The 57,671-nt window shown below is 61.3% G+C and carries 40 protein-coding genes and 1 pseudogene (1 of these 41 running past the window's edge); 26 read left to right on the forward strand and 15 right to left on the reverse strand.

Features of this window, described 5'->3' with window-relative positions; translation table 11 throughout:
- Positions 1-546: 546 nt before the first annotated feature.
- The 3 genes from ACSSVG_RS23380 to ACSSVG_RS23390 all read right to left on the reverse strand — a co-directional run bounded on the left by ACSSVG_RS23380 (position 547) and on the right by ACSSVG_RS23390 (position 3,950).
- A complete protein-coding gene (locus tag ACSSVG_RS23380) occupies positions 547-1,179 on the reverse strand; it encodes a hypothetical protein (RefSeq protein WP_492419460.1) in 633 nt (210 codons plus the stop codon).
- Between the two features lie 1,095 nt (positions 1,180-2,274).
- Positions 2,275-2,784, reverse strand: a complete 510-nt coding sequence (locus ACSSVG_RS23385) for a flavin reductase family protein (protein WP_492419462.1) — start codon at positions 2,782-2,784, stop codon at positions 2,275-2,277.
- Entirely contained in the window at positions 2,784-3,950 is a 1,167-nt protein-coding gene (locus ACSSVG_RS23390) for an LLM class flavin-dependent oxidoreductase (RefSeq protein WP_492419464.1), read from the reverse strand. The genes ACSSVG_RS23385 and ACSSVG_RS23390 overlap by 1 nt, the downstream gene beginning before the upstream one ends.
- A 196-nt stretch (positions 3,951-4,146) precedes the next feature.
- Here ACSSVG_RS23390 and ACSSVG_RS23395 point away from each other — a divergent pair, with 196 nt between their 5' ends.
- Positions 4,147-5,244 carry an Lrp/AsnC family transcriptional regulator gene (locus ACSSVG_RS23395; RefSeq protein ID WP_492419466.1) on the forward strand — a complete coding sequence of 366 codons (1,098 nt, stop codon included), beginning with the start codon at positions 4,147-4,149 and terminating at the stop codon, positions 5,242-5,244.
- Between the two features lie 42 nt (positions 5,245-5,286).
- On the opposite strand, the gene ACSSVG_RS23400 is transcribed toward ACSSVG_RS23395, so the two are convergent.
- Complete coding sequence (locus ACSSVG_RS23400) at positions 5,287-6,360, reverse strand: NADH:flavin oxidoreductase/NADH oxidase (protein ID WP_492419467.1); 1,074 nt, start codon at positions 6,358-6,360, stop codon at positions 5,287-5,289.
- 257 nt (positions 6,361-6,617) lie between these two features.
- On the opposite strand from ACSSVG_RS23400, the gene ACSSVG_RS23405 reads away from it, so the two are divergent.
- The 14 genes and pseudogenes from ACSSVG_RS23405 to ACSSVG_RS23470 all read left to right on the forward strand — a co-directional run bounded on the left by ACSSVG_RS23405 (position 6,618) and on the right by ACSSVG_RS23470 (position 24,932).
- Positions 6,618-7,946, forward strand: coding sequence for an MFS transporter (locus ACSSVG_RS23405; RefSeq protein ID WP_492419469.1), 1,329 nt, complete (start codon positions 6,618-6,620; stop codon positions 7,944-7,946).
- A 32-nt stretch (positions 7,947-7,978) separates the two neighbouring features.
- A complete protein-coding gene (locus ACSSVG_RS23410) occupies positions 7,979-8,926 on the forward strand; it encodes a polysaccharide deacetylase family protein (protein WP_492419471.1) in 948 nt (315 codons plus the stop codon).
- Between the two features lie 10 nt (positions 8,927-8,936).
- A complete protein-coding gene (locus tag ACSSVG_RS23415) occupies positions 8,937-9,737 on the forward strand; it encodes an SDR family NAD(P)-dependent oxidoreductase (RefSeq protein WP_492419472.1) in 801 nt (266 codons plus the stop codon).
- Positions 9,734-10,780 (forward strand): ketopantoate reductase family protein, encoded by a 1,047-nt coding sequence (locus ACSSVG_RS23420; protein WP_492419474.1) that lies wholly within the window; start codon positions 9,734-9,736, stop codon positions 10,778-10,780. Before ACSSVG_RS23415 ends, ACSSVG_RS23420 begins: the two co-directional genes overlap by 4 nt.
- A 4-nt stretch (positions 10,781-10,784) precedes the next feature.
- Positions 10,785-11,978: a M20 family metallopeptidase gene (locus ACSSVG_RS23425; RefSeq protein WP_492419476.1), complete on the forward strand. Its 1,194-nt coding sequence runs from the start codon at positions 10,785-10,787 to the stop codon at positions 11,976-11,978.
- Between the two features lie 49 nt (positions 11,979-12,027).
- Entirely contained in the window at positions 12,028-13,044 is a 1,017-nt protein-coding gene (locus ACSSVG_RS23430; protein ID WP_492419478.1) for a zinc-dependent alcohol dehydrogenase family protein, read from the forward strand.
- 34 nt (positions 13,045-13,078) lie between these two features.
- Entirely contained in the window at positions 13,079-13,996 is a 918-nt protein-coding gene (locus tag ACSSVG_RS23435) for an NAD(P)-dependent oxidoreductase (protein WP_492419480.1), read from the forward strand.
- Between the two features lie 27 nt (positions 13,997-14,023).
- Positions 14,024-14,461 (forward strand): carboxymuconolactone decarboxylase family protein, encoded by a 438-nt coding sequence (locus ACSSVG_RS23440; RefSeq protein WP_492419481.1) that lies wholly within the window; start codon positions 14,024-14,026, stop codon positions 14,459-14,461.
- Positions 14,462-14,511: 50 nt separating this feature from the next.
- Positions 14,512-14,817, forward strand: a complete 306-nt coding sequence (locus ACSSVG_RS23445) for a putative quinol monooxygenase (protein WP_492419484.1) — start codon at positions 14,512-14,514, stop codon at positions 14,815-14,817.
- Positions 14,818-14,873: 56 nt separating this feature from the next.
- Positions 14,874-16,369 (forward strand): annotated as a pseudogene (locus ACSSVG_RS23450) (NAD-dependent succinate-semialdehyde dehydrogenase).
- 502 nt (positions 16,370-16,871) lie between these two features.
- Positions 16,872-18,077 (forward strand): TetR/AcrR family transcriptional regulator, encoded by a 1,206-nt coding sequence (locus ACSSVG_RS23455; RefSeq protein WP_492419486.1) that lies wholly within the window; start codon positions 16,872-16,874, stop codon positions 18,075-18,077.
- 103 nt (positions 18,078-18,180) lie between these two features.
- On the forward strand, positions 18,181-20,910 hold the full coding sequence (locus ACSSVG_RS23460; RefSeq protein ID WP_492419488.1) for a family 78 glycoside hydrolase catalytic domain: 2,730 nt from the start codon (positions 18,181-18,183) through the stop codon (positions 20,908-20,910).
- Positions 20,911-21,011: 101 nt separating this feature from the next.
- Positions 21,012-22,286, forward strand: coding sequence for an MFS transporter (locus tag ACSSVG_RS23465; protein ID WP_492419490.1), 1,275 nt, complete (start codon positions 21,012-21,014; stop codon positions 22,284-22,286).
- Between the two features lie 66 nt (positions 22,287-22,352).
- The gene (locus ACSSVG_RS23470; protein WP_492419491.1) at positions 22,353-24,932 is read left to right on the forward strand and encodes a glycoside hydrolase family 2 TIM barrel-domain containing protein; all 2,580 of its coding nucleotides are present in this window, start codon (positions 22,353-22,355) and stop codon (positions 24,930-24,932) included.
- An 844-nt stretch (positions 24,933-25,776) separates the two neighbouring features.
- Here the strand turns inward: ACSSVG_RS23470 and ACSSVG_RS23475 are convergent.
- Together ACSSVG_RS23475 and ACSSVG_RS23480 are read right to left on the reverse strand one after the other, a co-directional pair.
- The gene (locus tag ACSSVG_RS23475) at positions 25,777-26,730 is read right to left on the reverse strand and encodes an alpha/beta hydrolase (protein WP_492419493.1); all 954 of its coding nucleotides are present in this window, start codon (positions 26,728-26,730) and stop codon (positions 25,777-25,779) included.
- A 231-nt stretch (positions 26,731-26,961) separates the two neighbouring features.
- The gene (locus tag ACSSVG_RS23480) at positions 26,962-27,525 is read right to left on the reverse strand and encodes a GDSL-type esterase/lipase family protein (protein ID WP_492419495.1); all 564 of its coding nucleotides are present in this window, start codon (positions 27,523-27,525) and stop codon (positions 26,962-26,964) included.
- 764 nt (positions 27,526-28,289) lie between these two features.
- Between ACSSVG_RS23480 and ACSSVG_RS23485 the strand changes: the two genes are divergently transcribed.
- Positions 28,290-29,201 (forward strand): alpha/beta hydrolase fold domain-containing protein, encoded by a 912-nt coding sequence (locus ACSSVG_RS23485; RefSeq protein WP_492419497.1) that lies wholly within the window; start codon positions 28,290-28,292, stop codon positions 29,199-29,201.
- 274 nt (positions 29,202-29,475) lie between these two features.
- Here the strand turns inward: ACSSVG_RS23485 and ACSSVG_RS23490 are convergent, their stop codons facing one another.
- From ACSSVG_RS23490 to ACSSVG_RS23515, 6 genes are all read right to left on the reverse strand, one after another.
- Positions 29,476-29,652 carry a hypothetical protein gene (locus tag ACSSVG_RS23490; protein WP_492419498.1) on the reverse strand — a complete coding sequence of 59 codons (177 nt, stop codon included), beginning with the start codon at positions 29,650-29,652 and terminating at the stop codon, positions 29,476-29,478.
- Positions 29,653-30,316: 664 nt separating this feature from the next.
- Positions 30,317-31,633, reverse strand: coding sequence for an MFS transporter (locus ACSSVG_RS23495; RefSeq protein WP_492419500.1), 1,317 nt, complete (start codon positions 31,631-31,633; stop codon positions 30,317-30,319).
- A 317-nt stretch (positions 31,634-31,950) separates the two neighbouring features.
- Positions 31,951-34,554, reverse strand: coding sequence for a glycoside hydrolase family 2 TIM barrel-domain containing protein (locus ACSSVG_RS23500; RefSeq protein WP_492419502.1), 2,604 nt, complete (start codon positions 34,552-34,554; stop codon positions 31,951-31,953).
- Positions 34,555-34,913: 359 nt separating this feature from the next.
- On the reverse strand, positions 34,914-35,942 hold the full coding sequence (locus tag ACSSVG_RS23505) for a zinc-dependent alcohol dehydrogenase (RefSeq protein ID WP_492419504.1): 1,029 nt from the start codon (positions 35,940-35,942) through the stop codon (positions 34,914-34,916).
- 3 nt (positions 35,943-35,945) lie between these two features.
- Entirely contained in the window at positions 35,946-38,834 is a 2,889-nt protein-coding gene (locus ACSSVG_RS23510; RefSeq protein WP_492419506.1) for an FAD-binding and (Fe-S)-binding domain-containing protein, read from the reverse strand.
- Between the two features lie 66 nt (positions 38,835-38,900).
- Positions 38,901-40,631 carry an IlvD/Edd family dehydratase gene (locus ACSSVG_RS23515; RefSeq protein ID WP_492419522.1) on the reverse strand — a complete coding sequence of 577 codons (1,731 nt, stop codon included), beginning with the start codon at positions 40,629-40,631 and terminating at the stop codon, positions 38,901-38,903.
- A gap of 61 nt (positions 40,632-40,692) precedes the next feature.
- On the opposite strand from ACSSVG_RS23515, the gene ACSSVG_RS23520 reads away from it, so the two are divergent.
- The 5 genes from ACSSVG_RS23520 to ACSSVG_RS23540 all read left to right on the forward strand — a co-directional run bounded on the left by ACSSVG_RS23520 (position 40,693) and on the right by ACSSVG_RS23540 (position 44,675).
- Complete coding sequence (locus tag ACSSVG_RS23520; protein ID WP_492419524.1) at positions 40,693-41,469, forward strand: IclR family transcriptional regulator; 777 nt, start codon at positions 40,693-40,695, stop codon at positions 41,467-41,469.
- Positions 41,466-42,401: an SMP-30/gluconolactonase/LRE family protein gene (locus ACSSVG_RS23525; RefSeq protein ID WP_492419526.1), complete on the forward strand. Its 936-nt coding sequence runs from the start codon at positions 41,466-41,468 to the stop codon at positions 42,399-42,401. The genes ACSSVG_RS23520 and ACSSVG_RS23525 overlap by 4 nt, the downstream gene beginning before the upstream one ends.
- 36 nt (positions 42,402-42,437) lie before the next feature.
- Positions 42,438-43,298 carry a fumarylacetoacetate hydrolase family protein gene (locus ACSSVG_RS23530; RefSeq protein ID WP_492419527.1) on the forward strand — a complete coding sequence of 287 codons (861 nt, stop codon included), beginning with the start codon at positions 42,438-42,440 and terminating at the stop codon, positions 43,296-43,298.
- Positions 43,299-43,307: 9 nt separating this feature from the next.
- On the forward strand, positions 43,308-44,321 hold the full coding sequence (locus tag ACSSVG_RS23535; RefSeq protein WP_492419529.1) for a zinc-dependent alcohol dehydrogenase: 1,014 nt from the start codon (positions 43,308-43,310) through the stop codon (positions 44,319-44,321).
- A gap of 114 nt (positions 44,322-44,435) precedes the next feature.
- Positions 44,436-44,675 (forward strand): hypothetical protein, encoded by a 240-nt coding sequence (locus ACSSVG_RS23540; RefSeq protein ID WP_492419531.1) that lies wholly within the window; start codon positions 44,436-44,438, stop codon positions 44,673-44,675.
- 804 nt (positions 44,676-45,479) lie between these two features.
- Here ACSSVG_RS23540 and ACSSVG_RS23545 read toward each other — a convergent pair.
- A complete protein-coding gene (locus ACSSVG_RS23545; RefSeq protein WP_492419533.1) occupies positions 45,480-45,641 on the reverse strand; it encodes a hypothetical protein in 162 nt (53 codons plus the stop codon).
- A 717-nt stretch (positions 45,642-46,358) separates the two neighbouring features.
- Positions 46,359-47,864 (reverse strand): glycoside hydrolase family 43 protein, encoded by a 1,506-nt coding sequence (locus ACSSVG_RS23550; protein ID WP_492419535.1) that lies wholly within the window; start codon positions 47,862-47,864, stop codon positions 46,359-46,361.
- Between the two features lie 229 nt (positions 47,865-48,093).
- Here ACSSVG_RS23550 and ACSSVG_RS23555 point away from each other — a divergent pair, with 229 nt between their 5' ends.
- The 3 genes from ACSSVG_RS23555 (at position 48,094) to ACSSVG_RS23565 (ending at position 51,645) form a co-directional block, all read left to right on the forward strand.
- Positions 48,094-48,666 carry a GDSL-type esterase/lipase family protein gene (locus ACSSVG_RS23555; protein ID WP_492419537.1) on the forward strand — a complete coding sequence of 191 codons (573 nt, stop codon included), beginning with the start codon at positions 48,094-48,096 and terminating at the stop codon, positions 48,664-48,666.
- 192 nt (positions 48,667-48,858) lie between these two features.
- Entirely contained in the window at positions 48,859-50,478 is a 1,620-nt protein-coding gene (locus ACSSVG_RS23560; protein ID WP_492419539.1) for a GH35 family beta-galactosidase, read from the forward strand.
- A 93-nt stretch (positions 50,479-50,571) separates the two neighbouring features.
- Positions 50,572-51,645, forward strand: a complete 1,074-nt coding sequence (locus ACSSVG_RS23565) for a Gfo/Idh/MocA family protein (protein WP_492419541.1) — start codon at positions 50,572-50,574, stop codon at positions 51,643-51,645.
- Between the two features lie 244 nt (positions 51,646-51,889).
- Here the strand turns inward: ACSSVG_RS23565 and ACSSVG_RS23570 are convergent, their stop codons facing one another.
- Positions 51,890-54,640: a family 78 glycoside hydrolase catalytic domain gene (locus tag ACSSVG_RS23570; protein WP_492419543.1), complete on the reverse strand. Its 2,751-nt coding sequence runs from the start codon at positions 54,638-54,640 to the stop codon at positions 51,890-51,892.
- A gap of 634 nt (positions 54,641-55,274) precedes the next feature.
- Here ACSSVG_RS23570 and ACSSVG_RS23575 point away from each other — a divergent pair.
- Together ACSSVG_RS23575 and ACSSVG_RS23580 are read left to right on the forward strand one after the other, a co-directional pair.
- Positions 55,275-56,810, forward strand: a complete 1,536-nt coding sequence (locus ACSSVG_RS23575; RefSeq protein WP_492419544.1) for an ABC transporter substrate-binding protein — start codon at positions 55,275-55,277, stop codon at positions 56,808-56,810.
- Between the two features lie 73 nt (positions 56,811-56,883).
- On the forward strand, positions 56,884-57,671 hold the 5' portion of the coding sequence (locus tag ACSSVG_RS23580) for an ABC transporter permease (RefSeq protein WP_492419546.1). Its footprint extends 154 nt past the window's final position; 788 of the gene's 942 nt are visible here — the first part of the coding sequence; its start codon is at positions 56,884-56,886; its stop codon lies off the right edge, out of view.

The following is a 57,671-nucleotide window of genomic DNA, read 5'->3' on the forward strand; positions in this document are numbered from 1 at the left end:
ATGAGGAGCGGGTTATCGTCGAAAAACCGCCTTTGTGCCTGTCTTTACAACGACCCACGACCTTTTGGTCCGTTCAACGTAATTTCTCTTCCGCTTGGGAAGTTGCTGGCCATTTGGTCTGAATCTCCTTTTCCAAAGCAGTCCTCGGGCATCACGGTAAATGAGATAGACCAATTGCTTGTGGACGGGACTAATGACGAAAGGCTCCGAGGGCAACTTTGGCGCGACAAAATCTGCCAAGGATACTATTTGCTCTTCAGTTTCGTCGCGGAGCTCAACATCAGTGATTGGGTAGTCCCCATAGTTGTGCACTCGCCAAGTTTCGTCGTGGAGATCCACATTAGTGATTGGGTAGTCATCATTGTTGTGCACACGCGAAGCCGGGTTGGGCGGTTCCACCTTCTCGTCCTTCACCACTATGACCGAGTAAGCGGCAATGCGGCGGTTGCGCCACGCCGCTACCGAGGCAACTGCAATAGTCCATGCGATGCTCAGCACTGCCACCGCAACGGACGCCCACCCCGACCAGGGCCCCAGATCCAAGGCTCAACCTAGAATCGCGCAGGCAATTGAATACGAGTAGGCGTAGGTCGCTTGGGACTTTGCATCAAGCGTGTTCTTTGTGATGACCAGGACACCATCCAACTTACCCGCCAGCTGTTTGATTCTCTTCCGCCTGAGCCTCTTACGGGGAGTCTTGACAGCCTTCATGGCAAGGTCCTCGGTCTCTTTTAACGAGAGTCCTAGGGCTTCAGTGGACCCTATGGGATCAGGGTTAAGCCCGAGTTTTTCTGCTTTGGCCATTCTGCGGCGGGCCGCTCGCGCCATGCGGTTGACTTCATAGGCCCGGAACTCAGGCCGGAGCGTAGCCAGTTCACTCTTCCATGCGTGACCCGAACGATGAGAGTATCTGAGGGTGAAGAGTGCGAAGTCGGGAGCAGAACTCGACGAAATGACCTTGGAGCGCCGTTCATAGACAGCAGGTGAAGCCGCGTCGGCTGCCGCAACGAGTCTGGTCAGGGGCGGAGTGACCCCACTGACCCTTGCTTCCGTCGACGGCAGTTGGATCCCGACTTCACGTAACGAGGATTTTGTAGTGTTGAGTGCCTCTATCAGAGTACGGAGTGTCGCGGCCTGACTTTCATCGGGGAGATGCGGGTCAAATCTTGAGCTGGACATCGGCACCGCCTCTACTGCGTTTCATCGAAGGTGCCCTAACATTACAATAACGAAAGACAGAGTCAAGGAATCGCGGTTGCTTTGAAACTTCATCGTCCTGATTTGAGACGTATTCGCAAGAATTCATCCGATGCGTTGTCCTTCTCGTTTGCCACGGAAGCCGAAATAGAGGTTGCAAGATCGGCCGCGGTCAGCTATGCCACCCTTGCAATACGATCGAATATCTGGCCTGTTTCCCGACGGGCGCCGTATATTCGGCTGGCGAGAGCCGCTGACCGCGCAATATCTAAGGGAGCCAAGGAATCACAACGTCCAGTTTTGCACCTTTCCGAGACGGAACTGTCCTTATGCGTAACGGCTCTTCGATGGCATGTAGAACACAGATCTAAAATGCCTGATGGCATCGTGGAAAACTTCGCTGAGCTACTCCAGGCGATACCTATCGATGCTGGAGCTTCGGGTGACACCGGTGTTGATTCAGCGTAGAGCCTTCGTCGGGCATCGATGTGAGCCATCTTGTAGCCGCAGAAGTCGCGAACCAAGCAATCACGGTTCACAAAAGGGGATTGTTAGGCGATCTTAGTTTACATAACGTCCGTTATCGGCGTTGAAAGTACGGGAGTAGAAGTAGCTGCGAGAACTACCGGGGCTGCTTTCATACTGCTGCTGCCAGCAGTGCGGCCAGGCCAGCGCTTGTTGGACTGCCTAATGGGGGCGATGAGGGCTTGAACCTTCCCCGTCGTTCCTGAGCCCTCAAAGGCCGCGATTTTCCCAAGTACGCCACCTCAGCCCGCAGCAGTTCGTTCTCCAGACTCAGTTGCTCAAACTCCGCGTCCTGTGGCCGTTCCGGGCTTCCGGGACGGCGCCGCGCCAGGCCTCCGCGAAGGCGCGGCGCCGGGTTCCCGGGAGGGTGTGGCCTTGGGCATCACTGGCATGCCGTCGCGCTTGGGCCGCAGCCCGTACTCGCCCACCCGCTGCGTCACAGACAAAAACTGCTCCCCTCAAATCTGAAACTGAAAATTCTCAGTCCTCTTCAGGGGGAGCAATTCAGTTTCCGCCTGGCTTGTTGGCGCAAGCGCGCCACAGCGTGATCCTTTACGCAGCCAGGGCCCGGAACCCGGACCCATGGAATACCAAGGGGGCCGTGCCGTTGAAGGTGTGCATTGCCTTGACGGCGAGCAGTGCGATGGAGTGGTCCCCGCCCTGCATCTCATCGTGGAGTTCAACCTCCAGCCAGGAGACGGCTCCATGGAAGAGGACGGCACCTCCCCCACCAGTGGTTGTTGGTGCATTGGCGAAACGGTCGGCGTTCTTTGCCGCAAGTTGCCTGCACAGTAAGTCCTGTCCTTCGGCAAGCACCGAGATTCCCAATCGGTCGGATTTCCGCAGGACCGGCCAAGTGGTGGACCCGTTATCGAACGCCACCGAGACCAACGGCGGATCAAGGGAGACTGAGGTGAAGGAACTGGCCGCCATCCCCACTCGCTTGCCGTCGACGACACCCGCAATGGCAACTACTCCCGTGGGGAAGGTACCGAAGACGCTCCGCAGTTCACCGGCGGTGAATGTTACCGCCGTCGATACATCTGACATTGTCTGTGTCATTACCAGCTCCATCCCCGGTTCGCCGGCGCCGTCCAGGCGTCAGCTTTTTCAAGTGTGGTGAACATGCGCCCCAAGTCCAGCAGGCCCTGGGTAGACCAGGTCATTGGCAGAATCTGGAATCCGCGCAGGCCTGTTTCGCGGTTGATTTCAAGAATCTGCTCGGCAACGTCCTCCGGCGTTCCGATCAGCGGTTTCGCCCCTGACCCTACGCCGATGCTGCGGGCGGCCCTGTCCCTTTCGCCGCTGTGCGTTTCCAGATAGGTTTGGCTCCGCCCAAGGAACGAGTCCAGCCAGCCGCGGGCAGCGTCCATGTCGATGGTTTCACGGAGTTCGGCAAACCTGTCCTCGGCTTCCCGGGTGGTGGCCGCGGTGAGGACCGATACACCGCCAACAAGGTTCACTTCCAGGGGATCCCGGCCGTTCGCCACCGCCTTTGCGGCAAGTTCCTCCACCGGCTTACGGACTTTGGCCATATCCTCTACAACGGTGAAGAAGCCGTAGTCGCACTCGGAGGCGATAAGGTCCTGGCCTGCCGGAGATACGCCGGCGTTGAACAGCAGCGGCCAGGGTTCCTGCAGTGGATGCGGGCCCATCATGGAACCGCTCATCTGGTAGTACTCGCCGTCGTAGGTCATCTCCGCGCCGCGGGCATTCCATAGGGCCTTGACAGCACGGACTGCATCAGTGGCCTGGGCGTACCGGACACCATGGTCCTGCTGGTCCACACCCATGATGGGGTCGTCCTTCGTGCCCGGGACGATGTTCCAAGCCCAGCGGCCCCCGCTCATGGTGTCCAGGTTGCTACCCATACGTGCGATAACGGCCGGAGACATATACCGGGTGTGGAGGGTGGTGGCAACTCCGATGTGCTTGGTGGCGTTCATGAGCACCGGAGCCCAGATGGGTGCCGACAACCTTGGTTCGCCGTGCCCGATTCGGTTGTTGGCTTCACCGTGGCCAATGTAGCCGTCCGCCATGAAAAGAAAATCGAAGCCCGCCGCTTCGGCAGCCTGGGCAAGCTCAGTCTGCACCGCTATGTCGAGCACCGGGGGGTTGAGCTTCGCGGCGACAGCTGAAGTCAGGTAAGGAGTCTGAGAGTTGAACCACATCAGACCGAACCGCAGCTGGCCGTCAGGCCGCCTAACTTTCACTTGTGGAGATGCCATGATTCCAACCTTTCATTCATTAAAACTGATACCTGCATCGAAATAGAGTCTATTGGTTGATATATGCATACACAAGGGAAATTTGACGGAAAAGTGCATTTTTACCTCTTTACCTCACGATGCCGTCCGTGGCGTCCCTTGCGTAGGGTTGAATGGTGGCAGAAGAGATCATTTTTTGACCCGCCGTGGAGGAATCATGCAGCAAAGCCCCGTCGACATCGAGTTGGATGCGGTTGACCAGCAGATTATTGCAGCACTGCAAATCAACGGCAGGGCCTCGTGGAAGGACGTAGCCGTCGCAACTGGCATCAGCGAGTCCACCGTCGTGAGGCGTGGAAAACGTCTGCTGGGCAGCAACATCCTGCATGTCGTGGCGTACGTGGACGTTGTGCGTGCCGGACTCGGTAACCCGGTTCTGATTCGGGTCTCGGCTGTGCCCTCCAGCTACCGGGGAGTCTTGGAAGCCCTTCGGCAGCGCCCGGATGTGAGGTTTTGCACCTCCACCACGGGCCCGGCAGCCTTTATTGTGGAGATCGTTGCACACGACCGCCCCGCCCTCGTTCACCTCTTGTCCCATGAGCTGGCGCAGATTGAAGGCGTCGCCCAGCTTGAAACACTCAGCATCACCCGCACATTCCACTCCACCCGGGCCTGGAATGAGGGACTCCTCTCCGCCGAGGCAATCAAGATCCTGCGGACTCTGGATGAAGGGGCCAACCCATCCTCATCTGACGGGACCCAGCCGACGCAGGTGGTTGCCCTTGACGCCATAGACCGCGAGCTGTTGCTGCTGCTGGCTGTCAACGGGCGCCTCTCGAACAAGGAGCTGGCGGACAGGCTGCAGACGAGCGCATCCACCATCGGCAGGCGCCTGGTCCGCTTGGAACTGTCCGGCATCATCCACTTCAGGGCCGTACTGGCGCCCGACGCGGCGGGCTTCGGCTCCCAGCTGTTGATCTGGATGCAGGTGGACAGCAGCGAGCTGGATGAAGTTGCCGGAACCCTAATCGACAATCCGGCCACCAAGTTTCTTTGGGCCACCGCAGGTAGGTTCAATTTGTGCTTGGGCATCCAGCTTCGCGATATCCGGGACATGTACTACTTCGAAACTGAGGTGCTCTCCAAGCTGCCGGGGATCCAGCAGACCGAGGTCAGCGAGCACCTCCAGGACGTCAGGCGGAATTGGATCCGTCTGACGGACAACGGCGGACCGTCGGAATCATCGACAGCCTCAACCGCCTTGTCCCAGCTTTTTGAGGCCAGGGTGGCGAGGGGCAGCGCAGTGCAGGGTTGACGCCCAGGTCGGTGCCCTTGCTTTCGGTGCGGCACCTGCTTCTCAGAGACCGCGGTGGTACTGCACCGGCCAGAATTCCTTGGGCGCGTCCTGCACGAGCCGGAGCGGATAGTAGGGATCCGTGAGCAGTGTACGGCCCAGGAAAACAGCATCTACTGGTGAGGTGTCAAAGATGCTCTTCAGCAGCGCCGGGTCTGACAGTCGGCCCACGGGTGCAACGGCAATATCCGTCTCAGCCCGGAGGATTTCAGCGAATTCCAGGTTCAGCCCGTTGCGGTTGGGCGGCGGAACGTCAACCGCTAGAGCCCCGGACGTGACGTCGAGAAGGTCGATGCCAAGGGCTGCAAGCTTGCGCGCAAAGACTTTCGCCTCGTCGAGAGTGATTCCGCCCTCTATCCAGTCGGTCGACGTGACCCGGACAGCCACCGGCTTGTCCTGCGGAAATGCGTTCCTTACCGCCTCTGCCACCCGCAAGGGCAATCGCATGCGGTTTTCAAGCGATCCACCGTGCTCGTCGGTGCGCTGGTTCACCACAGGCGAAAGGAACTGGTGTAGAAGGTAGCCGTGCGCTGCGTGCACCTCTACCATGTCGTAACCCGCCTCATGGGAGTTCGCGGCCGCGACAGCAAAAGCCTCAACAACCTCGTCAATGTCCGCGTGAGTCATCTCGGCAGGAATAGTGAGCTTGCCGAACGGGTTGGCTGAGGGCGCCACGGGTACCCAGCCGCCGTCCGAAACGGACACCGGACTGTTCTGCCCGCTCTGCAGCCACGGCACCATATGAGAACTCTTACGCCCGGCACACTGCAACTGTACTGCGGGCACGGAACCCAACTCCCTGATGACGCCGGTCAATGCCCGGTGAGCGTCAATTTGTGCACCGTTCCAGATGCCAAGGTCATTGGCGGTGGTCCGGTGGCGGGGACCGACCGCCGTAGACTCCACCATGACCAGGCCTGCACCACCCATGGCCCTTGCCCCGTAATGCACCAGATGCCAGTTGTTCGGCAGTCCGTCGTCACCGGCGGAGTACTGGCACATAGGGGACATCCATAGGCGGTTCTCTATTCCGATTCCGCGCAGCTTCAGCGGCTCGGCAAATTTTCCACGATGCATCGTCGTTCCGATCTTCTAGACAGTCATCCCGCAGCCATCGCCGCATGGGGTTAAGCTCCATCCTGTCCCAATCGGATGACTGTATCAAGCTTTTTACATAAATGAAATGAAGTTTTCTGTCACACAGCTCTTCACATCGAAGGATTTCACCGCTACAGTTCAATTACTCCCTCAGATGTGGCCCACCTCACGCCGTGAACTTTCCCCGGCACGCTATGGGACCAGCCCTCCCCGACACCACTTGATTGGACTGTGCAATGAGCGTTGAAGAATCCAGCGTCACCCAGGCGCCGCCCACGCCAACCACGAAACGGCTTACCCGCGACCAGCGCAAAGCGGTCATGGCAGCCTCGGTGGGTAACGCCGTCGAATACTACGACTGGGCCATCTACGGCACTTTCGTGGCCATTTTCTCGCCGCACTTCTTCCCGGGCGGCGACAGCATCACCAGCCTCCTTTCCTCCCTAGCCGTCTTTGCCGTCGGCTTCGTAGCCCGCCCCATCGGCGCAGTGGTTCTCGGCTCCTTTGCCGACCGTCATGGGCGCAAGAAGGCTCTGATCATCGCCATCACCATCACTTCAGCGGGTGCCTTGGTGATTGGCCTGCTCCCCGACTTCTCCGACATCGGGCTCTTTGCTCCGCTCATTCTGGTCATTGCCCGCCTTGCACAAGGTTTCGCGGCCGGCGGTGAGGGCAGCGGCGCCATGACGTTCCTGGCCGAATCCGCCCCGCCAAGCCGCCGCGGCTTCGTTGGGTCCTTCCAGCAGGTGTCCACGGGTGTCGGCCTCCTGCTGGCATCCCTTACCGGAACCATGATTACTACCTTCCTCTCCAAGGAAGATGTCGCATCCTGGGGCTGGCGACTGGCCTTCATGATCGCTGCCGCCCTTGGCCTGGTAGGGCTTTGGCTCCGCCGCACCGTGGATGAAACCGAGGCCTTCAAGAAGGAAGCGGCCGAACTTGCCACCCGTGCGGAAAAGGCAAAGGGCATCAGCGCCGTGGAAGCCTTCAGGCGCAACCCGAAGCAGATGGCCCAGGTCTTCTGCCTTGGCATCCCGGCCACCATCGTGAACTACCTGTGGCTCACCTACATGCCCACCCTCGCGCACACCATCACAGGGTTCCCGCTCAAAGACGCCCTCCTGATCAACACCATGGCCCTGACCCTGTCCTGCCTGATCCTGCCCTTCTGCGGCAAGTTCTCGGACAAGTTCGGCCGCAAGGCAAATCTCTACATCTTCACCATCGGGTTCGTGGTCCTTTCCTACCCTGCGCTCCAGTTCATGGGCAACAGCTTCATTTCGCTGCTGGCCATCCAATTCATCGGCGTCATCCTCCTGGCCTTCGACGGCGCCATTATCGCCAGTACCTATAACGAGCTGTTCCCGGTGGAAACCAGGGCCGCCGGGTCCGCTATCCCGTTTGCCCTCTCCGTGGCACTCTTCGGCGGAACGGCTCCGTTGATCGTCACTTGGATGTTCTCCAGCGGTTACGGCAACTTCATCTGGCTCTACCCGGCCGTCGGTGCACTGATCGGCCTCCTGGCCGTCATCAAGCTGCCCGAAACCTCCAAGCGCAGTCTCTAAACCCGCAGCACCCAACCGAAAAGGTAAACAACGTGACCATCGAAACCCCCTCCTGGGCCTGGGATGAAAGCACCTGGCGCAACCACGTCAACGCTGTCCGCGCTGGCAGGGATCTTACCCCCACTGAATGGCCAAACGGCGCGAAAGCCGTTGTGACTCTCAGCTTCGACCCCGACCACGAAACCATCCCACTTCGGGACGGCGACACCTCACCGGGTTCCCTGGCGCGCGGCGAGTTCGGCTCACGGGTTGGTTCCCGGCGGGTCCTGGACGCACTTGAGAAGTACTCCGCACCTTCCACGTTCTTCATGCCGGCCGTTTCAGCTCTGCTGCACCCGGAGGAACTGAAGTCCTACGCGGCAGCGGGGCATGAGATCGGGGCCCACGGCTGGATCCACGAGCGCACCGCGGAACTGCCGGAGGCGGCGGAGCGGGACCTGGCCCACCGCAGCATGGATGTGCTGGAGAAGATGACCGGAGTGCGTCCACGCGGGATCCGGACGCCCAGCGCAGATTTCACCCCGTCCACCATCGAGATCCTCCAGGAAGTCGGCCTGGAATATGACACTTCCCTGATGGCTGACGACATGCCCTACGAAATCCTGACGCATGGAAAACCCAGCGGCATCGTCGAAATCCCTATGGAGTGGATCAGGGATGACGCTCCGTACTTCATGATGCAGCGCTACGGACCCTACCGGCCCTATACGGTGCCCCGGGCCTGGTTGACGATCATGAAGGACGAGTTTGATTCGGCGTATGCCGACGGCGGAGTTTTTCAGCTCATTTGCCACCCGCACATCATCGGGCACAGGTCCCGGATCGTCATCCTGCACGAACTGCTCGAATACATCACCGGCCACAAGGACGTCTGGATCGCCACCCATGGCGAGGTGGCGGACTACGTGCGTGAACAGCACTCAGTGCCCAAGCCCAAGGATTTGCTGAGCCACTCGGCAGCAAGCGACAAAGAGAATTAAGGAACGTTCCATGCCCCAGGATAAGAAGCAACAGGTCCTCATCACCGGTATGTCCGGAAAGATCGGAACCGCCATAGCGGCCAGGTTCGCCGAGGACGGATTCGACGTCATTGGCGTGGACCTCCGGGAGGAAGCGCTGACCGAAAGTGCTGCATCCCTGTCGGCCGCCTATAAGAGCAAAATACATACCGTTCCCGGTGATCTGAGCGATCTCGCGTTCGCCGCAGGCTTGGTGCCCAGCGCCTGGGAGCGGTTCGGTCCCATCGATGTCCTGGTTAACTGTGCCGCGCTGGTGCCGTCTACACCCTTCACTGCTCTGGACGCCGATACCTGGAACAAGGTCCAGAACATCAACGTTACCGCCCCCATGCTGGCCACTGCGGCCCTTGGCAAATTGACCGAAGAGCATGATGTGCCGGCGACCGTAGTGAACATCAGCTCGGGCGCGGCCACCAGGCCCCGGCCAGGTGCCTCGCACTACTGCACCTCAAAGGCGGCGATGGAGATGCTCACCCGGGCAGCTGCCATTGAACTCGGGCCGCGGGTGCGGGTAAACGCGATCAGCCCGGGTTTCGTGAACGTCGACAGCCCCATCAATCCGGTCAAGCCCGGCTACGCCAAGTTGCTCAAGCAGAACCCTTCCGGACGCTTCGGCAAGCCCGATGACATTGCCCGCGCCGTCAAGTGGATCGCAGGGCCGGACGCGGACTGGGTGACCGGTGCGGTGCTGCGGGTGGACGGCGGGTCCACGGCCGGCACACTGGCCCTGCCGCTGCAGTGGGATGAGGAGACGGTAGGCAGCCAGCAATGAAGTCGGCAAACCAAAGCACAACCCCTGATTACGTAGTGGTGGGCGCAGGCGCCATTGGCGGGACCCTCGCCTACCACCTGCTGCAGGCAGGAAAGTCCGTAGTCCTGGTGGACGCCGACTACGACCACGTGGACACGATTAACGAGCGCGGGCTGCAGATCCAGACATCGCTTCCGCAGAAACCGTCCGTTCCGGTGCGGGCGTATGCTCCGGAGGACTACCGCGGGTCTCTGGGCCGGGTCGTCCTCGCCGTCAAGGCGCAGCATACGGCAGCGGCAGTGAAGTGGATCGCCCCCAGGCTGCAGGCTGATGGGTGGGTGGTCTCCATGCAAAACGGCTTGAACGAAGGCAGCATCGCCTCCGTCGTGGGACGCGAACGAACGGTGGGCGCATTCGTGAACCTGAACGCGGACGTCATCGCGCCGGGCGTCATTCATGACGGCGGCGTGGGCGCCCTGGTGGTGGGGGAACTTGACGGTGCCGACACCGCCCGGACACGGCAACTCGCTGCCGACCTGTCGTCCTGGGGACCGGTGGTCACCAGCCCAAATATCCAGGGCTACCTCTGGGCAAAACTCGCCTACGGTGCCATGCTCACGGCCACATCGTTGTCCAACGTTCCGATGGCAGAGGCTGTCACCACCTATGAAGCCACCATGACGGCGGTAGCCCGGGAAATCTGCGCCATCGCTGCTGCGCAGGGCATCACCCTGGAAAGCTTCGACGCCTTCAATGCCGGCGCCTACCGCCCGGAAACGGATCCGGACCACGGCGCGGCCGCAACACGGGAACTCGCCGCGTGGCTCCATACGCTCTCCAAGAAGCACAGCGGGATCTGGCGAGATATTGCGGTGCGGAAGCGCAAGACGGAGGTGCCCACGCACTACACACCTGTCCTGGCCCTGGCCCGCGACCTGGACGTTCCCGCCCCGCTGCTCGAAGCCGTCCTCCGCAGACTGGCCGAAATCGAAGCAGGAGAACGGGACCTGACCGAAGAGAACCTCTCCGCCCTGTCCGCACTGACACCCACGAAGGTGGCCTGAATTTATGCCCGCAAGAACCGAATTCGCCGTTCCGTCGATTGCCCCAGTCGGCACCGTGCGTGCAGTGCAGTCCTGGCTGCAGGACCATTTCGACGACATGGTCAAGGACTTGTTCGACTTCGTCAACATCGAAACTCCAAGCACTGACAAGGACCAGCTCAACACCGGGCTTGCCTGGATCGAATCCTGGGTGGCGGCCAACCTTCCGGCGCCGGCTGCCACAACAAGGCACGACGGCGGCACCCACGGTGACGTCCTCGTCGTCGAATATGAGGGGAACGGCGACAACGTGCTCACCTTCCTCTCCCACTACGACACCGTGTGGGAGAAACAAACACTCCTCGAGTGGACGCCCGCCCGGGACGGAGACTTTGCCACAGGGCCCGGTATTTACGACATGAAAAGCGGCCTGGTGCAGTCCCTATGGATGATGAAAGCCCTCACGGTACTTGGCGTCCCGGTCCCCCCAATCCGCATGCTGTTCAGCGGTGATGAGGAAACCGGCAGCCCGGCAGGACGCGCCGTAATCGAGGAGTGCAGCAGGACCTCCAGCGCCGTCATCGTCTTCGAAGCCAGTGAAAAGACCGCCATCAAGACCTCACGCAAGGGCATCGGCCGATTCTCGCTGCGCATCACTGGAAAGGAAACCCACGCCGGCGCGGACTACACCGCAGGAATCAGCGCTATCGACGAATTGTCCCGGGCCGTGCTCTACCTACACGCTTTGACAGACCTTGAAAAGGGCACCACGGTGAACGTGGGCGTGGTCAACGGTGGCTCAAGGTCCAATGTAGTGGCGGGCTCCGCTTTTGCCGACATTGACGTCCGGATTGTCCAGAACTCCGAGATCGAACGCATCGACGAGGCGTTCCGGAACCTCAAGCCACGGCACCCACGGGCCGAACTGACCATCGGAGGCGCCTGGAACCGGCCGGCGATGGAACGCAACGAACTCACCACCAGCATGTACCGGCTGGCCAAGTCCGCTGCCTCCGGTCTGGGCGTGGAACTGGGAGAAATCTCGGTGGGTGGGGGAAGCGACGGAAACTTCGCCACCGCGCTCGGCATCCCGGTCCTGGACGGAATGGGGGCTGTGGGCGCGGGCCCGCATTCCCGGTCCGAGCACATCATCCTCAGCGGAATGGTGGAGCGTGGGGCGATTGCCGCAGGGGTTGTAGCTGCGTTTGCTTCCGCCTGATTCCGTGGCCTCAAGGAGACCGGACGCGCCCAGGATGCGTGCCAGCCAGATGACAGGCTTCGGTCTGCCCGCCCCGACGGTGCGTTGGGTTGAGCAACCCGAAGCAGCGAACGGAGAAGTACTGGTCCGTGTTGTCGCAGCGGGCCTGAACCCCATCGACAACGGCATTCGCCTGGGCAGATCGCCGTACGCTCATCCTCCCGTTTTCCCGGCAATCGTGGGAACGGACATGGCCGGCATCGTTGAGTCGGTGGGCAACGGCGTTAGCGGGTTCCGGCCCGGCCAGCGTGTCTACGGCCTGACCGGAGGCGTGGGAAGCCTGCAGGGGTCACTGGCGGAGTTCGTCTCCGTCGACCCCTCGCTGCTAGCCCTGGCTCCAGCGACCTTATCCCTCCGTGAGGCCGCTGCGATGCCGCTGGTCACGCTGACAGCATGGGAGGGACTGGTCGACCGGCTGGCTGTAGCCTCGGACCACATGGTTCTTGTCCAGGGTGGTGCGGGGGGTGTGGGCCATATGGCGGTCCAGCTAGCCGTGGCCTTTGGAGCCCGGGTGTGGGCATCCTGCTCGTCGGCGAAAGCACCGATTGTGCGTAGCTTCGGTGCCACACCCATTGACTATGCCGCCGAGCCCGTGGAGGAATACGTCGCCCGGCACACGGCAGGCCAAGGGTTCGACGTCGTCTATGACACGGCGGGTAAGTCAGCGCTGCAGGCCGCCTTCGAAGCGGCGCGGTGGCGCGGTGCGGTTGCAAGCTGCTCCGCTTTTGGCAGTCACGATCTTACCGAAGCTTCACTCCGAGCGCTGAGACTGGAGCCTGTGTACGTGCTGCATCCGCTGCTCAGCGGACAGGGCCGCGAGCGGCACGGGGAAATCCTGACCAGGGCAGCCCAGCTGGCAGACCGCGGGCATCTGAAGCCGGTAGTGGATCCTCGCCGGTTCACCCTTGACACACTGGCGGAGGCCTACGCCGCCCTGGGCGACGGCTCCGCCCTGGTGAAGGTCGTGGTGGACGTGTCGCCCGAACCCTCATTGCCCGGCAGTAGCTCCGGGCCCCGCCTTCCCTGAACGTGGACGAACCCATCGATGGAGGAACATCAAAATGAACACCGAAAACACCGCCTCGCTCTTTATCGGGCTGGGCAATATGGGCCGCCCCATGGTGGTCAACTACGCCGCCGGCAGCACGCGCCAGCTCTATGTCTACGACACCAACCCTTCCGCAGCGGCGGAGGTTGCAGAGGCTACAGGGGGCACGCCGCTGCCGGACCTCGGGAACATCCCATCGACCGTCCGCACCGTGATTCTTATGCTCCCCAACAGCCGCATCGTCGAGTCCGTCCTGCGCAGCGACCCGGAACTTTTCCGGCAGCTGCCTGCGGGCTCGCTCATCATAGACATGAGTTCCTCGGAACCGGAGAGCACGGCAGCCCTCGCCGCGGAGGCGGCTTCCCTAGGCATTGATTATGTGGACGCGCCGGTCTCCGGCGGGGTGGCCAGGGCCGTCACCGGAGAACTGGCAATCATGGTGGGCGGCGGCAGCACCGTTGTCGAACGCGCCAAACGCCACCTGGCCCCCATGGGCGCTGCCATCACGCACGTGGGACCACCCGGCACCGGGCACGCGGCTAAGGCGCTGAACAACCTTCTGGCCGCCACGAACCTGGCCTCTGCCGCAGAAATCCTTACAGTTGCCGCCACAGCCGGCATCACACCGGAGAGGATGCTGGACGTCATCAACGGCTCCACTGGCCGCAACCAGGCAACCGAAGTAAAGTACCCGCGCCACATCCTGACAGGCACTTTTGACTCCGGCTTTGCAATGGACCTGATGCTCAAGGACCTCAAAATCGCCCGGAATATTATCTCCGGACAGTCGGCCGAGGCTCCCGTCGTCCTCACTGTGCAGGAAACTGCCGAGAAAAGCCGTCAGTTCCTCGAAAGTGCCCAGCCGGACCATACGGAGTTCGTCCGGTACTACGAAAAAACCAACGGTACGCCCCTTCGCGGCGGCGCCTAGACCCATCCCTTCGAAAGGACCCTCAACATGACCATCGACTCTATCAACGACCAGACTGCCGCAGCACAGGAATACATCGATGACATGGCCCGGCAGCGCGGCTACGTCCTGGACTACCACAAGGTCATGGCCAAGCACGATTTCCCCGTCCTGCAAGCAGCGAACCACGTTGTATCAGCCGCGTACTTGGACCAGCGCACTCTGGATCGCAAAACCAAGGAACTGATCTTCATCGTCAGCCTGACCGTCATGCGCGCCTCCAAAGGCCACATCCAGTCCCACATCCGCGTCGCCCTGGATCTTGGCGTCACACCCGGAGAGATCCTCGAAGCCATCGAAATCGCCTTGCCCGAGGCCGGAGTCGTGGCATTCCAGGCGGGCGTGGAGGCTTGGCGAGAAGTTGTGGGCGCAGAGGGCATTGAACCCAGCGTGGCTGTCCACGAAGGCGGCAACGGCAACAGTTAGGGACGCCGGCACCGCACACGAGCCACCGCCCGCATAACCAAGGAGACACCATGCGCAGCACCTTCAACGTTGTGGCCCGCTACCGGACTAAACCGGGATGCACCGATAAAGTACTCGAACTCCTGGGCCGGATGGCGTCCGAGAGCCGCAACGAGTCCGGCAACATTTCCTACGAATTCTTTCGTGGCGTGGAGGATGACATGCAGATCGTCATTCTGGAGACCTACCACTCCGCTCAGGCCTTCGAACAGCACCGGCAGACCCCACACTTCCAGGCCATCGGCGTGCAGCAGATCATTCCCGAACTGGAATCCCGGACCATTACCACATATGCGGGCACGGATACCCCTGCCTGACCGCCACATCTTCCTGCCGTACCGGCCGCACTTACCAAAACCTTGAGGCTACATTCATGACCAGCACCACGTTCATCCCACACAACACGGAAGCCGCGCTTGTTGCGTCGGTGCCGACGGGCCTTTTGATCGGGGGGGGGATTGGCGGGAGGCGTCCGATAACGGCACGTTTGACGTGCACGACCCCGCCACCGGGGAGGTGCTCGCCACCCTCGCCTCGGCCACCAGCGCGGACGCTATTGCCGCTTTGGATGCGGCCGACGCCGTCCAGGCGTCCTGGGCGCGGACCGCGCCCAGGACGCGGGCGGAGATCCTGCGCCGCGCCTTTGACCTGGTCACCGAACGGGCCGAGGACTTCGCGCTGCTAATAACCCTGGAAATGGGCAAACCCCTGGCCGAAGCGCGCGGCGAAGTCACCTACGGGGCCGAGTTTCTGCGCTGGTTCTCCGAAGAAACCGTCCGCGACTACGGCCGCTACCTCACCACCCCCGAAGGCAAAAACAAGATCCTCGTCCAGCACAAACCCGTCGGGCCCTGCCTGCTGATCACGCCGTGGAACTTCCCGCTCGCGATGGCGACCCGCAAGGTCGCCCCCGCAATCGCGGCCGGCTGCACCATGGTCCTCAAACCCGCCAAACTCACACCCCTCACCGCACAGTACTTCGCCCAGACCATGCTCGACGCCGGCCTGCCCGCCGGGGTCCTGAATGTCGTCTCCTCCTCCTCGGCCGCCGGGATCTCCGGGCCGCTCCTGGCCGATCCCCGCCTGCGGAAGGTTTCCTTCACCGGCTCCACCCCGGTCGGCAAACGCCTCATGGCCGACGCCGCCCAAAACGTCCTACGGACCTCGATGGAACTCGGCGGGAATGCCCCGTTCGTCGTGTTCGAGGACGCCGACCTCGACAAAGCCGTCGAAGGGGCCATGGCCGCGAAGATGCGGAACATGGGCGAAGCCTGCACCGCCGCCAACCGGTTCCTCGTCCACGAAACCGTCGCCGCCGGATTCACCGCTAAACTCGCCAAAGCGATGGCAGCCCTTGCCACCGGCCGCGGCACCGAACCGGACACCACGGTGGGGCCGCTCATCAACGCCGGCGCCCGCGACGACGTGCACGCCCTGGTGCGTGCCGCCGTCGACGCCGGAGCCCTTGCCGTCACCGGCGGGGCGCCCGTGGACGGGCCCGGCTACTTCTACCAGCCCACCGTCCTCGCCAACGTCCCCAACGACGCCGCGCTCCTGGGCCAGGAAATCTTCGGCCCCGTCGCCCCCATCACCACCTTCAGCACTGAAGACGAAGCCATCTTGCTCGCCAACGCTACCGAGTACGGGCTTGCGTCCTACCTTTACAGCCGCGATTTCAACCGGCTCCTGCGGGTGGCGGAGCAGATTGAGTTCGGCATGGTCGGGTTCAACGCCGGCGTCATCTCCAACGCCACAGCCCCCTTCGGCGGCGTCAAACAATCCGGACTCGGCCGCGAAGGCGGCACCGAAGGCATCACCGAATACACCACCACCCAATACATCGGCATCGCCGACCCTTACGCCGACTAACCAGCACGAGGCGGCCAAAAAGACGTTCTAGTTGCACTGCGCAATGACGATGTTGATGTGTAGAGGTTGAAAACGGGGAGGACCTCCGGGCTAGGTGGAGCTGTCTAGTTCACCCACTTTGCGCTCGGAGGTCCTCGTGTCCCTCGTTAATGCCCGGAGACGTCTGATTGCTGACCGGGTTGCCGTCGGCCGCCCGGTGCTCATATCGCTGCGGATCCGGGTATACCGGCAGACCGCTTACCGGTGGGTCAGGCGTTTCCGGGCCGAGGGCTGGCCGGTCTTACGGACCGCACGAGCCGGCCATCGGTAACCCCGACAATTCCCGAATGTGAACAACGTCGGAGGCCAACTGCGCGGCCGTGGTCTTCCTCCCCTGCGACAGCGCTTTCCCCTCTCTGTCAGGCAGATCCGGCTACGCGGCGGTTGCTAGAAAGTCGATGCGATCGTCAGGTAGCCATTTGGCCAAGTGGTAGCCTTGTTAGGAATTAGTCAAGGAGAGATTGTGCGCTCACAGGTGGATGGACGCCGCATTCGAACTATTCAATCACGGGCGAAGATCCTTGAGGCGGCCGAAGATCTGTTCAGTACCGTCGGGTTTCACGGGACGTCACTCCGAGCGGTTGCCAAGCGTGCTGGCATGTCCCATCCGGGGGTTCTCGCCCATTTCTCGAGCAAGGATGACTTGCTCGTCGCGCTCCTTGAGGTCGTTGAGGGGCGTTCGCCAGATGGTCACCAGTTATCGCCTTCCACCGGGGCGAGTGCGCGCGCACGGCTGCGTATGGCTGCCGCACAAAGTCTTGCCACACCACGGCTAGTCGAGCTCTATGCGGTTCTTCTCGGTGAGGCGACGGCTCCGACGCATCCGGCGCGTGACTACGTCTCGGCCCGCCTGCGCCGCGTCCAAGCCGAACTCACTGACTTGTTCGGCGAGCGGGCGGTTGGCGTCGCCGCCGCGTGGGATGGGCTCCAGCTGATCTGGCTCTATCTTCCCGCGCGGGTGGATCCACCGTCGATACTCGAGGGTCAGATGCGACTGAGCACTGACGCGGGCGTGCTGGCAGAGAGGGCCCAGGCTGACGTCACCGCCTTCTCCCCCTCCGAAGTCGAGAATCACGGCGATCGAGTGACGCGGATCTTGGCCGCGGCTGGTTCGGCGTTTTCCCGACGTGGCTACTTAGCTACGAGTCTGCGCGAGATCGCCGACGAGATGGGGGGATCCCATGGGGGTCTCTCGTATTATTTCTCCAACAAGGAAGCGCTCCTTGAAGCGGTCCTCAATGGCCGTGATCGCATGGTCCAGAGCGCACTGGTTGAACCGAAGACTCCTCTCGATCGCCTTTACAACATCTACCGCCTTGCGGTCTACAGCGAACGCCACCCTCAGCTCATCAGGTTGTATGCCGTGCTCTCGTGCGAGGCCGCAGACTCTCAACACCCTGCACATGAGTACTTCCGCAAGCGGTATTCCGACGCTATCGATTCGATCGCCGGTGATCTCCGAGCGTTGATCCAGTCTGGTCATGTTCGTTCAGACATCGACCCCATTTCTGAGGCCGTCTGGTTGCTTGCCCTCTGGGATGGACTGCAGTTGCACTCGTTCTACGAGCCGACGGTCAAGATATCCGGGAAGCTCCTCGACTATCTCAATACCCTGACATGCGAGACCCTGCCGCCTGCTAGTACCTTGATTGCTGCATCTGCTGGCTGAATGACCGTGCGGCCAAGTCGGCGTTTGACCGCGATCACGCCTCTACGGGCGACCTCGTACACAGTGAAATATTTTCTACCAATCGTCCGAAGGCGTGGTACAAATGACCGCAGTGTTACCAACGAGGGTGACTCTGAATAGAGGGACGAACATCACCGTGTCAGCCAAATCTTCTCGCCCCCGAATTGAATCGCGGGCTCGCATATCTTCACCAGCGCCGACCAAGCTGAGGTTTGAACACTACGAGCTGAATCGCATAGGGGTCGGCGCGACCAGACCGCGTCTATCCTGGCAGTTTCCGCAGGTGGACGCAGACTATGGCCAACGGGCTTACCGCCTGGAGGTGTGTATCGGCGAGATGGGCGCAATCGCCGAAACGACGGTACACGAGATTGCTGGCGACGAGCAGGTACTGGTCCCGTGGCCCGCACGATCGCTCCGCTCACGGGAGCGCGTTACGGCGCGGGTGCAGGTATGTGGCGATCTGGGTTGGAGCGCTTGGAGCGAGCCGTCGACGATTGAGCTGGGCCTCATTCTGCCAGCTGACTGGCACGGAGCTTTCATTGGTCCAGGATGGGAGGAAAACCCGGATTCTGATCGTCGCCCTGGCCGTTTGCGAGCCGAGTTCGAAGTGCCGGGCGAAATCAAACTGGCCCGCCTTCACCTCACGGCCCACGGCGTCGCCGAGGCCGAGATCAATGGACAGCGAGTGGGTGATGAGGCGCTCACCCCAGGCTGGACAAGCTACCACCACCGCCTGCGTACGGCATCTTTCGACGTCACCAACCACGTGACTCCCGGCATGAATGCCATCGGCATCTGGCTGGGTGACGGCTGGTATCGCGGGCGGCTGGGCCATTCAGGACTGAGCCTTCGCAACATATACGGTGATGACCAGTCCGCTCTTGTACAACTCGAGATAGTGACAAATGACGGGAATCGACATGTTGTAGCAAGTGACCGTTCCTGGTTGGCGGGAGGGGGACCAATCATCAGTTCCGGCCTGTACGACGGAGAACATTTCGATGCCAGGTTGCATGACCCGGCCTGGTCGACGATGGGGTTCGATAGCAGCGAATGGACGCCCGCCCGCGAACTCCCGACCGACTATTCCGTACTGGTGTCACCGACGGGCCCACCCGTTCGTGCGGTGGAGGAGCTGAACCCGATCACGATCGACGACAAGGGTGATGGGCGTTTTGTCCTCGACTTCGGCCAGAACCACTCCGGACGGCTTCGTGTCCGTGCAAGGGGGGCGGCGGGCGAGACGATTCGGTTACGTCACGCTGAGGTGCTGCAGGAGGGGGAACTGTATACGCGACCGCTCCGCACTGCCGGCTCCACCGACACGCTCACGCTCGGCGGCGAGCCGATCGAATGGGAGCCGCGTTTTACCATCCACGGGTATCGGTACGTGGAAGTGACGGGATGGAACGGCGAGCTCGGAGTAGATGATGTCGTCTCACGGGTATACCACTCCGATCTGGAACGGCGGGGCTGGTTCCGAAGCTCGGACCCGATGTTGAATCGATTGCACGAGAACGTGGTGTGGAGCCTCCGGTCGAATTTCGTCGATTTGCCAACGGATTGCCCGCAGCGTGACGAACGGCTCGGCTGGACCGGCGACCTGCAGGTGTTCGCGCCTACCGCCACCTTCCTTTACAACGTCTCCGGATTTCTCGAATCCTGGCTCCGCGATGTGGCGGCCGAGCAGATTCACGAAGGAACCGTCCCGGGCTACGTCCCGTCCATCACACTCGGCGAGTACCCCGAGGGCATGGTCAGAGGCCCGATGGCCCTCTGGGGGGACGTGGCGGTGCTCACCCCGGACGTGCTGCACCAACGCACCGGTGATGTGGGGATCCTGCGCTCCCAATACGCAAGCGCTGTCGCGTGGGTCAATGAGGTCGAAGCGGCCACCGGCCCGTCGCGCATCGTCGACAACTCGATGCAGTTAGGCGACTGGCTCGATCCCGCCGCGCCTCCCGACCGGCCGTTCGAGGCGCTGACCGCGCCCGATCTCGTGGCCACGGCGTACTTCGCGCACTCCGCTCGACGCCTCGCGGCGATCGCCGAGATTCTCGGGCACGCCGGGGACGCAGAACGGTATTCCGCGCTCGGAACGGAGGTCGCTTCGGCGTTTGCAGATCGGTATCTCGGGGTCGATGGCCGTGCCACGAGCGACACGCAGACCGCGTACGCCCTGATCGGAGCGTTCGAACTCTACCCTAACGGGGTTGCTCGCCGTGCCGGCGAGGCACGTCTGGCGGAACTTGTACGCGCGTCGGGCGGGCGGATCTCCACCGGGTTCGCGGGCACCCCCGTTGTCTCGGATGCCCTCACCCGAGGTGGGAACCTCGACGAGGCATACCTGCAACTGCAGAACGAAGACAACCCGTCCTGGCTCTACCCCGTGACGATGGGCGCCACAACCACTTGGGAACGCTGGGACAGCATGCTCCCAGACGGCACTGTGAACCCCGGTGAGATGACGTCATTCAACCACTACGCCTTCGGCGCGGTCGCCGATTGGATGCACCGAGTGGTCGCCGGGCTGGCCCCCGTCGCACCCGGCTACCGTCGCATTCGATTCGCGCCCCGACCAGGTGGCACGCTCACCAGTGCCGGCGCGACGCACCATACCCCGTACGGGGAAGCCTCCATCGACTGGAGTCTGGCGGGCAATGTCATGTCGACCACCGTCACGGTGCCATCGGGCACCACCGCGGAGGTTGACCTGCCCGGGCTCGATCCCGTCACCGTCGGGCCTGGCCTTCACCGATTCACGTCAGCGATGCCCCAGGTTGATTGCAGGCACTCTGACAAAAAATAATTTACCATTTGGACAAAACATATTTACCACTCGTACAACTTTGTGATAGGAATGATGCCAGCCGCCAATGAGGGCGGCCACCTGACCGAAAGACACCGACTATGACAGAGTTGTCAGCCACATCAGATCCCACCACGATTGCTGCCGATCCCACCGAGCTCCCGATGCGAAACCGGAAACTCACCTTCTCGCTCGGCTTCGGCAACCTCGGCCTCTTCATGGTCTGGGGCGCCGTCCCCGGACTCCTCGTCGCCATGCAACTACAAGACATCGACGGCGCGCACAAGGAAGCCAACCTGGCGATCGTCGGATCGATCGGCGCACTGATCTCCACCCTCGCCCAGCCCTTCTGGGGGATGCTGTCGGACCGTACCAGCAGCAGATTCGGCAAGCGCGCGCCATATCTCATCGGCGGCGCGATCCTCGCTTCCGCGACACTGATTGCGATCGCGTTCTCGAACACCGTCGTCATGATCGCCGTGTCTGTTGCGCTGCTCAACCTGACGTTGAACGCCATTCAGGGACCGTTGACCGCCGTCATCCCTGATCGCATCCACCCCGCGGTTCGAGGTGTCGTGTCGTCCGTCATGGGATTCGGGACCATGGCCGGCTCGCTAGGCGGCCAGATCCTCGCCTCGTCCCTGGTGCCGAAGGGATACATCGTCGTCTACGGGATGCTCGCTGTGATCCTACTGGTGGCCATGTTCGCCTTCGTGCTCGTGAGCCCCGACAAGCCCAGCGTGGCAGAGAAGCGGCCCCGGTTCTCACTGCTTAGCTTCCTCGGCACATTCTGGGTCAATCCGATCCGCCACCCCGACTTCGCGTGGGCCTTCTGGGGTCGCGTCCTTCTCGTTCTCGGGTTCTTCTCGGTCTCCGGTTATCAGTTCTACATCCTCCAGGACTACATCGGCCTCGGGCAGGCGGGGGCCCTTCAGGCCATACCCCTTCTGGGGTTCATCACACTGATAGCGATGCTGCTCTCGATCACCTTTTCAGGATGGTTGTCTGACAAAGTCGGTCGACGCAAGCCCTTCGTCTTCGCTTCATCGCTGATCATCGGCATTGCACTCGCGGTCCCGTTCTTCATGCCAAGCCTCACCGGGATGATGATCTACAGTGCGGTCTCCGGATTCGGATTCGGTTGCTTCCAGGCGATCGATACCGCCCTGTTTACTCAGGTTCTGCCGTCGCAAAATAACGCCGCAAAGGACCTCGGGGTCGCCAACATCGCAAGCTCCGGCCCGCAGGTCCTCGCCCCGGCAATCGCCGGCCTGATCATCGTCAACCTCGGTGGATATCAGCCCTTGTTCATCTTCGCACTCGCCTTCGCCGTCCTCGGAGCCTTCTGTGTCCTGCGCATTAAATCAGTTCGATGACGGCGACCAAATCGCAGTGTCAATGAACGCCAGTCGTTTCCCCAGTGTTAGGAAAGGTCTCAACAAATGACATCATCGACGAACCGCCGCCTGTTCACATCAGACTGGAAGGTCTTCATTGGCGAGTTCGCCCTGCCGCCTCGGCGCCAATCGGCCAAGGCCGCTCTCCTGGGAGGGTTCACCGATCTGACGACCGTGGAACTGCCGAACGCTGCCATTGACACCAATCCGGAAGGATCGACCAAGGACGAGATCGCCGAGGTTGGCGACGAGTTCTCACAGTTCTTCGCCGGGCCTCGGCCCCCCCGCATGGATAGCCGGTGGTCACCCGTCACACTCCCCCACGATTGGCGGATCGGCTTCCAGCCGTCACCGGATCATCCCCGCCGACCCGACTATGCCATGTCGATGCAAGGATTCATGCCCGTCGGGGTCGCCTACTACCGGAAGGTCTTCACCGAGCCTATAGAGGACGGGCGACGTGTGCTCATCACTTTTGAGGGCATCATGCGCCAGTCCGACATCTGGGTGAACGGCTTCTGGTTCGGAACACACGCCAGCGGGTACACCCCCCGCCGTATCGACATCACCACCGTACTTCGCCAGCCGGAGGACGGACCCAACGTCATCTTGGTGAAGACGGACACGACCGAGGCGGAAGGGTGGTGGTACGAGGGCGGTGGGATATACCGCGACGTGTGGATCGAGTCACGCCCGAACCTCCACGTCTGCTCTGATTCTGTGAACGTGACCGATGTTTTCGAGGCATCGGCCACAACCTCGACCGTCACCTTCGACGCGGTCAACTACGGGGGCACGGCGGGTGTTGGGGAAGCGATGGTAGCTCTCATCGACCCGGCGGGAACCGTCGTCAGCACTGGAAAGACCACCGTTGCCGTCGCGCCGGGTGACACGGGCACTTATCGCGTGGAGTTGTCCGCGGGCTTACCACAGCGGTGGAACGTCGGCGACGGCGTGCTCTACACCATCCGGATCTCACTCCAGCAAGCCGAAGGAGTCATCGACCAGGTCGACACACCCCACGGTTTCCGCACCATCGAGATCAGCCCCGATGGTCAGCTCCTGATCAACGACAAGGCCGTGTGGGTTCAGGGGGCCAACCTGCACCAGGACTTCGCCGGCCTCGGCATCGCGCTGCCGAACAGCATCATCGAATACAAGCTCGCACTCATCCGCGACATGGGCTGCAACCTCGTGCGCAGCGCCCACCATCCCGCGACCCCCGCACTCCTCACCGCCGCCGACCGGATGGGAATGCTCGTCATCGAGGAGAACCGGCTGCTGAGCGCGGTGGGTCCCTACCGGGGTGACCTGGAGACCCTGGTACGCCGGGACCGCAACCACCCCAGCGTGGTCATGTGGTCACTGGAGAACGAGGAACTCGGACTGGAAGGCACCGCAACCGGTTCACGCGTTCTCCGCGATCTCATCACGACCGTCCGCAGACTCGACAGCAGCAGACCAATTACAGTCGGAGGCGTTCTCGGCCACGAGAACGAGGACTACTATGGTCAACTCGACATCATCGGGGTCCACTATGGCGGGCTCATGGGACACCTGCCCGAGGTCAAGGGAAGGTATCCATCGACCGCGATCATCGGAGACGAAGAGGGCTTGAACCCCACCGTCCGCGGCCAATACTCCGACGACCTCGAGCGTGGCTACTCCTCGTCGTTCGGATCAATGCTCGGAGTGATGGCTGGCCTCGCGGCCTTCGCAGAAGAGCTGTCCGGCAGTTCGGAGATGACAGCGATGCCCGAACTGTGGTCATCCATCGCCGACCGCCGCGACATTCTCGGAGCAGCGGTCTGGTCTGGGATCGACTACCTCGGCGAACCAAACCCCAACCGCTGGCCCGCCACCAGTAGCAGCACCGGTGCCCGAGACCTGATCGGCATCCCTAAGGACTACTATTGGCTGCTGCGATCGGTGTGGCGGCCCGAGCCGCTTGTGCACATCATGCCGCATTGGAACTGGCGTGGCCGCGAAGGCGAGCCGATTCGTCTTTGGGTGATCGCCAACACAGAGAGCGTGCAACTGGAACTCAACGGCGTCCTTGTCCTCGAGCGTAATGTCGAAGACGGAGTGATCAAAATCGACGACGGGGTCCGTTACCAACCCGGGACCCTAATAGCGCGCGGACTTGTTGCGGGAGAAGTTGTCGCGACTCACACCTTGCTGACGGCGGGATCGCCCGATCATCTTGAGCTCGAGCCGCCCCGCACTGAACTGGCAAGTGATGGCCGTGACTCCATTGTGGTCAGGGTATCCATGCGCGACTCGGAAGGAGCGCTGAATGTGCATGCCTCGGATACCGTAATCTTCACGGTGTCGGGCCCCGCCCGAATCGTTGGGGTCGGTAATGGCGACCCATCGAGCAATGAGTCCCACCATTCCTCTTTCCGCCGACTGTTTCGTGGCTGGGGTGCTGTGATCGTGCAGAGCACAGGCGGGGTCGGCCGGATCACCTTGACCGCCGCAACCGACTCAGTAGGCACCACCCAACTCACCATCGATGCTACCGACGCGGGCGTAGACCAATCAGCCATCCACCCCGAAATCAACACCGACACTTCAGATCACAAAAGCTGCGCTGGCAGCCGGATCGTCACAGTGCCTAAATAAGATGCAACACAGCACACGGGCTTGTCAGGGTCCGCCAAAATGGCACAACCTTTCTCGGGGTCGGCACAAATGTCGGCCCCGAGACACGCACACACCCTCGGGACAGCTTGCCAGAAGAGTGCACCAGCATGCCGTGAATCAAGCCCTTGGCAGGGTGATGCGCGTCGCGTCGAGGCTGATGCATTCCGGCTCCGGGACGGAAATCCTCGCAGAACGGCCGGGGGCCGTTGCAGGTCAGCTGCGCTCCGGCTCCAAGGCGGGCATGTCAAGCCGCTGGGTTGACCATCGGGACCTGGCCGCCGACCGCTTCCCGAACGTACGCTTACAGCCGGACCTGGCACCCAACGCGTCCCTGATCTCCAGTAAAAAGGCAAAGCAAGTGTTGGGATATTCACCGCGACACTTCTGGCGGGACCACCTCCCATCAAGTGACCTCTTACCTCCTTAGTCAACGAGGTGAGGGCAAACCGGCATTCCCGTGCAGGTTAAGGGCGGTGTAATTGTGGAGCCTTGCCATTGACGTCCCTCGTCCTATGGCAGGTTCCTCACGATCAAATTGCTGAAAATGCAATGACCTGCTGACCCGCTGCCACGACATGGCGGCGGGGATCACGACAACGGTGGACGACGGCACGTTCGGCGTCCCTATGGAAGATAGCTGGGGTTTTCAGCGTTTGCCTCACCCAGGAAATCACGTCCAATCGTACGATCGAAGTCGTTGGCCGAGCGGAGATATTTCCGGTACCGCGGCACCTTGAAGCGCCCTTTGAGACCGGAGTTGTCCAATGCGACTGGGAGAAGTCCAGACTGTCCTGAGATCACGTTCGGCCGGCCTTGGGATCTTCTATGGCAGAGGGCTATTTACAAGCCAAGATGCTATCCGTTCAAGACTCAGGCGCCCCCCGGGTGAATGCGGCTCGGACAGATGTCCATGGCCGGTGCCTGGCTCAGTCTCCTGTAGAACGTGGACGCCCGAGCGCTTCAGTTGGTCGGCGAAGAGTTCCCCGGAGGCGCGAAGTGTGTCCACTTCTGAGTTCAGAATGTATGTCGGCGGGAAACCGGTGAGATCCGCATTACCAGCGAAGGCGTAGGGATCGGCGAACCTCGATTCTGTTCCGACATAATTTAGGTTCATCTCATGAACCATTTGAGCTGAGAACAAGGACGTCTGGTCAGCTTCAGCCGTTTTTGCCGCGATGTCACGACTAAGTGGAGGGAGTTTGGCGTGGACGATCGGATATGCGAGAACGACGGTGGCTGGAAGAGGCCCGCCACTGTCACGCAGGCGGAGCGCGCTGCTGGCGACCAGCGCGGCACCTGCGCTGGCACCCCCCAGATGAAGCGCCTCAACCGGGACCCCGATTGTTTCCGGATGGGTTGCCGCCCACTTCCATCCAGCGAGCACATCATCGGAGGGAGCGGGATATCGACCTCCATTCAAGGCTTTTGTATAGTCAATGGAGAGAACAGAAATCCCCTCTGCGGCGATGGCCATCGCAACCCAGTTGGCCTCCGCAGAGTCGAGATCCCCGGCAATGAACGCCCCTCCATGCACCCACACCAAGCCGATTGTGGCCGGTGCACTATTTCCGTATAGGCGGACATGGACATCGCCCGCAGGGCCTGGAATGTAGATGTCCCTTGTTTCGACCGCGCGGAGCGCTGGATACCGCTCTTTTAGGGATGCAGTGTCTACGTCCGTCCGGCTATCTGGAGGGATCGCCCCGCCTTGTTCAAGATATCGGATACCTGCTGCAAATGGACTCTCGGCGGCAGCAAGCTGTTCGGCCTCGCTCATTTTGTCTCCTTGGTCGTTTGGTGGCTTCGTGAGTGAGAGCCGTACGCAAGTGTTCGAAGCGAACACGTCGGCAAGGTCTGCACACATTCTTGGTGGAGCAACTGTTTCTCCAACGGTGCGTGACCATCGGCCGGTAAACGTTCAACCTGGTATCGCCTCAAGGTTCCACGCTTTGTATCCCTGTTCCTTGACCCGGGCACAGTAAGGCTTCCATTCTGGGCTACCCGCCGGTCACGCCGGGGCTGCTGCGGCTCGTCCGGGCACTGTCAGGTCACGGACGAGGACAGGGCGGACGGCTTGGGTGAGCTTCCGATAGCCTCGCTCGTTGAGGTGTAGGCGGTCGGCGCGGAAGAGTGACCGGTCGATCCTTCCCTCGGCCGTTAGCAGGGTTGGGGCGGTGTTGATGAAGGTGACGTGGCCGTGGTGCTCCGCATACTCGGCAAGGAGGCGGTTTGCCTCTTGGATTTCGCTGCGGACGTTGGAGCGGGATGGTGCTTCGGTGATGGAAACGTAGTAGATCGGCAGTCCGGGGATGCGGTCATGCACGGCGTTGAAGTATGCAATGACTCGCTCTGCTACAGTCGGTCCGGATTTGCTGATGAATGGGAAGCCGTTGATGTCGTTGGAACCTGCATACACAAGCAAAGCACGGGGCCGGAAAGGGACGATCATCCGGTCAATGTAAGCCAGATGGTCGCCGATTTTTGTTCCTCCGATGCCGATGTTGACAGTGTCCAGTGGCGCCAGATCAGCGTCGGATGTTGACCAGAGCTGGAAGTACGAACTCCCCGTCAACAGGATCGTTCCGCTGTGCGTTCCATCTTGGAAGCGCCTCTCAATGTCTTGAACTCGGCTCTCATACTGCGACGGCTTCTCGCGGGCTAAGAGAAACCAAAGTGTCCCCCAAAGGACTCCGCAGCTAACAGCGGCAAGCCCTGCCAGAAACGCTGCGGTGAAGCCCAGCGCCCGCCAGATGTCATTCGATGGCCACCGTCCATCGACAGATGGGGAAGTGACAGTGATCCACGATTGGGGGCAACCTGGTGTCGCTTGGTATTCGTGGTGTTCTCTCGGCATTATCTTGTTCCTGGGTCGTAGGCACCAGCCTCACTCTCTCCCTTCCCGGGGTTGAGCGGCCTCGAATCACTTGATCGCCGGCGGTTCTACGCGCCCAGCCTGCCGGTAGTCCAAACACCCGGCCCCGCTGACGTGTGGACGAAGATCCGACAACGAACAATCAAAAATTCGATTCACCTAATTCTGATAGATGAAATATAAATCCTTTTATTGAAATAAATGGATGACTGAAGCATAATCGTCAGACCACGCACGGTCAATAATGCACCCCCAGTCGCGGGTGCCCAGGAGGCAGGTGACGGACCTTATCGTAGGAACTGACCTGGACGACCCTCCGGTCACGCCACCGGTCCGCCTCCGAGATCGACCCCGGAACGCCTGGCCCTGCGCCGATGTTCGTGCCGGCTCCCACGGAAAAGCACGCCGATCACTGAGCTGGACATGACGGTCTCGGACCCCGGTCTGGCAGGAGAGAACATAATATGAACCAACTCTCACTTCGGGCTATTGGCCTGAACTGGCTTCTTGCTCAGACAAAGAATGTGAGTGACATCAGCCAATCAGTCGCTCTGGCGGCTGCGAGCGAAGTGGCAGGACGGCCCGACCCTGTGCCCGAACGCAGGCTTCTCAAAGGCATCGATGTTGAACGGCGGGTCGTGTCAAACACCGTTGTCACGATTCTTCGCCGCAAGGGTGACACTCCGGAGAGGGCGGTCCTGTATCTACACGGAGGTGGTTACATTGATGACGTTACGGCGGGGACCTGGGCAACCGGTGCCAGATTCATACGTGAAACCAGTGCCGAAGTTTGGATAGTTGCGTACAGGCTGGCGCCTCGCCAAACGGCTTTCGTTACTGTCCCGAGAATCGGTGACATTTATAGGGAAATGACCGCTCGGTGGCCCACGGAATCAATCGCCGTGGTTGGGGACTCTGCCGGAGGCGGACTGGCGGTTGCGATGGTCCAACATGCTATTGCTCACGCCACGCCCGTGCCGGGCATGCTCGTCCTCTTCTCTCCATGGGTCGACGCAACGATGCCCGACTTGGACGTTGAGAGTATAGAAACTCGCGACGTCATGTTGGAGCGGTCCAGGCTGCTGGAATCCGGGCTGGCATATGCCGGAGACCTTGACCCGTCAGACCCCTTGGTCAGCCCCATCAATGGGTCTTTCGACGGCTTTCCGCCAGTCTGGATCACCGCGGCGGGACGGGACCAGCTCGTCTATCAGGGCCGACGCCTTCGCAAATCATTGGAGTCCTGCTTGGTCACGGTCAGCTACATGGAGGACCCTGGAATGATGCATGTCCATGCTTTGGCCCCAATACCGGAGGGGCGGAAAGCGCTCGGCGTAATAATGGAAGCGGTGCGTGCACTCCCGCGACGGATATAGCGGAATTAAGTTAACCCCTCTCGTTGGACACCTGAGGTAGGGGATCTCTGGGACCTGCGGGAAGGTGAGTGTGTGAGCACGCCACGGTGTGAGATTACTCGGTATCGGCGGGAGGCCGCTCGGTACGTTGCCGATGCCGGTGGTCGGTGAACCGGGATGGGTGCGCAGTTGATATGCCGCTGGGTTGCCCAGGAACGGGCCCCGGTTGGCGGCTCCTGAAATGCCCGCGGCGGAGAAGCCGGAACTGGAAGGTCTGCGCGGTGACAACGCGCAATTACGGGTGGATGAGGACTTCTTCGGAAATGCTACAGATTTCCTCGTCTGCGCGCAGCGGAATCTGGATGCTTCGAGCCGCTGAGGCCGAGAAGGCTACCGACCGGGTCCACCGCATGCCCGGCATAAATTGGTAGCCCCAGATACGGTTTCGACGCCGGGCGCCGACGAACATCATTTAGAGTCCTCGGCGCGGGTCGGGGAGCGGGTGAACTGGAATGTGAAGGTCTGAAAGGCCCGAAAGGCCCACGCAGAACCGTTCGGGAGCTATGGGGCGCCGCGAATCCACGCGGAATTGTCCCGGAACGGGGCCAGTGTTGACCGGGAGACCTCGGCCGCCTCCAAGCGTCGACAGGGTTTGGAAGGGACCCCATCGGACGTTTCGCCCAGTAGCGCTGATCGGCGAGTCGCGGGTCGATTCGATCCCGCTATGGTGGCCCGGAAGTGGGATATCGGCGTCTGGACGCGGTCTGGATTTCGAATACCGCCTACCTCCGAACCGGGGAGGGCTGGTTGTATCGAGTGCGGTCGGCCACCCGCTCGTGCCTCATGGTCGGCTGGGCAGGGGATTCGGTCCACAGTAGTGCCCAGGCCAAGCGACGCTGCGCGTGGCCCTATGGCCAGCACTGGGCCATAGGCCACAGCACGCACGTGGAACGCGAATGATTCCTCCGACAGGGATACTGTTCAGCCGGCACAAGCTGCCGGATCAAGTCTGTCCACGATTTGCCGACAATCCCAGGGACATCCGGGTGGGGGCGGCAAATATCCTCGTGCGCGTGTAGGCAACGGGTGGTTGCGAAGCGTACTTTTCGCAACCATTGGCAGCTGGTCAATTGGAACTAACGGACGTTCTTGATGGGGATGATGACTAGCCCGCCTAGGATCGCAATGGCTGCTCCGATGACGAAGAGTGCCCCGTAACCCAAGGCAGTGCTGATGACGATTGCTGCAAGGGCTGGCGCGATGGCGCCGGGGATAGCATTCGCGATGTTGAGGATTCCAAGGTCCTTGCCGGCGTCGCTTCCGTTCTTGGGTAGAACTTCGGTCATCAGGGCCGTGTCGGAGGCGATGTACATGCCGAATCCGAGTCCCTGGACGACTGACATGGCGAACATTCCGCTGAGGGTCGGTGAGAAGAGCGGGATCAGAATTGCTATACCCATGAACGCTGAAGCAATGTAGACAAAGATTTTGCGTCGGCGGAGCTTGTCCGAGAGGAACCCGGTAACGAAGATGCTAATCAGCGTGGTCGGGGCGACTGCCGCGGCGAGGAGGCCAACGTTGGCGTTGGCTTCGGCCAAGGACAGGCCGATGTAATCCGTGAGGATGAAGAATCCGTAGACAGAACTGATGCTGTAGCCGAGCATGAAAAGCAGTCGTGCGGCGAACCCCCAAGCGAAGTCGGGATGCTTTCGTGGACTCACCCAGAATCCGGTCAGAAAGGTCTTCCACTTGAACGGGTCCTTGGGCATCTCCTTGGATGAGAAATCGCGGTTGAACAGTACGAATAGCGCCGTTCCCCCGACAACCAGGATGCCGAACACAGTGTAGGCCAGGCCGAGGCTGGACGCGAGCATCGCGGCTCCGATGGTGGCTCCCACGCCACCGATCAACTGGCCAAATCCGATCAGGGCCGACGCGACGGCCCGCTTCTCGCGTGGGTACCTGTCCGGCATTACGGCCGTGAAGCTGCCCAGGAGGGCGTTCAGGCCCGCCGATGCGATCGTCCACAGAACGGCGATCCACACGATGGAGGTCGCAGCTCCCATTCCGATGAGTGCCAGGGCGGCGACGAGCGCACCGATCAGCATCCACGGTGCGCGCCGGCCCAGCGATGAGCGGGTCCGGTCAGACAGGGCACCAATCAGCGGTTGTGTAAGGAGTGCAACCACCAGCGACACCGTCGTGACAACGGCAAGGTTGGTCACCTTATTGGGCGCGTCCAGAACGGTCAGTTGGTTGGGGAGAAGGACGCCGGCGACGGCTTGTGTTCCCGCAGCAGCAATGATCATCTGGACGGGCAGCCAGAACGACAACCCGCGGGTCGCGGGTCGGGCCGTTGAGGCCGCCTCCTTTATCGAATCAGGCGAGGCCACACTGGGGGAGCCTCCGGCAATGGCCAGCGATGGGTCCAACGCCTCTGTTGTTTTGGTCATTTTGCTCTCCATTGAGTCCGTAAAGGATGAATCCAGGGCGCATATTCCGCTAATTGGAATTTTGATCGTATAATCGGAATATGTCTTGAAGGTGAGAATAGTCTGAGGTGTGATGTGCGTCAAGTCCACTTCAGACACGGCCGTCGTACGGTCGCGGAAACCCTGCAGCCCGCCACGCTAATCCGCCCCCAGGGCGATATGCAAAGGTTGCGCGGTCCAGCCTGATGCCCTCAGGGGTTACATGAGGGCGGCCTCCGGAAAGGTGATCTCATGGAGACGAGCACGATTTCCAGAGGCCGCTTCGGCGTCGACTGTGACTACCGCGATGCAGTCACGGCGTCCGACTCTGCATCGGTGTGCGATCCGTTGCCGGCATTCGCAGGTGCCGTTGTGCCGAAAGTCCTGTGGGATCCCGCTGGCCCCTCGGATTCATCGGCAGCGATATGGACAAGATGAGTCGGCTCAGTCGAGGACACGGTGAGCGTAATGGACTGCCGGGGAAGACCTTCGGCACTGACTGACACCGTCAGCGCTCCTTCGTCTTTGGTGCCTTGGACGATGGCGGCCGCCCAGCCGTTGAATGCAAGACGGCCGGAAGCCTTATGCGGCTCGGTGCTCGATGGGTCCCCATTGCCTACACCGATCAGCGCTCCTGAACCCGTGACCTCGAAGCGGAGGGGATGGTTCGCTGTGGGGACTAGCAGGCCGCGTTCATCGACAACGGCCACCCTGATGACGGCGACATCGTCGCCGGATGCGGCGAGGACGGTTCGATCGGCACTCAGAAGGAGTGCGGCTGCTGCTCCGGCGGTGTGCTGCTCGTGTTCTGCGACGAGTTCCCCGCCGCGGTATCCCTTGACAAGGAGCTCACCAGGGACGTAAGTGATGCCTTCCTCGAACCGGGCAGAACCGGCGGTGACCGGCCGCCGGTCAATAATCTGACCGTTCACCAGAACCTCAACCTCGTCGACATTGGAATAGATCCGGAACGGGAGACGCTGGCCCTCCCGGCCAGCCCAGCTCCAATGAGGGAACGCATGGACTATCGGTTCGTCCCGGTACAGGGCCCGGAGCAGCCAGTAGTAGTCCTTGGGGATGCCGATCAGGTCACGGGCGCCGTATGCCGCTGAAACCGCCGGCCAACTCCCCGTTGGTTCACCGAGATAATCCAGGCCGGTCCAAATGAAGGCACCGGCGAGCTTGGGGTGGGTGAAGACCGTATGCATCGACGCGGCGATGTCGGAGGAGACCTCGTTGCTTGAGTCGATCATTTCTTCGGGGGTGTCCATCTCCCCCATCTCTGCAGTCAGGTCCGCCAAGGTGAAGAACGCCGTTGGCCGGTTGAGTGGATCCTTTTCGTACACGCCGCGGGTTGACGCGAACAGCCCCTCCTCATCCTCGACGTGGGGCTTGTCCGGCAGTGCGGCTAGCGATTGTTCCAGACTGCCGAAAATGGCCTGGTAGTGCATTCCTACGACGTCCACCGACCCGTAAAATTCAGGGTCGGTAAGACCGACGACCCCTCCGACGGTTGTGGCCCGCGTCGGATCCAGTTTCTTCGTTACCGCCGCGAGGCGGCGAAGCAGTGCGGTGCCGAGGCGCCGGCCCTCCAGGTTCAGTTCCTCGTTCTCAAGACTCCACATGAGAATTGACGGGTTACTCCGGAACCGGCGTACATGGGAAGCGAGAAAATCGAGCTGGGCGGGCGCTGTGCTCAAGGCCCGGTTCTCGGGAAGGACCAGCAGACCCATCCTGTCCGCGTGCCGGACAAGTTCAGGGGTGGCGGGGTGGTGCGCACTCCTGACGGCGTTGACGCCCATTTCAGCCAGAAGCTCCAGCTTGGCCTCAACGATCCGATCCGGCAGGGCCACCCCCAGTCCTGCGAAGTCCTGGTGGATATTCACGCCGTAGATTTTTTGCAGCCGACCGTTGATTCGGAAGCCATCGGCCGCCCATGCCAGGGATCGGATGCCGAATTCCTCCGTAACGGCATCGGTCGTCTGACCCTGGCTGCGGACCGCCACTTCGGCCCGGTACAGATGCCCCTCACCGATGTCCCACAGCGTGGGGTCGGCCACCACGAACTCGACGGCAGACCGAGCGGTCTCCAGTGCCGGGACATTGAGGGTGACGGTCTTGTTGTCAACAGTTACACCTTCCGGGTCTGCGACGCTGACTGCGATCTCGAGGTCCGCATTTTCAGAAGACTCGTTCGCGATTTCAACATCAACGACGACGGTGGCGCGGTGTGTTTCAACGTGCGGAGTGCTGACGAACACGCCGTCGCGTGCCACGTGTACGGGGTTCAGGGTGTGAAGCCACACGTGGCGGTACATTCCACCGCCTTCATACCACCATCCCTCGGCTTCCGTTGTGTCGGTGCGGACGAGAAGGACATTTCCGCCCTCGGCGTCGTCGCGAAGGAATTCCGTTATGTCGAAAGTGACCGGCGAGTATCCCGAAGTGTGGGACCCGAGGTAGAAGCCGTTGATCCAGTAATCCGAATGCGTCGCGACTCCGTCGAATGTGAGCTGGACTCGCTCTCCGGCCATGGGCAGGGGCCGGGTGAAGCTCTTGCGGTAGTAAGCGACCCCGCTGGGGAAGTATCCCTGCCATGTCCGGGGGTAGTCTTCGCGCTCCGGATGGTCCTGGGTCTGCGGGAGTTCGATGCGCCAGTCGTGTGGAAGTGTGACGGGCGTCCAGAGGTCTCGTGCGGACTGGGCTTTAATGGTCCGGGTCTGGAAGCCCGGTCCGAAGGATTCGATGATGTCGGCCGGTGCGGTTTCGGGAATTTCGTCAAGCGCGAGGTCGGAGAATCCCCCGGTGGTGGTACCTTTTGATGTCGTCTTCCGGGGCGGCGTATCGAATTCGCCGAGTCGGACCGACCAGTCGGCATCAAAGTTTTCTACAGTTCGGGACATAAGACTTCCTTGTCAGAGTTGCGCAGGATTTCGATTTGTTCACACCGCCGACGTTCTGCCGCTGCCATTGGCAGCGCCACGCCGTCCTGTGCAACAGGTGGCCGCTCGGACTGTTTTCCCGTGAAGCATCCTGAAGGGGCCGAGTCGCAGCGATGTGCTCGGCCCAAATCCACGCCTGCTCGTAATTCATTTAATCGGAGTGCTGATCGAATAGATGGAAATTTTCTTGCCTATACTATCCTCCTTGTGATTTTTACCACCAGTAGTGGTGTATGACCCCGAATGGCCGCAGGCCGGTATCCGGCGAGCCGTCTGTTTGTAGCCTCAGTGGAATGAGTTGTGGGGTGCTCGGGGGTTTCTTATTGGAGGCGGACCAGGACTTTTCCCGGTGTCCCGTCCATCCGGGCGAGCCCGGCGAAAGCGTCCTGTGCTTCCTCCAGGCTCACTTCGCGGGAAATCAGGGCGGCCAGCTCGTCGGGGCCTGTTGCCACCCAATCTGCGGCGTCCTGAAAGTCCTGCACTGTGTAGGAGAAGCTCCCGACCAGTGATCGTTCCTCGGTGCTGACGCGGAAGGCGTCAAGTTTGAGTTCCGGGCTGCCCATCCCGACGAGGCAGACCGTGCCGCCGAAGGCGGTTGAGAGCAACGCGTCGCCCAGGGTCGGGGAGATTCCCACGGCATCCAGTGTCACGTCGGCAAGCGAGCCGAAGGTGCTTTCAACCTGGCCAGCGAGTGGGGTGTCGCCCGGTGAGATCGTTGTTGCCCCAAGCAGCTCGCACAAGGCCCTCCTGCTGGGGTCAATCTCGCTGACGAGGACTGCGGTCGCGCCCTCGCGGAACGCTGCAAGGATCACGGACTGGCCGATGGGCCCTCCGCCGATTATAAGAACCTGATCACCGGTCTTTACGCCGGCGCGTCGGACAGCGTGAAAGGCGACGGCAATGGGTTCGATGAGTGCCCCGTAGGAGACGGGCATTGTCTCCGGCAGGGGTACAACGTTCCGTGCAGGGACGGAGATCTGTTGCGCGAACGCGGACACAATTTCGGAGGCGACGCCGATGACCTGTTTGTTTGGGGAGTGCTGTTCGCGTCCGGAGAAGGTGATCAGGTCCTCCACCGGCAAGATCACCGGATTGAATGTTGCAAGGGCGCCGATTTCCAGGCCAAGGTGCGCCGTTCCTTCTCCCAGGGCAATGATGCGTCCTACCGATTCGTGGCCCATGATCTGCCCGGGGACGCGACGACCGTTCTTCCCCGTAAATCCGTGGATGTCCGATCCGCAGATTCCGGTGGCGATGATGGACAGCTGGGCTTCGCCGGGCCGAGGCGCCGGGGAGGGAATCTCTTCGACTTCAAGTTGGCCGAATTCTTTCAGGACAAGTGCGCGCATGGCTCACCTTTCATTTTTGGGTGTCAATGACTTGGGTGCGGGTTTTGTTTCAACTGGGCGGCTGGCCTTTACGATCACTTCCAGCAGGTGCTGATACTGCTGCCCTGTTGCCCGCGTCATTCCGAGTTCGCAGGTGCGGTTGGTCGAGGCATAGGCGCTGAACTGTCTGCTCGTGACTGTTTCCGCCTCCCGCCGGGTGGCAGATGCAGTCAATTCGGGATGAAGCATTCCGCGGTCCCCCGCGAAGGCACAGCATCCCCAGTCCTTAGGGATGAAGACTTCGTCTGAGACAGCAGCTCCGATGCGCTGGATAGCATCGTTGGTTCCGAGCTGCGTTGAGGAACAGGTGGGGTGGATGGCCAGGGACTCCAAGCGCGCAGTGATTGTCAGCCGTGGCATGACGACCTGGTCCACGAATGTGACCGCATCGACAATCCGAAGGCCGGGGTATTCTTCGTCCGCTGCGTTCAGGAGCCGCTCCAGGCCTTCAGTGCAGGAGGAGGCATCGCAGACGACGGGGAGTCTGCCGTGGTCCGTTGCTTCCCATAGGGCCGGCAGCACCCTGCTCTTCATTTCTTCGTATCCGGAGCTGAGGCCTTTGGATTTCCACGGCGTTCCGCAGCACATGCTGCCGATTCCTTCCGGAACCATGACCTGTGTTCCCGTGCGATCGCAAAGCTCAAGCAGCGCTGAGCTGACGCCGGGAGCTCCTTCTGCGGGGCCGAACATCGCCCCGATGCAGGCTGAAAAATACACAGCTTCAGCACTGGCGCTGAATCTGGACAGCCGTGGCGTTCCTCCGCGGGGAAGATCTTTCTCCCACAGGGGGATGGTCTCGTCGCCGAGTACGGCCCGGGCGGTTGCGGCGACTCCGGTGACGAGCGGCGCGGGGAGCTTCTTGACGGCGCTGAGCGCGAACGCCCCCACTGTGCTGGCACCTTTCCAGTGTTTGGCGGCCTGCTTCCAACCGGCTTGTTCCAGCGGGCCGCGCTGTTCTGCCCTGAGCCGGCGTACCAGGTCGCCGGTGTCGATGAGCACCGGGCAGGCTGTCTGGCACATTCCGTCCACGGCGCAGGTGTCCACGCCGGAGTACTGGTAGTCGGCCTGGAGTTCACGCAAAAGGGCCGTGTCACCGGCGGATTCGGCGGTGGCAATTTCTCGCCTGAGGACGATCCGCTGCCTGGGGGTGAGGGTGAGGTCCTTGCTCGGGCAGACCGGCTCGCAGTATCCGCATTCGACGCACCGGTCGACTTCCTTCTCCACCGCGGGAGTGACCTTGAGGTGCGAGATGTAGGAAGCGGGGTCTTCGTTGAGCAGAATCCCCGGGTTCAGCAGGCCGCGGGGATCGCAGAGCTCTTTGACCCCCAGCATTACTTCGTAGAGTTCGTCGCCGTATTGGCGCCGGACGAACGGGGCCATGATCCTTCCGGTGCCGTGTTCGGCTTTAAGTGTTCCGCCGTGGCCCAGTACCAGCTGGACCATGTCTTCAGTGAAGGCCGCATACCTGTTCAGGTGGCGTGTCTGGTCGAATCGCTCGTTGAGGAGGAAATGGATATTGCCGTCTTTGGCGTGGCCGAAGATCACACTTTCTTCGTAGCCGTGCTTGTCGAAGAGTTTCACGAGCGACTCGCAGGTTTCCAGGAGCGCATCCACCGGAACGGCGATGTCTTCAAGGAGGGCCGTGGTTCCGGAAGGTCTGTTGCCGGCTACAGTGGCGTACAGCCCTTTGCGGATGTGCCACAGCCCCGCCCGGGTCCGGGCGTCGCTGCTCATCGTCCCGGGTCCCGCCAGCGGAAGACCTGCGAGAGTACGTGTGCCGGACGTAACCCGGTCCGACAGTGATTCCGCGGAGGTTTCCTGGAATTCGACCAGCAGGGCGGCGTGGTCTTTAACGGCGATGGCCCTCAGCGTTTCGTTGGCTTCAGGGTCGCGCTGGGCGACCCGAAGACTGGTTGCATCGAGCAGTTCGATCGTGGAGAAACCCGACGCGACCAGCTCCGGCAGCGAGCCCGTGGCTCCGCGGAGATCGTCAAAAAGGAGCAGGCCCGTAGCGTGATGGGTGGCCGCGGGGACTGTCCTGAAGGTGGCTTCGGCGACGAACGCCAGCGTACCCTCGCTGCCGACCACCAGATGGGTGAGAATGTCGACGGGGCGGTCGTAATCGACGAAGGAGTTGAGCCCGTACCCCATCGTGTTCTTGATGGCGTATTGCTTCGCTATCGTCTTCAGGGACCAGGGGTTCCCACGGACGCGGTCACGGAGACGGATCAGGCCCTCATGGAGATTCGGTTCAAGCGCACGCAGCCGTGCATCGGCGTCACTAATACCGGTATCGATGACTGTCCCGGTAGAGAGCACAAGTATGGCCGATTCCAGGGTCCTGTATGTATTGAACTCCGTTCCACAGGCCATTCCGCTGGAGTTGTTGGCCACCACTCCGCCGATGGTGCAGGCGGATTCGCTTGCCGGATCAGGACCGAGCTTGCGTCCGTACTGCGTAAGTCTGGCATTGACCTGCCGCACGGTAGCGCCCGGTTGAACGCGGACCCGCGCGCCGTTGTCGAGCACCTCGATTTCCCTGAAATTGCGCCGGCTGTCGACGAGGACGCCGTCCGTTGAGGACTGTCCGCTAAGGCTGGTCCCGCCGGAGCGGAAGGTCAGCGGAACCCCGTGTGCGGCGCTGGCGGTAAACAGGGCCGCAACTTCGGCGGCGCCGTCCGGAATCACCACAGCTTTGGGCGTGAGGAGATAGTGCGAGGCATCGTGCGCATAGGCAAGCCGGTCAAGAGACCTGCTCCGGACGGATCCGGGTGCTGCAGTATTCAGCGCCTCCAGAAGGGTTCGCTGGGTGGGTTCGATGCGCGAACCCCTAGATGTTGCCGTGCTGCTCAACTGCTGTCCTTTAAGGTCGTTGTGGGTGCCGGGCAGGGCCACTGGGTCAGGGGCCGGCTTGCGGCACTAGTGCGATTCGCGGGAAACCTTGTCGCCGCTTGAACCGACGAGGAAGTCCAGATCGGCCCCGCTGTCGGCCTGCATGACATGGTCTACATAGAGACGCTCCCAGCCGCGCTTTGGGCTGGCGAAGCCGCTAACAGTTGCCCCGTTCGGGCGCCTCTGATCGAGCTCTTCTTGGGGGACGTCGATGTTGAGCGTCCGGGCCGGGACATCAAGAACGATGTAGTCGCCGGTCTGGACGACGGAGAGCGGGCCGCCGGCCGCAGCTTCGGGAGTGACATGCAGGACGACCGTTCCATACGCAGTTCCGCTCATCCTGCCGTCACAAATGCGCACCATGTCCCGGACTCCCTTTTCAAGGAGCTTCTTGGGCAGCGGCATGTTGGACACTTCCGGCATCCCCGGATAACCCTTGGGCCCGCAACCCCTCAGGATCAGGACTGAATTTTCATCGACGTCCAGGTCCGGGTGATCCATGCGGTCATGCATGTCTTCGATGCTGTCGAACACGACTGCTTTCCCCCGGTGTTTCAGGAGATGCGGAGAGGCAGCAGCGGGCTTGATGATCGCGCCTCCGGGGGCGAGGTTGCCTCTGAGCACTGCGATGCCGGCGTCGACCTGCTGCGGAGCCTCTCGGACCCTGATGACTTCTGGGTCCCAGATCCGCGCCTCGTCTAGGTAGTCAACGAGTGGTTTGCCGGTGACTGTCAAAGCAGTGGGGTCCAGGAGATCGCGGACTTCGCGGAGCACGGAGAGCAGCCCTCCGGCGCGGTGGAAATCATCCATCAGGTACTTGCCGGCCGGTTGGAGGTTCACCAGCAGGGGGACGTGGGCGCCGATGCGGTCGAAGTCGTCGAGCGTGAGGTCGAGTCCGAGCCGGCCGGCGATGGCCAGGAGGTGCACTACTGCGTTGGTTGAGCCTCCGATCGCCGCCAGTGTAACGATGGCATTGTGGAATGACGCGCGAGTAATGATGTCGCTGGGCCGCCGGTTAGCGGTGACGAGCTCCACGGCGAGCCGGCCTGACTCGTGCGAGGCTTCCAGGAGCCTGCTGTCAGGGGCAGGCGTGCCTGCCAGCCCGGGGATGATTGTGCCGAGAGCCTCGGCAACGAGGGACATCGTTGAGGCCGTCCCCATCGTGTTGCAGTGTCCACGGCTGCGGATCATGGAAGACTCAGATTTGAGGAACTGTGCTTCGGACAGCGTCCCGCCCCGCACCTCTTCGCTCAGCCGCCACACGTCTGTACCGCACCCCAGGGCTGTTCCCTGGAAGGTCCCGGTGAGCATTGGGCCGCCCGGGATCACAACCGCCGGCAGATCAACAGACGCTGCGGCCATGAGCAGAGCGGGAATTGTTTTGTCACAGCCGCCGAGAAGGACCACGCCGTCAATCGGGTTAGCGCGGATCATTTCTTCGGTTGCCATGGCCATCATGTTGCGCCACAGCATCGCCGTAGGGCGGACCTGCGTTTCACCAAGGGAGATGACGGGCATGTTCAAGGGGATGCCGCCTGCTTCGTAGACTCCCTGTTTGACGCTCTCGGCGACCTCGTTGAAATGGGAGTTGCAGGGAGTGAGGTCCGAAGCGGTGTTGGCGATGGCGATGTGGGGCCGGCCGTCAAAAGCGTTGCCGGGAAGGCCACGCCGCATCCACGCCCGGTGGATGTACGCATTCCTGTCATCTCCGGCATACCATTCTGAGCTTCGGCGCTCTACCATCTTCCACACTTCCATTTCTTGGAATTTGAGTCTATTATTTGAAACTAGAAGAAAGACTACTCGAAACGGAGACCAAGTGGAACAGGCAAGCGACGAACGCATAGTCGGCTCAGACCGCGTACTGGCGGTCCTGACTGAACTTGCCCGCTACCCTGACGGAATCGGACTGGACGAGATAGCGAAGGCAGTCGCAAGTCCCAAGCCGACCGTCCACCGCGCCCTGGCGTCCCTGCGACGGGCGGGCTATGCCGCCCAGAACGGCCGCGGCCACTACGTCATCGGCGATGAGTTCCTGCGCATGGCCTTCGCCCACCACGAAGCCCGCCCGGACCACATCCGGGTTCAAGGGATCCTGGAAACTTTGGCAGAGCGCCACGGCGAGACAGTCCACTACGCAGTACTGGACGGACGTTCCGTGGTGTACCGGGCCAAAACCGACCCTCCCGCGGGCGCGGTCCGCCTGACGTCAACCGTGGGTGGACGCAACCCCGCCCATGCGACAGGCGTCGGAAAAATGCTGCTCGCCTTCAGCCTTCCAACGATCGACGCTGTCCGGGCATGGGTGGGCGACCGTCCTCTGGAACGGCCCACCGAGCACACCAAGGCCACCGTCGAGGAACTCCACGAAGAACTTGAGCGCATCCGCGAACGCGGCTACAGCATCGACGACCAGGAAAACGAGCCGGGAATCAACTGCGTGGCCGTGCCTGTTTTTCTGCTATCGCCGACCGTGCCCAGCGGGGCGATCAGTATCAGCGCACTGGCGTACCGGACGCCGCTGCAGAAACTTATCGATGACCTGCCGAATATTCTACTGATAACGCAAGGACGTGCTGCGGAGGACAGGGAATGATGCCCGCCCGATACACCGCCCGCGTAGCGTCCACGTCCGCATTCGAACTTGGGGAAGGGCCGGTCTGGGACGCCGCCGGGCAACGAATCCTGTGGGTGGACATCCTGAACTGTGAAGTCATGGAAGGCAGGCTAGTCGGAGAGCGCATCGACACCACCGCCACCCACCTTTTCCCATGCATGGTGGGCGCCGTCGCCCCGGCCAACGACGGAAGCCTTGTGGTCGCCGCCCAGGAACACCTAATAGTCCTCCTGCCATCAGGGGACCGGCTGCTGGGGCCCCGGATCGTACCCGAAGGCAAAGCGAGCCGGTCAAACGACGGCGCGGTCGACCCGGCCGGTCGTTTCGTTATCGGGACCCTGTCCTTAGACACGGCCCACACCCGGGACGAGACGCTCCTTCGGATAGAGGACGACGGTAGCCAGACGGTCCTCGAAGATACGCTTGGACTGTCCAACGGCCTCGCCTGGTCGTCCGACGGATCCTCCTTCTACAACGTAGATACGAGCACTTCAACGGTCTGGGTCCGCAGCTACGACGCATTGACCGGAACATGCGGCCCTGCAAGGACGCACGTGCACCTCACCGACGGGTATCCGGATGGCATCTGCATCGACATCGACGGCAATCTCTGGGTAGCAGTGTGGGGAACCGGCGAAGTTCGCTGCTACCAGCCAGACGGGATGCTCCTGTCGGTGGTAGAAGTACCCGCCCCCCACACATCCAGCGTCGCTTTCGTCGGCCCCGACCGGGACGTCCTGATGATCACGACAGCGCGCAAGGATCTTACCCCGGCGCAGCTGAAACAATTCCCCCTGTCAGGCCGGATTTTTACAGCCCGGGTCGGAACAACCGGCCTGCCGACCACACCTTGGTCCGGAGCTTGGGCTCAGACGTCCCTCCAGCGGCCTTCTCCATACTTCACCTCGTAAGACTCCCACTACTTTCCATCCAAACAGGAGAAAACCATGCACCTTATGCGCATCGGAGCCCCCGGTTCCGAAAAGCCCGTTGTCAGGCTCACGGACCGGGACTATGTCGACGTATCGGATCTCGTCCCCGACTTCGATGAGGACTTTTTCGGTTCCGACGGCATTGCACGCCTTGGCCCTATCGTTCACCAACGCGTCGCCGAGGGACAGACCCGGCAGTTTGCCGGCGAAAGAATCGGCGCACCGATCGCCCGCCCCCATCAGATTCTCTGCATCGGCCTGAACTACAGCGACCACGCGGCGGAGACAGGCCAGGACGTGCCATCCGAGCCCATCCTCTTCACGAAATCCCCCAACACGCTGATCGGACCCTACGACGAGGTTCGGATCCCCCGAGGCGCAACCAAGCCCGACTGGGAGGTCGAACTCGGCATAGTCATCGGGCAGCGCACCAGCTATCTGGAGAGTGTCGAGGACGCCGAAGCCGCTATCGCCGGGTATGTCGTCGTCAACGACGTCAGTGAGCGGGCCTTCCAGCTCGAACGCAACGGCCAGTGGGCCAAGGGAAAGTCAGCCGAGACCTTCAACCCGGCCGGTCCCTGGCTCGTGACACCGGATGAGATAGGCGATGTGAAAGATCTCGGAATGTGGCTGGACATCAACGGAGTCCGCCGTCAAACCGGGTCCACGTCAACCATGATCTTCGACCCACATTTCATCGTCCACTACCTCAGCCAGTTCCTGGTGCTGGAGCCCGGCGATCTCATCAACACGGGCACCCCTCCCGGCGTCGGCATGGGCTTCAACCCGCCTGTATGGCTGCAACCGCAAGATGTCATGGAGCTGGGCATCGACGGCCTTGGAAGCCAGCGTCAACTTGTCCTGGCACCACGCTAGGGCGCGGCCATGAAAGCCTTTGTACTAACCGGGCCAAAAGAGTTTGAAATACAGGACGTCAAGGCCCCCACGCCGATGCCTGGCCAGGTCGTCATAGATGTCGAGCGCGTCGGTGTTTGCGGCACCGACATGGAATTCTTCACGGGAGAGATGTCGTACCTGCGCACCGGACATGCCCAATATCCGATACGGCTCGGCCACGAGTGGTGCGGAGTCGTCACAGGAATCGGAGAAGGCGTCCACCCGGATTGGCTTGGTCGCAGGACGACCGGTGACACGATGCTCGGGTGCGGCTCCTGCCCGCGCTGCTTGTCCGGGCGCCACCACGTATGTGATGCCCGCTTCGAAATCGGCGTCCGCGGGGGCTGGCCGGGCGCGCTGGCCGAACAACTGGCCGTGCCCGCCTCTTCCCTCGTTCCACTGCCGGACACCGTCGACGCGGCGGCTGGAGCCATGGTCGAGCCGGGAGGCAACGCTCTGCGTTCAGTCGAAGCCACGGACGCCGGGCCCGGCGACCGCGTGCTCGTCCTCGGAACAGGGACCATAGGACTTCTGGCTGCTCAATTCGCCAAGGCCGCCGGAGCCGAAGTCCATCTCATGGGCCGCTCGCCGCGCTCACTGAGCTTCGCCCGGACCCTCGGCTTTGAGGGTGCCTGGACCGCCGACACTCTTCCGCCACTCCCCTGGGACGCCGTGATCGAAGCCTCCAACGCGCCCACCCTCCCCGCACTCGCCATTGAACTGGTCGAGCCGGCCCGCAAAGTCGTCTACGTCGGGCTGGCCGGCTCCCCGAGCGTCATTGACACCCGGACCCTTGCCCTCAAAGACGTCACGGCCGTCGGCATTCTCGGAGCCTCCGCGGGGTTGCCAGGAACTATCGATGCCTACGCTTCTGGCGCCGTGGACCCGCGCCCGCTCGTTGCCGCCACCGTGGGCCTGGAAAGAGCAGGAGACGTCCTCGGAGGATGGCGGCCAGACACCGCCGGACCTGGCCCGAAGTTCCACGTCGATCCCCGCATCTGACCCGGACAGTATGCCGCCTCTCAGGGCGGCATACTGTTTTCCCTAACCAACTTGTATCGATTCATAATTACTCGGGGCGGACCATACTCCCGGGACTGCAAAAAGGGTTTCCACATGACGAACGACACGCGCGACGCCGCCCTTTACCCAGCCGACGACTGGCGGGCACTACCGGGTCTTGTGGTGGAGATCAGGCTGAACCGGCAGCTGCACCGCCAGGGGATTGTCGATGATGCAATGCACGACGGCTCCGGATTCTGGCTCGCCGCCGACGGGGTCTCGCCGCGAGAATTCATACACAAGGCTGACGGGTACCGGGTCTGGACCGCACTTTACCCGCCATCCCCCTACTAGAGTCCTTTGCGCCTGAAATTCGGTTCGGCAGTCGGCCGAGTGATTCGAGGATTTGGTCTGCGGTCTTGGTCAAGATGGAGGGGGCCAGGTTCTCGTTCCATGATTTGCCGCAGTCGCGGATGGCGGCTTCGAGGACCTGAACACGTCGGCGCCCGCTGCGGCGCAGGAGGCTGTCGGTGACGAATCCGACGAGCCGTTCGACCTATTTGATCCAGAAGGAGTAGGTCGGAGGGAAATGGATCTGGAGGCGTGGATGCTTCTCAGGCCATTCTCTAACGGCCGGGGTCTTGTGGGTCTTGTGTCGCAGATCAGGTGCACGTCAAGGTCGGTCGGGACGTGGGAATCGATGTTTGCCAGGAACTTCCCGAACTCGGCGGCGCGGTGCCTGCGGTGCAGGCGGAAGATCATGGTGCATCCCCGGTGTTCAGTGCCGCGAACAGGGTTGTGGTTACGTGCCGGACGAAGTCGGGGGTGCGTTTCTCGGGCATGCAGGGCATCATCGGAAACGCGGGCTGCTACCGGGCCACGGCCTGGACCTGGGACTTCGAGCGCAGAGAGGTGCTGTTGAACCTTGCGGTGGTGAATGGCAGATCCGCTCCGAGGGAGCCGAGTCCTTCCGCGTGTGGCGGGTCCCCAATACACGCTACCGATACCGAGGAACCCGAATCCCAACACCATGGACCACAACAGCATAGGGATGATCATGTGGAGAGCCGGATGCTCAGGAATAGGCACGTCCGGGTTCGGAAGGCGGGCGGCAGAAACCCGCCGTCCGAAAGACTGGCAGGGCGCTGCCGTCCGACCCTACTCATCCACGGTGGACCCCGGAGGATTCAGGTAAAGTCCGAAAACGTCGTAGTCCATCTCCACGAACAGCGGATCGTTGGAGAGCTTGAACCCGTCGGCACGGTGGGGCTTGAGCTCGAAGTCCTTCCAAATTCTCGCGATCGTGGACTTCGAAAGCAAAAACGTTCGGCTATCTTTCGCCCTCGACCAATGCGTGGTGTGCTTCGGCGTCGATTCCAGGTCGCAACGCTCGTCTGCTCGACCCGGTCCGTGGTGATGCCGGCAGGCCTGCCGGGTCGGCGATCGTCTGCCAACCCATCATGGCGCTACTCCAAAAACCGGCGCCGCCACTTTGCCGAGGCATGAGATTCCAACCCCGCAGCGAGCAGCCACTGCAACGTTCGTCAACTCCTCAGCACTGGCGAGGACAATGCTTGACGGATCGCAACCCCTTGGGACGGGCTCCGCCTCCGGGCCCACGGCAAAGCAAGGCCTTCGGCCGCCCAGCATTCGCCATGCCCCGTTTTACAATTACGAAGCGAATTCAGGCGCAAGACACTAGTCGCCGACTGCAGCGGAGCCAGCTACTCCGAAAGGTCATATCGAGACGAACGCTTTCGGACCGGACTTCCCGCCGCGCCGCTCCGGGCGGTTCCAGAGGCTCGTCAGCATCTTCTTCTTGACCCGGACGAGCCTCTAGCCGACAGTGCCGGCACTGACCGTTTTTGTTCCGTTGGTCCGGCGACAGCTCAGGGCCACGATTCCCGCTGCCACTGTGGCCAGTACGTGGACGAGCCCCGGGGTTCTGACCCCCGGAGATACACCCGGTCTCCCCTGCTGACGGACCGTTCTCCGCGGTGCATCGGCCAGGGCCGCAGCGCGAGCATTCCTCGTCGGCTATATGCCCGGAATTGATGACACTTCCGCGTTCCCGCCGGAGTAGTTGAGCTCCCGGAACGCGACTGTCCCGCTCCGGGACAGGAGTCCGAAGACCCGCCCGGTGTATCCGCCGGCCACTTCGGTGGAAAGGTACTTGCCATCAAGCCGGGCAATCTCTTCCCAGGCTCCGCCTTGCGTCCTGGCGGAGAACACGATCTCGTCGGGGCCTTTCAGGTATTGCTCCGCGGAGGGCTCGGTGACTTCGATCCTGACGGTCGAACACGGGCCGACTTTTTCAATTCTCTTCGCAACTGACTCAATGTCTCCGATCCGGGCTCGGACGAGGAGGTCCTGGTCGTTAACTTCAATCGAGTACTCATGGCGGGGGTCAATGCGCAGGGACAACCCGCCGTCCCCGTGAGCAGCGTCAACGTCCACCGTAATTCGTGCTCGTCGGTGGCGTAGTCGCTGGGCGATGAGCCGTGGCCGCACGGTCTCCCCTGCGGTCTCGGCCGAAACACTGAGGACGCCTGAACCGCTTTCTGCGAACTTGAGTGTACTTTCGCCCGGGGTGAACCATTCGACGCCCAGATCGGCGTCCGCGAACTCCCAAGCCGAGGTCTCACCGGTCGCCTCCGTTGGGGTGATGGCCACTGACGGCACAGGCCAACCATCGATCCACTCGACCTCGGCGGCGAAGGTCTCCCGCCCCAGTACATGGTAGGTCGGGCTCGTCCCCGCAGGCCTGACGCCGAGGAAAACCATGGCCCATGTACCGTCTGGTCGTTCCACGAGATCGGCGTGGCCGGTGTTTTGCACCGGCCCGGGCAGCCCCGACATTGTCAGGATCGGGTTCGCCGGATTAGCTTCAAAGGGCCCACTAATGTCCCGTGACCGCGCGACCGTCACTCGGTGCCCCCGCTCGGTGCCGCCTTCTGCAATCATCAGGTACCACCAGCCCTCACGCCGGTACAGGTGAGGGGCCTCTGGGTACGCGAAGCCGGTACCTTCCCAGACGGCGTACGGCTCTCCAACCACGACGCCGGCCAGCGGGTCGACCTTTGCCTGCCAGATTGACTGATGGAAGGTTTCCAAGTCGAAACCGGAGTAGGTCACGTAACAGGCTCCATCCTCATCCCATGCAATATCCGGATCTAGACCGACCAGCCCCGGCAACTGCACAGCGGTAGACCATGGGCCTTCCGGCTTCTCGGCCGTGACCAGAAGCTGGGCCTTGAAGTTCGGAGAGTTGGTGGTAATCATCCAGAACCGGCCGTCATGGTGCCTGATGGTTGGGGCGTAGATACCCAGCGACGGGAAGAGTCCGTCCACATCGAATTGGTCCGTGCGACTGAGCACGTTTCCGATCTGAGTCCAGTTCCGAAGATCCTGGCTCCGATAGATCGGAACGCCGGGGAAATACTCAAAACTGGAACAAATCAGGTAGTAGTCCTCGCCGGAACGACAGATGGATGGGTCGGGGTTGAAGCCGGGGATGATCGGAGTGGTGAGGCCTATCGTCATGGAACCCTCCTGGGTTTGGTCAGCCGAAAAGTGTGAGCGCGCCTGGGTGAAGGTGCGCTCTTGACGGCGGCACCGTCCCACGATTATGCTCCATCTGACAACAAATTTCAATATTAGGATATACATTCCATTTAGTGGAATCGTAAATCCTGGGTTGCGGTGCAAGGGAGCATTGGCTTTGAAACTCTTCTTCAAGTGGCTGGACCGGGTTATGGAACCGAGCCGGAAAATGAAAGCACAGCAATTCCAGTCGCTGCGGCTCACCGAAGGTGATGTGGTCTTCCTGGGAGACAGCATCACCGAAGGCGGAATGTGGAATGAGTGGTTTCCAGACTTGCCGGCCAAGAACCGTGGCATTGCGGGCGACACGTCCCGTGGGGTTCTCGCCAGAATCGACGACGCCGTCACGCCGGGCCCCTCGGCAATAGTCCTGCTGATCGGAACAAACGACCTGGGCTTCGGATACCCCGCTGCGGGAACCGTCAATAACGTGGAGACGATTCTGAATAGAATCAAGGAACTGGCGCCGAATGCACAGATCTTCCTTCAAAGCGTCATGCCGCGCAAGAAAAGCTATGCCCGGAAAGTGCGAGAGCTGAACAGCGCCTACGTGCGGCTGGCTTCACAATTCAACGCCATTTACATCGACTTGTGGCCCGTCCTTGCAGATGGCAACGGCGGACTCCGCAGCGAGTTCACACTTGACGACCTCCACCTCAACGGCCGCGGCTACGAGACATGGGTTTCGGCACTGCGTCCACATCTTGCTGCTCTGACCGCGCCGAGAACGACTTCCGCCTAGGCGACGGCTCTATGGAGTGCCGGGTCTTCGGCCTGCAGAGCCGTCCGTGCTTCCATTCCGGCAGATCCGATGTGTGCAGGCTTCGGATGCAATGACGCCTCGTCGGACATTCCTCGCACTCGGCCGGCAGGTCTCCCTCTCCGTTAATGCACCAATCAACGGTCAAGCACGTTTCACCCGAAGGAACACACCATGAGCACCACCCCGAGCGGTAAGCCAGTAGCCAACGCCGCACTCGAAGCATCACACCGCCGCAGCCGGCTGCTCGTCAACGGTACCCCGTTCCTGGTACTCGGGGCGGAACTGCACAATTCCAGTTCGAGTGGCCACGAAACTGCGCTCACGGCCGTTAACCGCGTGGCCGATCTGGGAGCAAATACTGTCCTCGCTGGTGTCGCGTGGGACCAGGTGGAACCGAACGAAGATGAGTTTGATTTTTCCATCGTCGATTCCTTGTTGTCCGCGGTCCGCTCGCGTGGCCTCAAACTGATTCCCCTTTGGTTTGGAACCTGGAAGAACGGAACGTCAAGCTATGTCCCGGGCTGGATGAAAGCGGACTCAGTGCGGTTTCCACGGGCCGAGGTCGCCAGCGGCCGCACAGAACATATCTCCCCGTTTTCCCTGGAGGCACGTGAGCGCGATGCCGTCGCGTTCGGTCGATTCATGGAATATCTCGCCGCCGCTGACGAGGGCCACGGCACAGTAATCATGGTGCAAGTCGAAAATGAGGTTGGCCTACTGGGCGACAGTCGGGACCGCGGCCCGGCGGCCAAGGCGGCCTTTGAACACCCCGTGCCCATCGATGTGATTGCAGCAATCCGCGATCCCAAATCCGGGCCATTGCATGAAGCATGGAGCTCCAACGGGAGAGTCGAGGCGGGCACCTGGGCACAGGTCCTAGGCGAAACACCGCTCACCAACGAGGCCTTCATGGCCCATGCCTACTCGAGCTACGTCGAAAAGATAGCGGTGGCAGGCAGGCAACATTTTGACATACCACTTTTCGCCAATGCATGGCTCGATGTGGACATGGACATCCCCGAGTTTGGACTGGCTGGCGGAGTGACGCCCGGCGAATACCCCAGTGGCGGCCCAAACCCCAAACTGGCCCCGATCTGGAGGGTGTGCGCGCCCAGCATTGACTTCCTCGCCCCGGACATCTACATGGGCGACTTCGAGGCCATCTGCAGCGGCTTTGCCGAATCAAGCCCGACGCTGTTCATTCCGGAGATGCTTCGCAACGAGACGGGCGCAGGCCAGGCCTTCGTCGCCGTCGGATCTCACGGCGCCATCGGGGTTTCGCCTTTCGGTCTCGATTCGACACCCGAAGATGGAGGGCTGCATATCACGGATGCCTTCGCGCTCCTCGCCTCGGTCAACGATCTAGTCCTTGACCACCGCCCGGCCGAGACCATGGTCGGCTTCCAGCTCACCGACAAGCAGCCCATTGCCACCCTCACGCTGGGAAACTATGCACTGACCATCACACGCTGGACTCCGTTCGGTGTCTCCGAGGAGGGCAGCCAGGGTTATGGACTGATAATCCAGACTGAGCCGGCAACCTTCCTTGGCATAGGAAGGGGATTCAAGGTCACCTTCTCCCGCGCCGGAGTCAAGGTCGGTCTCGAATGCGTTGCTGAACTTGACGTCCGAGACCGAAGAAAGGTCACACGCAGACTGAATGGCGACGAAACACATAGCGGATCGGCATGGGCCCACCCCTCACTCCCTGACGCTGGTGTCGTGGACTTTTTTATCCCTCAGGACCGCTCGGGAACCGGCCTCACCCGTTGCATCGTGTACGAATACTAGGCGAATTTTCGGCAGTGCTCTCCGAAAACCTCGGACGCTGTCGTCAGCAGGAAGTCCGACGGCTCGACCGGTGACGGACTCCAGTCGACCGCTATGAAGCACGAACCTCGAATAACCGAAATCTACCCGAAAGGGACAGCCGTGAGTCATGGACGCGTTAAATGGGGCATTGTAGGGACCGGGCACATCTCCAGGACCGTAGCACCCGACCTGCAACGGGCCGAGAACGTGGAGTTAGTGGCCGTTTCGTCGCGCAGCTCCGAGGCCGCACGGTCTTTCGCCGCTGAGTTCGACATCCCGCGGGCGTATTCGGATTACACGGCATTTCTTGCTGACCAGGACATCGATGCGCTGTATATCGGAACACCGCACGGCGTGCATCACCAGCTCGCCAAAGAGGCGCTTCTTGCGGGCAAACATGTCGTGTGCGAGAAGCCTCTGGCCCTTAACGCAGGGCAGGTGCGAGACCTGGCCGAGACTGCACGGGCGATGGGTGTATTCCTCATGGAGGCTATGTGGATGAAATTCAACCCTGCGATCCGCCAATTACACACTCTGATCGATGACGGCCGTATCGGTGAGGTGCGGAGCGTGCGGGCATCCTTCGGATTTCCGTTCCCCCAAGACGGGTCCAGCAGATGGCGCCCGGAACTGGGGGGCAGCACTTTGCTGGACCAGGGCATCTACCCGGTGACGTTGGCCTCGATGCTGCTGGGCGAGCCTGCGGTGATCGCCAGCCATGGACGGATTCGGGATGATGGGGTTGATTTGAGCCAAGCTATCAGCCTGGGATACGATCGCGGCCGTTTCGCCCAGGCCGCGTGCTCTATGGTCGATTTCCTCGACCCTTCGGCCTCAATCAACGGGACCCTAGGGTGGATTGTCATCGAGGGTCCGTTCTGGGCCGCTACCCGCTTCTCGATTCATTCGCCCACGGCGGAAGACCTCCTGGCCCACGAGAGTTTCGAGATTCCAATGGAAGGTAATGGATACGTTCCGATGTTCAGGTCCGCCAGTGCTTCCATTGCCGCCGGAGCATCTGAAAACCCTCTGCACACATGGGCAGAGACTATCGCCGTCTTCGAAATCCTTGACGCAGTACGTGCCCAGCTCAAGGCAGCGCACTTGGAAGGGCAACTCCCAGCGACACGCGTCAACGCCATCTGAGACTATCCCCGCCAGAGCTGGCGGCTATGGCGGTTCAAGAATCCAGCCCCGGAGTCTCCACAGGGACCGGCCGCGCGGCAGCGCGCGGCGAGAGTGGGCCTCAGAGGCAGGGCCGGCACCACTGGAGGGTCTGAGTAGTCAGGCAGAAGCACTGGAGGACTGTTCCCTGGCATAGCCGGAAGGGAACAGGGTAGGACATGGGGCGGCGCGCCCTTGTCTTCCTTAAAGCCGCGCCGCCAGGCATCTATTCCACGGTCCATTCGAAGTCGTAGCGGCCCGACTCGCAAATGATTCGCACTCCGTGCTCATCTTGTTCTGCAGAGTCCACCAGAGGGCCCAGGTGGGTCTGCGATTCGGTGAGGTTTTCGACCGTGGCGCGGGGAAGCCTCACCATTGCGGTCGAACCTACCGGAACCGTCAGGGATACTGTGGCGCGCCCGTTTCCATGGCTCCAGGCGGCCGAGACAGCTCCGTGAGGTGTTTTGGTGGTGGCGGAGGCGTGATCGACGCGGCCATTGAACATGAGCGGTTCGAGGTCGAAGGTGCTCCAGGCAACGGAGGTCGGTTTGAGGCCGACGAGCCCTTCGTAGAGCCAAGCGACCACTGCCCCGAGGGAGTAGTGGTTGTGCGATTGGTGGGCTTTGCCTGCCTCGTCATACCCTTCCCACTTTTCCCATACGGTGGTGGCGCCCTGGTCTATTTGGGCAAGCCAGGAGGGATGTGTCCGCTGGAGCAGGAGGTCCAAGGCGACGTCGGCCCTTCCGGAGTCGGAAAGCACATCCAACAGAAATCCCGTGGAAAGAAAACCTGTTCCAACGTGGGTGCCGTTTTTCTCAATGAGTTCGCACAGGCGCTCCGCGGCCGCCTTCCGGTCCTGTTCGGGGAGCAGTCCGAGGCGCAAAGCGCGGGCGTAGGTTGCTTGTTTGTCGGGCGTGAGGACACCTGGCGCGGTCATGTACTCCGTCTGCCAGGACTGTTTTGCCGCTGCTGCGTACCCGGAAAATCGCTGAGAGTCCCCCGGGCGGTCGAGAATCTTGGCGATTTGGCTAAGCAGGCTACTCGAGTATGAGAAGTAGGCGGTGGCGACAGCTCCGGGGTCTCGGGTGAGTAGGTCCGGAAGTGCGGCCATGCTGTGGTCAACGTCGGGTTCCAGCCATTCTCCATAGTGGAATCCAACGTCCAGCAAGTAGTCTTCATGGGGTTTCTTCGCGCCGGATTCCTCGCGGCTGGCGTGCCGGCCGGACGCTGCCCGGGTTGCGGAGAATTCGATCCAAGCAACCATTGACGGGTACTGGTCTTCCAGCACCTGCACGTTTCCGTACCGGGTGTACAGCGTCCAGGGAATGATCACGGCGGCGTCTCCCCAACCTGCCGCTCCGCCGAATTCAAATGGCGGTGGGACATTGTCGCGGGGAACAATGTCCTCAACCCGCCCGTCCTCACCTTGTTGCAGAGCCAGGTCAATGAGCCAGTCGCTGAAATAAGAGTCCACCTGCCCGAGAAGAGTGGCCGTCCTCGCGAAAACCTGGGCATCCCCCGTCCAACCTGAGCGCTCACGGGTCGGGCAGTCGGTGGGGACGTCGGTGAAGTTGCCCTGCATGCTTCGTACCACGTTAGCGTGGAGTGTGTTGATCTCTGGTACGGAACAGTGAAATTTCCCGGAGTACTCAAGTGCAGCGTGAAGGAGGACGGCTGTCACATCGGAAAGCTGGATCGCCGCCGGCGGATTGGTGATCTCGCAATAGCGGAATCCGTGAATTGTGAACCGGGGCTGGAATAGGTCCGTTCCTCCGCTCAGGATAAATGTGTCTCGCTGAACGATCGGGCCGGCTTCGCTCGAATCGGTGAGGTAGTCACGGTCAAGGTCACCTTCCGGCGTGAGTACTTCGCCAAAATCAAGGAGTACTTCCTGTCCTTCGTCTCCTGTGACGTTTAGGCGCACCACGCCGACCACGTTGGCGCCGAAGTCGACAAGCAGGCTGCCTGAGGGGCGCTTGGTGATAGAGACCGCGGCGATCTCTTCGATGGCCCGAACGGCGTCGCTGCGAACCGGCACCAGGTTCCGGTCTTCAGCCACCAGTTTAACGGGGCAGAAGTCCGAGGGTCGTTCGATGGATGAATTCCAGCCGGGAAAGGCCGCACGGGCGTCGACTTTTTCACCATCCTGGGGGTCGGAGGTGATGATCTCACCGCCTCCGGCAGTCCAGGATTCATCGGACTGGAAATGAACCACGGTACCGTCGGCAAGTTCAACCTCGACATAGGCGATCGCCGCCGTCTGTGTCCCGTAAAGATCGCGAACGCCATGGCTGCCGTTGCGACCACGGAATCGCCCGTCGGCAAGGACGATTCCGAGAACATTGGTTCCTTCGCGTAGCGTTGCCGTCACATCGTAGGACTGGTATTGCACGCGGTCATCGAAAGCGGTGAATTTCGGTACCAAGCTGTCGCCGGTGATCTCGACGCCGTTGAGGCTAAGTCGATACCAACCTAGCGCGGACGCGAACGCGCGCGCACGCACCGGCTCCGCCGTGATATCGAACGATCCCCTCAGATACTGCACCTGGCCGGCAACACCGGCGATGATCTCCACGTCACGGGCGATCCAGTGCGCCACCGCCTGTAGGTCAACAGTTCCGGTCTCAAACATCGCCCAGTCACTCCAGGGGCCATTCAACCCGTCGTGGGCCCAAAGACAGATGCGCCACCTGTAACTCCTCCGTGGAGCAAGAGGCGGTCCGTTGTAAGTGGAATCCGGGCACAATTCGTATCCGATCCGCCCAGAATCCCAAACAAGCTCGCCAGCAGTTCCGTCCGCAAAATCCTCAGCCAGTTCAATGCGGAATGCAACAGCTCGTGCCCCACGCTGGGCGCTGCGCACCTCCCAGCTGAACCGGATTTCGTCAGGGTTTGCGCCAATCAGCCTGGTCATCGAGTTGACGCGAAGGTTTTCCGGCTGGACAACAGCGGTCATTGATCTTCCGTTCATAGTCATGGGCGAAGCAGCTGCCCGTATCGGGACATCACGAGTCTCTTGAGCCGAACAAAAGGTCTGCAGGCCGAGGGGATCCGCCCTGACGCACCCCTTCGCAACAAGGGCGGAACCAATGCCGCGGAAGGCACGGTCAGCCTTATGACAACAACATGCCGGAAAGCTTGGCACGCGGCAGGCCCGCCGGACTCATCATCATCGATATCTCCTCAGGTCGGCGAGGTGGAGGCCAAAAGTGGACTGTGAAGTCGCCCGGCTCAACTTAGTAGAACCTCATCCTCTCCCGTTTTGAAAGGTTTCAGGGCGGGTTAAGTATGACTCACTCGCTTTCGATTTTCAATAACATGACTACTGTTCGGATATATGGAATAACACCTTTTCCAATAGCCGTCAGTGGTGGACCGCCCCCCCGGGCAGCCACTGTCTTGAGTCAATCAACGGAGCGGGCCCGCGCTGCTCGCGCCCGGGAGGTAAGGCTATTGACGGGCATCCAACCAAGGGTTTACGCTCCCCACTAATGGATTTTCATCTACAGGACCACAATTCCAATTATTGGACTACCGGCGAACTTAGCCTCATCACTCCTGTGCTTCGGTCCAACACCGCTACACCGTAAGAGACAAGGAAGTTTCTAGAAATGAAGCTCAAAAAGAGAATGGTGGCAGCTGCGGCCGCCATCGCCATTGCCCTCGCGACGGCCGGCTGTACCTCGCAAGCAGCCAATGAAACGAAAGACACCAAATCGACCCTGACCGTGTCCCTGGCGCAGGCGCCGAGCTCCTTGGACTTCCTCGGACTCGACAACGGGGCGCAAGTTGGTCTTTGGGGAGGCATCTACGACACGCTTCTCTGGAATGACGGTGACTCGAACCCTCACCCCGGCGCTGCAGAGAGTTACGACTACAGTGACGGGAACAAGACGCTGACCCTTAAACTCCGCTCCGGGATGAAGTTCAGCAGCGGAGATCCGGTAACCGCTGATGTGGTCGCGAAGAGCCTGACGCTATACAAGCAGAAAGCCAACTATGCCTCGAACCTGGCACTTGTCGAATCGGTCACGGCCACGGACGGCAGCACTGTCGTTCTAAAGCTGTCGGAGCCGGACCCGAACCTGATCAATGTCCTCGGGACGGGGGCAGGCGTAATTGCTGATCCGAAGACTGTCGGAACCGACGCATCCAAGCTAAACCCTGTCGGTTCAGGTCCGTACACCCTCGACATGGCTAACACCACCGCGGGCTCCACGTACACGCTGCAGCGCAATGAGAGCTATTGGGGAGTAAAAGACTTTCCCTACAAAACCGTAGTCTTCAAGGTCTACACTGACCAGACCGCGCAGCTGAACGCGCTCAAGGCCGGCGAGATCGATAGCGGCATTGTCGACGCTTCGACGCTGGCTGAGGCGCGGGCCAGTGGTCTGACCATCAACACCACAATGGGCAACGGCTACTTTGGACTGTTCATCTTCGATCGGGAAGGGAAGAAGATTCCTGCCCTTGGAGACGTCCGCGTGCGTCAGGCAATTAACTACGCTATCGACCGCGAAGGCATCGTTAAGTCGATCATGAAGGGGGAGGGCAAGGCCACGAATCAGGTGTTTGGCCTCAACACCCCCGGATACGTCGAATCCATCAACGACAGGTACGCGTACAACGTCGAAAAGGCTAAAACCCTCATGGCGGAAGCTGGCTACGCCGACGGATTCGAAATCGATATGCCCGACTTTGCCTACATCACCACATTCGAGCCCACCATTACCCAACAGTTGGCACAAATCGGCATCAAGGTCAAATTCACTCCGACTCAGATCCCCGAGGCCATGACCGGAATTGCGACGGGCGCCTACCCTATGGTTCTGTTCCTAACCGGCAACTCCACCAACGCCAACGACGTCACGGCCCAGATTGGCACGACCGGGTTCTGGAACCCCCTCAAGACAACGGACGAGAAGATCGCCGGGCTCCTCCACGATGCCCAGTACGAAACAGATGACGCCGCACGCAACAAGATTTACCAGCAGATCAGCGAGTATGTCGTTGACAATGCATGGTTCGCACCGATTGCGTACTTCTCGGTCAATCAGGCCACGGTGGAGGGCGTGACCTTCACGGTTCCGACCTCCAACATCACGCCGAATCTGCGGAACTTCTCCAAGAACCCGTTCGCCGAATAATAAGCCAAAAGTTTCGGGGCGTCCGGCCTGCTCATGCCGGGCCGGACGCCCCGTAAATAGAAAAGAACCTGCGATGATCGCATTCCTTGCTCGTAGGCTCGGATCGGGGATAATCCTGGTCTTCGCCGTAACAGCCTTGACATTTTTTCTCGTCAACCTGACCAAAGTCGATGTGGCCCGGGCGCTGCTGGGCAACTCGGCGACAGCAGCCGAGTACGCCGCGAAGAACACTGAATTCGGACTCGACCGCCCAGTTGTCGTTCAGTACGTCGACTGGCTGACAAATGCCCTGCACGGCGACTTCGGACGCTCGTGGTTCACGAGCGAACCGGTAGCCTCCGCTCTCGCCAACAGGCTCCCGGTGACTCTCTCTGTGGTATTTGCAGCCATGCTGCTCACGGCGGTCATCAGCGTCGGCCTCGGGGTAGGCGCCGCCGTCAAAGGTGGAGGCCTTGACCGGGTCCTGCAGATGGTGTCGCTCTTGGGTTATGCGATTCCTGGTCTGCTGATCGCCATCGCTCTTGTCGCCGTGTTCGCACTGAACTTCCATCTGTTCAGGGCGACTGGCTACATCCCGATCACGAAGTCATTCGGTGGATGGCTTGGCACCATCACACTTCCTTGCATCGCGTTGGCCATCGGAGGTATAGCCGGTCTCGCGGCCCAGGTCCGAGGCGCCATGGTTGATGAGCTGAAGAAGGATTACGTGAGGACGCTGCGAAGTCGCGGGATCCCGCAGAGCGCCGTCGTTCTCCGACACGCTCTTCGCAATGCAGGAGCCCCGTCCCTAACGATCTTCTCGCTGCAGTTCATAGGCACACTCGGAGGTGCGGTAATTGTCGAACGCGTCTTCGCGCTGCC

Source organism: Paenarthrobacter sp. E2MeOHC11, from assembly GCF_058744955.1.

Bases quoted from the DNA above. Each gene is read 5' to 3' on its own strand.
- ACSSVG_RS23460 (WP_492419488.1), top strand. From the start codon at position 18,181: ATGACCGCAGTGTTACCAACGAGGGTGACTCTGAATAGAGGGACGAAC.
- ACSSVG_RS23515 (WP_492419522.1), bottom strand. From the start codon at position 40,631: ATGGAAGTGTGGAAGATGGTAGAGCGCCGAAGCTCAGAATGGTATGCC.
- ACSSVG_RS23570 (WP_492419543.1), bottom strand. From the start codon at position 54,640: ATGACTATGAACGGAAGATCAATGACCGCTGTTGTCCAGCCGGAAAAC.
- ACSSVG_RS23555 (WP_492419537.1), top strand. From the start codon at position 48,094: ATGAAAGCACAGCAATTCCAGTCGCTGCGGCTCACCGAAGGTGATGTG.
- ACSSVG_RS23490 (WP_492419498.1), bottom strand. From the start codon at position 29,652: ATGATGTTCGTCGGCGCCCGGCGTCGAAACCGTATCTGGGGCTACCAA.
- ACSSVG_RS23540 (WP_492419531.1), top strand. From the start codon at position 44,436: ATGACGAACGACACGCGCGACGCCGCCCTTTACCCAGCCGACGACTGG.
- ACSSVG_RS23445 (WP_492419484.1), top strand. From the start codon at position 14,512: ATGCGCAGCACCTTCAACGTTGTGGCCCGCTACCGGACTAAACCGGGA.
- ACSSVG_RS23560 (WP_492419539.1), top strand. From the start codon at position 48,859: ATGAGCACCACCCCGAGCGGTAAGCCAGTAGCCAACGCCGCACTCGAA.
- ACSSVG_RS23380 (WP_492419460.1), bottom strand. From the start codon at position 1,179: ATGTCCAGCTCAAGATTTGACCCGCATCTCCCCGATGAAAGTCAGGCC.
- ACSSVG_RS23495 (WP_492419500.1), bottom strand. From the start codon at position 31,633: ATGACCAAAACAACAGAGGCGTTGGACCCATCGCTGGCCATTGCCGGA.
- ACSSVG_RS23425 (WP_492419476.1), top strand. From the start codon at position 10,785: ATGCCCGCAAGAACCGAATTCGCCGTTCCGTCGATTGCCCCAGTCGGC.
- ACSSVG_RS23435 (WP_492419480.1), top strand. From the start codon at position 13,079: ATGAACACCGAAAACACCGCCTCGCTCTTTATCGGGCTGGGCAATATG.
- ACSSVG_RS23535 (WP_492419529.1), top strand. From the start codon at position 43,308: ATGAAAGCCTTTGTACTAACCGGGCCAAAAGAGTTTGAAATACAGGAC.
- ACSSVG_RS23465 (WP_492419490.1), top strand. From the start codon at position 21,012: ATGACAGAGTTGTCAGCCACATCAGATCCCACCACGATTGCTGCCGAT.
- ACSSVG_RS23550 (WP_492419535.1), bottom strand. From the start codon at position 47,864: ATGACGATAGGCCTCACCACTCCGATCATCCCCGGCTTCAACCCCGAC.
- ACSSVG_RS23405 (WP_492419469.1), top strand. From the start codon at position 6,618: ATGAGCGTTGAAGAATCCAGCGTCACCCAGGCGCCGCCCACGCCAACC.
- ACSSVG_RS23415 (WP_492419472.1), top strand. From the start codon at position 8,937: ATGCCCCAGGATAAGAAGCAACAGGTCCTCATCACCGGTATGTCCGGA.
- ACSSVG_RS23500 (WP_492419502.1), bottom strand. From the start codon at position 34,554: ATGTCCCGAACTGTAGAAAACTTTGATGCCGACTGGTCGGTCCGACTC.
- ACSSVG_RS23395 (WP_492419466.1), top strand. From the start codon at position 4,147: ATGCAGCAAAGCCCCGTCGACATCGAGTTGGATGCGGTTGACCAGCAG.
- ACSSVG_RS23485 (WP_492419497.1), top strand. From the start codon at position 28,290: ATGAACCAACTCTCACTTCGGGCTATTGGCCTGAACTGGCTTCTTGCT.
- ACSSVG_RS23565 (WP_492419541.1), top strand. From the start codon at position 50,572: ATGAAGCACGAACCTCGAATAACCGAAATCTACCCGAAAGGGACAGCC.
- ACSSVG_RS23385 (WP_492419462.1), bottom strand. From the start codon at position 2,784: ATGACACAGACAATGTCAGATGTATCGACGGCGGTAACATTCACCGCC.
- ACSSVG_RS23390 (WP_492419464.1), bottom strand. From the start codon at position 3,950: ATGGCATCTCCACAAGTGAAAGTTAGGCGGCCTGACGGCCAGCTGCGG.
- ACSSVG_RS23440 (WP_492419481.1), top strand. From the start codon at position 14,024: ATGACCATCGACTCTATCAACGACCAGACTGCCGCAGCACAGGAATAC.
- ACSSVG_RS23420 (WP_492419474.1), top strand. From the start codon at position 9,734: ATGAAGTCGGCAAACCAAAGCACAACCCCTGATTACGTAGTGGTGGGC.
- ACSSVG_RS23525 (WP_492419526.1), top strand. From the start codon at position 41,466: ATGATGCCCGCCCGATACACCGCCCGCGTAGCGTCCACGTCCGCATTC.
- ACSSVG_RS23430 (WP_492419478.1), top strand. From the start codon at position 12,028: ATGACAGGCTTCGGTCTGCCCGCCCCGACGGTGCGTTGGGTTGAGCAA.
- ACSSVG_RS23505 (WP_492419504.1), bottom strand. From the start codon at position 35,942: ATGCGCGCACTTGTCCTGAAAGAATTCGGCCAACTTGAAGTCGAAGAG.
- ACSSVG_RS23575 (WP_492419544.1), top strand. From the start codon at position 55,275: ATGAAGCTCAAAAAGAGAATGGTGGCAGCTGCGGCCGCCATCGCCATT.
- ACSSVG_RS23475 (WP_492419493.1), bottom strand. From the start codon at position 26,730: ATGAGCGAGGCCGAACAGCTTGCTGCCGCCGAGAGTCCATTTGCAGCA.
- ACSSVG_RS23530 (WP_492419527.1), top strand. From the start codon at position 42,438: ATGCACCTTATGCGCATCGGAGCCCCCGGTTCCGAAAAGCCCGTTGTC.
- ACSSVG_RS23400 (WP_492419467.1), bottom strand. From the start codon at position 6,360: ATGCATCGTGGAAAATTTGCCGAGCCGCTGAAGCTGCGCGGAATCGGA.
- ACSSVG_RS23470 (WP_492419491.1), top strand. From the start codon at position 22,353: ATGACATCATCGACGAACCGCCGCCTGTTCACATCAGACTGGAAGGTC.